The sequence below is a fragment of the Streptomyces sp. NPDC053367 genome (assembly GCF_044545925.1).
Classification (GTDB): Bacteria; Actinomycetota; Actinomycetes; order Streptomycetales; family Streptomycetaceae; genus Streptomyces.
In genome coordinates this window covers 1-41,528 of sequence record NZ_JBITYN010000020.1, presented here as the reverse complement: position 1 = coordinate 41,528, position 41,528 = coordinate 1, and the positions used below count along the sequence as shown (strand labels likewise).

23 protein-coding genes are annotated in these 41,528 nt (G+C 73.6%); 8 read left to right on the top strand and 15 right to left on the bottom strand.

Translation table 11 applies throughout. The features are described 5' to 3' along the window. The 9 genes from ACIGXJ_RS36650 to ACIGXJ_RS36610 all read right to left on the bottom strand — a co-directional run. A partial coding sequence (locus tag ACIGXJ_RS36650; protein ID WP_399655141.1) for a type I polyketide synthase occupies positions 1 to 1,757 on the bottom strand: 1,757 nt, incomplete at its 3' end. Then, positions 1,757 to 14,800, bottom strand: coding sequence for a type I polyketide synthase (locus ACIGXJ_RS36645; RefSeq protein WP_399655138.1), 13,044 nt, complete (start codon positions 14,798 to 14,800; stop codon positions 1,757 to 1,759). The genes ACIGXJ_RS36650 and ACIGXJ_RS36645, both read right to left, overlap by 1 nt. 131 nt (positions 14,801 to 14,931) lie before the next feature. Then, entirely contained in the window at positions 14,932 to 15,918 is a 987-nt protein-coding gene (gene rfbB / locus ACIGXJ_RS36640) for a dTDP-glucose 4,6-dehydratase (RefSeq protein ID WP_399655136.1), read from the bottom strand. 10 nt (positions 15,919 to 15,928) lie between these two features. Further along, positions 15,929 to 16,801, bottom strand: coding sequence for a glucose-1-phosphate thymidylyltransferase RfbA (gene rfbA / locus ACIGXJ_RS36635; protein ID WP_399655134.1), 873 nt, complete (start codon positions 16,799 to 16,801; stop codon positions 15,929 to 15,931). A gap of 76 nt (positions 16,802 to 16,877) precedes the next feature. Then, entirely contained in the window at positions 16,878 to 19,766 is a 2,889-nt protein-coding gene (locus ACIGXJ_RS36630; protein ID WP_399655132.1) for an AAA family ATPase, read from the bottom strand. A gap of 275 nt (positions 19,767 to 20,041) precedes the next feature. Continuing rightward, positions 20,042 to 21,748: a 3-hydroxyacyl-CoA dehydrogenase family protein gene (locus tag ACIGXJ_RS36625; RefSeq protein WP_399655130.1), complete on the bottom strand. Its 1,707-nt coding sequence runs from the start codon at positions 21,746 to 21,748 to the stop codon at positions 20,042 to 20,044. 29 nt (positions 21,749 to 21,777) lie between these two features. Then, positions 21,778 to 22,809, bottom strand: coding sequence for a 3-oxoacyl-ACP synthase III family protein (locus ACIGXJ_RS36620; RefSeq protein WP_399655128.1), 1,032 nt, complete (start codon positions 22,807 to 22,809; stop codon positions 21,778 to 21,780). 216 nt (positions 22,810 to 23,025) lie between these two features. After that, a complete protein-coding gene (gene ligD, locus ACIGXJ_RS36615) occupies positions 23,026 to 24,036 on the bottom strand; it encodes a non-homologous end-joining DNA ligase (RefSeq protein ID WP_399655126.1) in 1,011 nt (336 codons plus the stop codon). 57 nt (positions 24,037 to 24,093) lie between these two features. Further along, a complete protein-coding gene (locus ACIGXJ_RS36610) occupies positions 24,094 to 24,492 on the bottom strand; it encodes a nuclear transport factor 2 family protein (protein WP_399655124.1) in 399 nt (132 codons plus the stop codon). A 52-nt stretch (positions 24,493 to 24,544) separates the two neighbouring features. Here ACIGXJ_RS36610 and ACIGXJ_RS36605 point away from each other — a divergent pair, with 52 nt between their 5' ends. Further along, on the top strand, positions 24,545 to 25,612 hold the full coding sequence (locus tag ACIGXJ_RS36605) for an ATP-dependent DNA ligase (RefSeq protein ID WP_399655122.1): 1,068 nt from the start codon (positions 24,545 to 24,547) through the stop codon (positions 25,610 to 25,612). Positions 25,613 to 25,622: 10 nt separating this feature from the next. On the opposite strand, the gene ACIGXJ_RS36600 is transcribed toward ACIGXJ_RS36605, so the two are convergent. Beyond that, positions 25,623 to 26,813, bottom strand: coding sequence for a zinc-dependent alcohol dehydrogenase (locus ACIGXJ_RS36600; RefSeq protein ID WP_399655120.1), 1,191 nt, complete (start codon positions 26,811 to 26,813; stop codon positions 25,623 to 25,625). A gap of 202 nt (positions 26,814 to 27,015) precedes the next feature. Here ACIGXJ_RS36600 and ACIGXJ_RS36595 point away from each other — a divergent pair, with 202 nt between their 5' ends. After that, positions 27,016 to 27,999, top strand: coding sequence for a DUF3048 domain-containing protein (locus tag ACIGXJ_RS36595; protein ID WP_399655117.1), 984 nt, complete (start codon positions 27,016 to 27,018; stop codon positions 27,997 to 27,999). A gap of 52 nt (positions 28,000 to 28,051) precedes the next feature. On the opposite strand, the gene ACIGXJ_RS36590 is transcribed toward ACIGXJ_RS36595, so the two are convergent. Beyond that, a complete protein-coding gene (locus ACIGXJ_RS36590) occupies positions 28,052 to 30,721 on the bottom strand; it encodes an ATP-binding protein (RefSeq protein ID WP_399655115.1) in 2,670 nt (889 codons plus the stop codon). 294 nt (positions 30,722 to 31,015) lie between these two features. Between ACIGXJ_RS36590 and ACIGXJ_RS36585 the strand changes: the two genes are divergently transcribed. After that, the gene (locus ACIGXJ_RS36585; protein WP_399655113.1) at positions 31,016 to 32,077 is read left to right on the top strand and encodes a DUF2510 domain-containing protein; all 1,062 of its coding nucleotides are present in this window, start codon (positions 31,016 to 31,018) and stop codon (positions 32,075 to 32,077) included. Between the two features lie 187 nt (positions 32,078 to 32,264). Here the strand turns inward: ACIGXJ_RS36585 and ACIGXJ_RS36580 are convergent, their stop codons facing one another. Beyond that, on the bottom strand, positions 32,265 to 32,876 hold the full coding sequence (locus ACIGXJ_RS36580; protein WP_399655110.1) for a TetR/AcrR family transcriptional regulator: 612 nt from the start codon (positions 32,874 to 32,876) through the stop codon (positions 32,265 to 32,267). A 247-nt stretch (positions 32,877 to 33,123) separates the two neighbouring features. On the opposite strand from ACIGXJ_RS36580, the gene ACIGXJ_RS36575 reads away from it, so the two are divergent. Continuing rightward, positions 33,124 to 33,924 carry a phosphatase PAP2 family protein gene (locus ACIGXJ_RS36575; protein ID WP_399655107.1) on the top strand — a complete coding sequence of 267 codons (801 nt, stop codon included), beginning with the start codon at positions 33,124 to 33,126 and terminating at the stop codon, positions 33,922 to 33,924. Further along, positions 33,921 to 34,982: a hypothetical protein gene (locus tag ACIGXJ_RS36570; protein ID WP_399655104.1), complete on the top strand. Its 1,062-nt coding sequence runs from the start codon at positions 33,921 to 33,923 to the stop codon at positions 34,980 to 34,982. The genes ACIGXJ_RS36575 and ACIGXJ_RS36570 overlap by 4 nt, the downstream gene beginning before the upstream one ends. Before the next feature lie 36 nt (positions 34,983 to 35,018). Here the strand turns inward: ACIGXJ_RS36570 and ACIGXJ_RS36565 are convergent, their stop codons facing one another. After that, positions 35,019 to 37,070, bottom strand: a complete 2,052-nt coding sequence (locus ACIGXJ_RS36565; RefSeq protein ID WP_399655102.1) for a phosphocholine-specific phospholipase C — start codon at positions 37,068 to 37,070, stop codon at positions 35,019 to 35,021. A 121-nt stretch (positions 37,071 to 37,191) separates the two neighbouring features. Further along, positions 37,192 to 37,857, bottom strand: coding sequence for a hypothetical protein (locus ACIGXJ_RS36560; RefSeq protein ID WP_399655099.1), 666 nt, complete (start codon positions 37,855 to 37,857; stop codon positions 37,192 to 37,194). A gap of 223 nt (positions 37,858 to 38,080) precedes the next feature. Here ACIGXJ_RS36560 and ACIGXJ_RS36555 point away from each other — a divergent pair, with 223 nt between their 5' ends. Together ACIGXJ_RS36555 and ACIGXJ_RS36550 are read left to right on the top strand one after the other, a co-directional pair. Beyond that, a complete protein-coding gene (locus ACIGXJ_RS36555) occupies positions 38,081 to 38,740 on the top strand; it encodes a helix-turn-helix domain-containing protein (RefSeq protein ID WP_399655097.1) in 660 nt (219 codons plus the stop codon). Between the two features lie 78 nt (positions 38,741 to 38,818). After that, on the top strand, positions 38,819 to 39,058 hold the full coding sequence (locus tag ACIGXJ_RS36550; RefSeq protein WP_399655095.1) for a hypothetical protein: 240 nt from the start codon (positions 38,819 to 38,821) through the stop codon (positions 39,056 to 39,058). A gap of 5 nt (positions 39,059 to 39,063) precedes the next feature. Here ACIGXJ_RS36550 and ACIGXJ_RS36545 read toward each other — a convergent pair whose 3' ends face one another. Continuing rightward, positions 39,064 to 39,945, bottom strand: a complete 882-nt coding sequence (locus ACIGXJ_RS36545; RefSeq protein ID WP_399655092.1) for a metallophosphoesterase family protein — start codon at positions 39,943 to 39,945, stop codon at positions 39,064 to 39,066. A 361-nt stretch (positions 39,946 to 40,306) separates the two neighbouring features. On the opposite strand from ACIGXJ_RS36545, the gene ACIGXJ_RS36540 reads away from it, so the two are divergent. Then, the gene (locus ACIGXJ_RS36540) at positions 40,307 to 41,437 is read left to right on the top strand and encodes an ATP-grasp domain-containing protein (protein WP_399655090.1); all 1,131 of its coding nucleotides are present in this window, start codon (positions 40,307 to 40,309) and stop codon (positions 41,435 to 41,437) included. The last annotated feature ends 91 nt before the right edge of the window (positions 41,438 to 41,528 follow it).

The following is a 41,528-nucleotide window of genomic DNA, read 5'->3' as shown; positions in this document are numbered from 1 at the left end:
TCCAACAACTCCGCGGCCATCCCCTCCCACTGCGACCCCTGACCCGGGAACACGAACACCGGACGGGCATCCGCGACGGCAGCACCCTGGACGACCGTGGCAGCGGGGGCTCCGTCGGCAAGGGACGTGAGGCCGGAGACGAGGGTGGCGCGGTCGGGCCCGACGATCACGGCACGGTGCTCGAAGAGCGCGCGGGTCGTGACCAGGGAGTGGGCGATGTCGGCCGGGTCGGCCTCGGCCGCGCGGGTGAGCAGGTGGCGGGCCTGTCCGCGCAGGGCCGCCTCGCTCCGGCCCGACAGCACCCACGGCAGCACCGCACCGCCGACGACGGAGTCACGCCCGGTCTCCGCGGCCGGCTCGTCGGTCTCCGGGGCCTGCTCCAGCACCACATGGGCGTTGGTTCCGCTCACTCCGAACGCGGAGACGGCCGCCCGGCGCGGACGCTCCGCCTCCGGCCACTCACGCGCCTCGGTGAGCAGCTCGACCGCGCCCGCGGACCAGTCGACCTTGGGCGAGGGCTCGGTGACGTGCAGGGTGCGGGGCAGCAGGCCGTGGCGCAGCGCCATCACCATCTTGATGACACCGCCGGCCCCGGCCGCCGCCTGGGTGTGCCCGATGTTGGACTTGAGCGAGCCCAGCCACAGCGGGTGTCCGGGCGTACGGCCCTTTCCGTAGGCGGCGAGGAGGGCGCCGGCCTCGATGGGGTCGCCGAGGGTGGTGCCGGTGCCGTGGGCCTCGACGACGTCGATGTCGTCCGTGGTCAGTCCGGCGGCGGCGAGGGCCTGGCGGATGACCCGCTGCTGCGCGGGGCCGTTGGGCGCGCTGAGGCCGTTGGAGGCGCCGTCCTGGTTGACCGCGCTGCCCCGCACGACCGCCAGCACCCGGTGTCCGTTGCGGCGCGCGTCGGACAGCCGCTCCAGGACGAGCATGCCGGCGCCCTCGCCCCAGCCGGTGCCGTCGGCGTCGGCCGAGAACGCCTTGCAGCGGCCGTCGGGTGCCAGGCCGCGCTGGTGGCTGAACTCCACGAAGACGCCCGGGGTCGACATGATCGCGACACCGCCGGCCAGGGCGAGCGAGCACTCGCCGCGGCGCAGTGCCTGCGCGGCCAGGTGCAGCGTGACCAGCGACGACGAGCAGGCGGTGTCGAGGGTGAGGGCCGGTCCCTCCAGGCCGAGGGTGTAGGAGATGCGCCCGGAGGCCACGCTGGAGACGTTGCCGATGAGCAGATGCCCCTCGACGCTGCCGGGGGCGTGCTGCGGGTCGCCGCCGTACTGGAAGGAGGCCAGTCCGACGTAGACGCCGGTCTTCGAGCCCTTGAGGGAGTTCGGGGCGATGCCGGCCCGCTCCAGGGCCTCCCAGGACACCTCGAGCAGCAGGCGCTGCTGCGGGTCCATGGCCAGCGCCTCGCGCGGCGAGATGCCGAAGAAGGCGGGGTCGAACCGGTCGGCGTCGTACAGGAATCCGCCCTGGCGGGTGTTGCAGGTGCCGGAGTTGCCCGGGTCGGGGTCGTAGAGGCCGTCGAGGTCCCAGCCGCGGGCGTCCGGGAAGCCGGCGACGGCGTCGCGGCCGTCGGCGACCAGGTCCCACAGGTCCTCGGGCGAGGTCACGCCGCCGGGGAACCGGCAGCCCATGCCGACGATCGCGATGGGCTCGCGCTCGGCGGCCTCGTGGCGGTCGAGCTGCCGGCGCGCCTGGTGCAGGTCGGACGAGACGCGCTTGAGGTAGCCGAGGAGCTTCTCTTCGTTTTCGTTCGCCATCAGGACGCCCCGAGTTCGTTGTCGATGAAGTCGAAGACCTCGTCGGCGGTGGCGGCCAGGAGCTTGCCGTCGACGCCGCCGTTCGCGGAGGTCTGCCCGGGCGCCTCGCCCAGTTGTGCCATGAGGTCGTGCAGCCGCTCGACCAGGCGTGTGCGCACGCCGTCGTCCGCGGTGAGCGCCGGCAGCGCGGCCTGCCAGCGGTCCAGGTCGTCGAAGACCTGGGTGGGGTCCGGTGCTCCGGCCGCGCCGAGTTCGGTCGCCAGGAACTCGGCGAGCGTCTCCGGGGCGGGGTAGTCGAAGACCACCGTGGCGGGCAGGTCAAGCCCCGTGGCCGCGGTGAGCCGGTTGCGCAGCTCCACGGCCGTCAGGGAGTCGAAGCCGAGTTCCTTGAAGTCGCGGCCCGCGCCGACCGCGTTTGCCGAGGAGTGGCCGAGGACGGCCGCGGCCTGCGCACGCACGAGGTCCCGCAGGCGCCGGCCGATCTCCGCGGGCGGCTGTCCGGCCAGGGTCTCCGCGAGCGCGGGCCCCTCGTTCGCGGGCCCGGCCTCGGCGGGCGCCGTCGCCGCGAGGGCGGCGCGCACCTCCGGGAGGCCGCCGATCAGCGGCCGGGGCCGCGCGGCCGTGAAGCCGGGCACGAAGCGGTCCCAGCGCACGTCGGCCAGCACCAGGGTGGTCTCCCCTGCCCGCAGCGCCTCCATGAGCGCGTCGACCGCCCGGTCGGGGGCCATCGCGGGCAGGCCGCGCCTGTTGAGGTGCTCCTCTACCTCGCCCTGTTCGATCATGCCGTGGTCGGCCCACGGGCCCCAGGCCACGGAGGTGGCGGGCAGGCCGCGTGCGGCGCGCCGCTCGGCGAACGCGTCGAGCCAGGCGTTGGCGGCGGCATAGGCGCTCTGGCCGCCGCTGCCCCAGGTAGCGGCGATGGAGGAGAAGAGCACGAACGCCTCCAGGTGCCCCGGGTCGAGGAGTTCTTCGAGGAGGGCGGCACCGGCGGTCTTGCCCTCGGCCATCGCCGCGAAGTCCTCCGGGGTGCTGTCATCGATCTGCGTGAACCGCACCACGCCGGCCGCGTGGAACACGGCCCGCACCGGGCCGCCGTCGGCGGTGACGCGTGCGACGAGCGCCGCCACGTCCGCCCGGTCGCCCATGTCGCAGGCCGCGACCGTCACACGGACCCGGCCCTCGCCGAGGGCGACGAGTTCCTCGCGCAGCCCGGCGGCTCCGGGCGCTGCGGGACCGCGGCGGCTGACCAGGACGAGGTGGTCGGCTCCGGTGCGGGCGAGCCGGCGTGCCACATGGGCGCCGAGTCCGCCGGTGCCGCCGGTGATCAGCACCGTGCCGTGCGGGGTCCATCGGTCCGCGGCGGTGGCGCGGTGCGGTGCCCTGACCAGTCGCCGCGCGAACAACCCGGCCTGCCGCACGGCCAGTTGGTCCTCGGTTCCGTCCTCGCCCTCCACACCCGACAGGGCAGCGCACAGCAGGTCGGCCGTACGTCCGTCCACGGCGGCGGGCAGGTCGACGAGCCCGCCCCAGCGCTGCGGGTGCTCCAGGGCCGCCACCCGGCCCAGACCCCAGACCGCGGCCTGCGCCGGGGCTGCCTCCGGGTCGGACTCGCCCACGGACACCGCGCCGCACGTGGCCAGCCACAGCGGGCAGCCGAGCCCGGCGTCGCCGAGGGCCTGGATCAGCGTCAGGTTCAGGGCGAGGCCGGCCGACAGGGAGGCATACGCGGCGTGCGGGGCGTCGTCGAGGCCCAGCAACGAGAGCACCCCGTACGGTGCCGCGACGTCGGCCGCCGCCTCCCGCAGCAGCGCGGCCGCCGTCTCGCGGCCGGTGTCCGCCAGGCGGACCGGCACGACCCGCGCCCCGCGCTCACGAAGCGCCTCCAGTACGGCGGCGTACCGCAGGTCGTCGCCGGCCGGGTGCTCCGGCAGTACGACCAGCCAGGTGCCGGTCAGCGCCGGACGCGGCCGGACGGCCTGCGGATGCCAGGCGATCCGGTACCGCCACGCGTCGATCACCGCTCGGTCGCTCTGCTGTCGGCGCCATGTGGACAGGGTGGGCAGCAGATCGCCCAGCGGGGTACGCGGGTCGATGTCGAGCGCCGCAGCGACGGTCTGCGGGTCCTCGCTCTCGACGGCCTCCCAGAAACGCTGCTCCAGCGACTCCAGGCCGGCCGGGCGGGCGTTCGGCTCGGGGACGGCGGGCGACTCGAACCAGTAGCGGCGGCGCTGGAAGGCGTACGTCGGCAGCTCGACCCGCCTGCCGCCACGCCCGGCGAACACCTCCGCCCAGTCCACGGCACCGCCGTCGGCGAAGAACCGGCCGATCCCGGCCATCAGGCTCTCCGCCTCGGGACGGTCCTTGCGCAGCAGCGGGACGAACGCCCCCGCGTCCACGCACTCCTGGCCCATCGCGGACAGCACACCGCCCGGACCGACCTCGACGTAACGCCGAACACCCGCCGCCTCCAGCGCCCGCATACCGTCCGCGAAACGCACCGCCTGACGCACATGCCGCACCCAGTACTGCGGCGACACAAGATCCTCCGGCCCGGCCACGGCACCGGTCACGTTCGACACCACCGCCAACCGGGGCGCCTGGAAAGTGACAGAGGCGGCCACCTGCTCGAACTCCGCGAGCATCGGCTCCATCAACGGCGAGTGGAACGCATGCGAGACCACCAGCCGCTTGGCCTTCACACCCGACAGCTCCGCCAGCCGGACGACGGACTCCTCGTCACCGGAGACGACCGTCGACAACGGCCCGTTGACCGCCGCGATGGACACCCGGTCCTCATAGCCCTCCAGCAGCCCACGCACCACGTCCTCACCGGCCTGCAGCGCGACCATCGCGCCGCCCGCCGGGAGCGCCTGCATCAGCCGGCCCCGCGCCGCCACCAGACGGCACGCGTCCTCCAGCGAGAACACCCCCGCCACATGCGCCGCCGCCAGCTCACCGACCGAATGGCCCAGCAGGAAGTCGGGCTCGACACCCCACGAGGACACCAGCCGGAACAGCGCCACCTCCAGCGCGAACAACCCCGCCTGCGTGAACACGGTCTGGTCCAGCAGGCCGCCGTCGGTGCCGAGGACGACGTCCTTCAGCGGCGCGGGCAGCTCCAGGTCGAACAGGGCGCAGATCTCGTCGAAGGCCTCCGCGAACACGGGGAAGGAGTCGTACAAGTCCGTTCCCATGCCGAGCCGTTGGGCGCCCTGGCCGGTGAACAGCACTGCGGTCCGGCCCGCACTCGCGGCACTCGGCTCGACGACCCCGTCGGCGATCTGCCGCAGCCCCTGGAGCAGCTCCTCGCGGTCCGAACCGGTCACCACGGCCCGGTGCGAGAGCGCCGCGCGGGACGTGACCAGGGACAACCCGACATCCGCCGGGCTGAGTCCGGGACGCTCGGTGACGAACGCCCGCAGCCGCTCGGCCTGGGCGCGGACCGCCTCCGGGCCGTGGCCCGAGACGACCCAGGGCACCGCGCCCGGTGCGGCGGAAACGGGAGGTTCGGGCGTCTGCTCGGGGGCCTGCTCGGGAGCCTGCTCAAGGATCACGTGGGCGTTCGTGCCGCTGATCCCGAAGGAGGAGACGCCGGCGCGGCGGGGGCGGCCGGTGTCCGGCCAGTCGCGGGCCTCGGTGAGGAGTTCCACGGCGCCCGCGGTCCAGTCGACGTGCGGGGTGGGCTCGGTGACGTGGAGGGTCTTGGGGAGGGTGGCGTGGTTGAGGGCGAGGACGGTCTTGATGACGCCCGCGACGCCCGAGGCGGCCTGGGTGTGGCCGATGTTGGACTTGAGGGCGCCGAGCCACAGCGGGCGGCCGTCCTCGCGGTCCTGTCCGTAGGTGGCGAGCAGGGCCTGCGCCTCGATGGGGTCGCCGAGGACCGTGCCGGTGCCGTGGGCCTCCACCGCGTCGACCTCGGCGGTGGTCAGGCCGGCGTTGGCGAGGGCCTGGCGGATGACGCGCTGCTGCGAGGGGCCGTTGGGGGCGCTGAGGCCGTTGGAGGCGCCGTCCTGGTTGACGGCGCTGCCCCGGACCACCGCCAGCACCCGGTGTCCGTTGCGGTGCGCGTCGGAGAGGCGTTCCAGGACGAGCATGCCGGCGCCCTCGGCCCAGCTCGTGCCGTTGGTGTCGGCGGAGAAGGCCTTGGAGCGTCCGTCCGGGGACAGGCCGCGCTGCCTGCTGAACTCGATGAACAGGCTGGGCGTGGACATCACGGTGACGCCTCCGGCGAGGGCCATCTCGCACTCGCCCTGGCGCAGGGCCTGGGCGGCCTGGTGAAGGGCGACGAGGGAGGAGGAGCAGGCGGTGTCGACGGTGATGGCCGGCCCCTCCAGGCCGAGGACGTAGGCGATGCGGCCGGAGACGACGCTGGCGGCCTTGCCGGTCAGGAGGTAGCCCTCCAGGTCGCGGGGCATCTCGCGCAGGTGGGCCGCGTAGTCCTGGCCGTTGGTGCCGATGAAGACGCCGGTGCGGGTGCCCTTGAGGGTGGTGGGGTCCATGCCGGCCCGCTCGACGGCCTCCCAGGCGGTCTCCAGCAGCAGCCGCTGCTGCGGGTCCATGGCGAGGGCCTCGCGCGGGGAGATGCCGAAGAACTCCGGGTCGAAGTCGTAGGCGTCGTAGAGGAATCCGCCCTCCTTGGCGTAACTCCGGCCGTGTGCTTCGGGGTTGGGGTCGTAGAGGTTCTCGACGTCCCAGCCGCGGTCGGTGGGGAAGGTGGAGATGACGTCGCGGCCGCCGGCCACGAGGTCCCACAGGTCGTCGGGGGTGGTCACGCCACCGGGGAGGCGGCAGCTCATGGCGACGATGACGATCGGATCGTCGTCGGCGCCGGTCCGGTCGGGGTGCGGGGCCGCCGCGGCGGTCTGTTCCTGTTCGCCGACGGCCTCGCGCCGGATGTGGTCGGCGAGGAGGGCGGGGGTCGGGTAGTCGAAGAGGAGGGTGGTGGGCAGCCGCAGGCCGGTGGCGGCGTTGATGCGGTTGCGCAGTTCGACGGCGGTGAGCGAGTCGAAGCCGACCTCGCGGAAGGCCCGCCCGGGTTCGATGGCCTGCGGTGAGGCGTGGCCGAGGACGGAGGCCGCGTGTTCGCGCACGAGGTCGAGCAGGAAGGTCTTCTGTTCGGCCGTGCCGAGGGCGGCGAGCCTGCGGCCCAGGGAGGTCTCGGCGGTTTCGGTGGAGGCGGCCGTCACCGTGCGGCGTACGGGGGTGCGGATCAGGCCGCGCAGATGGGCGGGCACGGGGTCCTGGGCGGTGGTGTCCTGGGCGGCGCGCCGGCGCAGTGCGGCGAGGTCGAGGCGGACGGGCACCAGGTGGGCGTCGCCGACGGTGAGCGCCGTGTCGAACAGGCCCATGCCCTCGGCGCTGTCGAGCGGTTGGATGCCGGTGCGTGCCATGCGCTGTACGTCGGTGTCGGCGAGGTGGCCGCTCATGCCGCTGCGCTCGGCCCACAGGCCCCAGGCGAGGGACTGGGCGGGCAGCCCGCGGGCCCGGCGGTGCTGGGCGAGGGCGTCGAGGAAGGCGTTGGCGGCGGAGTAGTTGGCCTGTCCGGCGTTGCCGATGGTGGCGACGACGGAGGAGTAGAGGACGAACGCCGACAGGTCGTGTCCTGCGGTCAGTTCGTGCAGGTGGACGGCGGCGTCGGTCTTGGGCCGCATGACGTGGTCGAGGCGTTCGGGGGTGAGGGCGTCGACCACGCCGTCGTCGAGTACGCCCGCGGCGTGCACGACGGCGGTGAGGGGGTGGTCGGCGGGGATGCCGTCGAGGAGGGCGGCGAGGGCGGTCCGGTCGGCGGTGTCGCAGGCGGCGAAGGTGACGGTCTCGGCGCCCGACTCGGCCAGTGCGGCACCGAGTTCTGCGGCGGTGGGGGCATCCGCGCCGCTGCGGCTGACGAGCAGCAGGTGGCGTGCCCCGTGGGTGGTCACGAGGTGCCGGGCGACCAGTCCGCCGAGGGTGCCGGTGGCGCCGGTGACGAGGACGGTGCCGGCGGGGTCGAGTTCGGGCGCGGTGCGGTCGGGGTCGGCGGCCACGCGGGCGAGCCGGGGGGCGTGCGGTGTGCCCGCGCGTATCGCGCACTGCGGTTCGCCGGAGGCGAGGGCGGCGGCGACGGTGCCGGCGAGGGCGGCGGGGGTGTCCGGGTGGTCGTCGAGGTCGATCAGCAGGAAGCGGTCGGGGTTCTCGGTCTGCGCGGAGCGCACCAGCCCCCAGAGGGCGGCGTGGGCGGGGTCCGGGAGGTCGTCGCCGTCGTGGGCGGCGACCGCGCCGCGGGTGAGGAACGCCAGCCGGGCGGTGGCGGACCACTCGTCGTCGAGCCAGCGCCGGACGAGGTCCAGTGCGCGGTGGGCGGCGGTGCGGGCGGCCTCGGCGAGGTCGCCGTCGAGCGGCGCGCAGGGCACCAGCACCACCTGGGGTGCGGGGGTGCCGGCGGACCGGGCGAGGGTCTCGTCGAGGCGTACGGCGTCCAGGGCGCCGAGTGCGTCGAACGGGTCGTCGCCGACGACCGCCCAGGTGAGCGGGGTGGCCGGTGCCGCCGGGGCGGGCAGGGCCGGCCAGTCCACGCGGAACAGGGAGGCGTGGTGGGCGGGGCGGGCGCCGCCGGTCTCGGTGTCGGTGAGGGGGCGCACGGCGAGGGCGTCGACGGTGAGGACGGGCCGGCCGGTGGTGTCGGCGGCCTGGACGCCCACGGCGTCCGTCCCGTTGGGTGTCAGCCGTACGCGCAGCGCTGTCGCGCCGCCGGCGTGGAGGCGGACGCCGGTCCAGGCGTGCGTGAGCCGGGGCTCGTCGGGGCTGCCGTCGGCCGTGGCCCGGGCGGTGAGTGCGGCTTCGAGCAGGGCCGGGTGCAGTCCGTAGCGGGGGGCGTCGGCGGCTTCCGTGTCGGTGAGGCCGGTCTCGGCGTAGATCTCGTCGCCGAGCCGCCAGGCGGCGACCGCGTCGCCGGGCGTGGTGAGGGGTTCGGCTCCGGCGGGCGGCCAGACGGCGAGGTCGAAGCCGGGGGCGGCCCCGGGGCCTTCGGCCAGGGTGCCGGTGGCGTGCCGGGTCCACGGCTCGTCGGGTTCGGCGCCCTCGGGCCGGCCGTGGACGCTCACCTCGCGCCGGCCGTCGTCACCGGGTGCGCCGACGCGTACTTGGAGGACGTGTGCGGCGCGTTCGGGCAGGGCCGCCGATGTGTGCACGGTGAGCCGCTCCAGGCGGCCGCAGCCGGCGCGGTCCCCGGCCCGGGTGGCCAGTTCGGCGAACAGCGCCCCGGGCAGGACGGCGGGGTCGCCGGGGGCGGCGGTCAGCCAGGGGTGGTCGGCGGCGGAGATCCGCCCGGTGAACAGGTGGCCGTCGGCGCCGGCGAGGTCCACGAGCGCGCCGAGCAGCGGGTGTTCGGCCGGTTCCAGGCCCGCCGAGGCGACGTCGCTCGTCGCGGCGGGCCGGTCCAGCCAGTACCGCTGCCGCTGGAAGGGGTAGGTCGGCAGGTCGACGGGGTGCGTCGCGGCCGGGCCGAACACCGCCTCCCAGTCGGGCTCGACGCCCTGCGCGCAGGCCTCGGCGAAGGAGGTGACGAAGCGGTCCTCGCCGCCGAAGTCGCGCCGCAGGGTGCCGGTGACGGCGACGTCCGGGCCGGCGGCCTCGGCGGTCTGCCGGATGGACAGGGCGAGCATCGGGTGCGGGCTGCACTCGATGAACGCGGTGTGCCCGTCGTCGAGGAGGGCGCGGGTGGCGGCCTCGAAGTCGACGGGCTCGCGCATGTTCCGGTACCAGTAGTCGGTGTCCAGTTGCCGTGTGTCGAGCGGACCGCCGGTCACCGTGGAGTAGTAGGCGACGCCGGACGGCCCGGGCCGTACGCCCGCGGCCTCCCGCAGCATGCGCTCGCGCAGGCCGTCGACCTGCGGGGAGTGTCCCGCGGTGTCGACGCCGGGGACCCGGCGCGAGCGGATGCCCTCGGCGTGCAGCGCGGCCTCCAGGGCGTCGAGCGCCTCGGGGTCGCCGGACACCGTGACCGTCTCGGGGCTGTTGACGGCGGCGATGCCCAGCCGCTCGCGCCACGGCTCCAGCCGCTCCTCGACCTCCCGCGCCGTGCCGAGCACCGACAGCATGCCGCCCTTGCCGCTGAGCGTGGCCCAGGCCTGGCTGCGCCGGGCGACGACCTTCGCGGCGTCGGCCAGGGACAGTCCGCCGGCCACGTGTGCGGCGGCGATCTCGCCCTGCGAGTGGCCCACCACGGCGGCCGGTTCGACGCCGTACGAGCGCCATACGGCGGCCAGCGCGACCATGACCGCGAACAGCATGGGCTGGACGACGTCGATCCGGTCCATGGAGGGCGCGTCGGGCCTGCCGTGCAGCACGTCGAGCGGCGACCAGTCGAGGAAGGGTTCCAGGGCGGCGGCGCACTCCTCGAACCGCTGGGCGAACACCGGGGAGGTCTCCCACAGTTCCCTCGCCATGCCCTCCCACTGGGAGCCCTGTCCGGGGAAGACGAACACGGCCTTGCGGGCGGGGCCGCCCGCGGTGCCGACGACGACGTGGGGTGCGGTGTCGCCGTCCGCGAGGGCGCGGAGGCCGGTGAGGAACGCCTCCCGGTCGGACCCGACGACGACCGCCCGCTCCGCGAAGGCGGCCCGGGTGGTGGCCAGTGCCGCTCCCACGTCGGCGAGGCGCAGCTCGGGGTGGGCGGTGAGGTGGTCGTGCAGCTGCCGGGCCCGCTGCGTCAGGGCGTCCTTGGTGCGGGCGGTCAGCATCCACGGCAGCACGGCCCGCGGCGCCGGTCCGGCCTGCTCGTCCGACGGCTCCGGCTGGTCCGGGGCCTGTTCGAGGATGGCGTGGGCATTGGTGCCGCTGATGCCGAAGGAGGAGACTCCCGCCCGCCGGGGGCGGCCGGTGTCCGGCCAGTCGCGGGCCTCGGTGAGCAGTTCGACCGCGCCCGACGTCCAGTCGACGTGCGGCGTGGGCTCGTCGACGTGCAGGGTCCTGGGCAGCATCCCGTGGCGCATGGCCAGCACCATCTTGATCACGCCGGCGACACCGGCGGCCGCCTGCGGATGCGCCATGTTCGACTTGAGCGAGCCGAGCCACAGCGGGTCGCGGTCCTCGGGGCGGTCCTTGCCGTACGTCGCCAGCAGCGCGCCCGCCTCGATCGGGTCGCCGAGCGAGGTGCCGGTGCCGTGCGCCTCGACGGCGTCCACGTCGGCGGCCGTGAGGCCGGCGTCGGCCAGGGCCTGACGGATGACGCGCTGCTGGGAGGGGCCGTTGGGGGCGGTCAGGCCGTTGGAGGCGCCGTCCTGGTTGACCGCGCTGCCGCGCACGACCGCCAGCACCCGGTGCCCGTTGCGGCGTGCGTCGGACAGCCGCTCCAGCAGCACCATGCCGACGCCCTCGCCCCAGCCGGTGCCGTCGGCGTCCGCCGAGAACGCCTTGCAGCGGCCGTCCGGCGACAGCGCCTTCTGACGGCTGAGCTCCACGAAGATGCCGGGGCTGGACATCACGGTGGCCCCGCCCGCCAGTGCCAGGGAGCACTCGCCCTCGCGCAGGGAGCGGCAGGCCAGGTGGATCGCCACCAGCGACGACGAGCAGGCCGTGTCGACGGTGACCGCGGGACCCTCCAGGCCGAGGGTGTAGGCGATCCGCCCGGAGGCGACGCTGGTCGTGCTGCCGGTGAGGAGGTAGCCCTCGAACCCCTCGACCGCGTCCTCCATGCGTGGCCCGTAGTCCTGCGGCATGAGCCCGACGAAGACGCCGGACCTGCTGCCCTTCAGGGACGTCGGGTCGATGCCGGCCCGCTCCAGGACCTCCCAGCCCGTCTCCAGCAGCAGCCGCTGCTGCGGGTCCATCGCCTGGGCCTCGCGCGGCGATATCCCGAAGAACGCCGGGTCGAACCGGTCCGCCTCGTGCAGGAACCCGCCCTCGCGCACGTACGACGTCCCGTGCCGCTCCGGGTCGGGGTCGTAGAGGCCCTCCAGATCCCAGCCGCGCGTGCCGGGGAACCCGCCGACGACGTCCGTGCCGTCGGCGAGCACCCGCCACAGCTCCTCCGGGGAGGACACGCCGCCGGGCAGCCGGCAGCTCATCGCCACGATCGCGATCGGCTCGTCGTCCGCGGACGCCCGCTTCACGGCCGGCTCCGGGGCCGCGTCGGACGACGTCCCCCGCAGCACCTCCTCGACGTGGCGCGCCAGGGCGAGCGGAGTGGGGTGGTCGAAGAGAATCGTTCCGGCGAAACGGACACCGGCGGCGGTGCCGAGCCGGTCGCGCAGATCCACGGACATCAGCGAGTCGAAGCCGGCGTCCTTGAAGACGCGTTCGGGATCGACGGCCTCGGGCCGGGCGTGGCCGAGCACCCGGGCCGTGTGCACCCGCACCAGCTCCAGCGCCGCCCGCTCCCGCTCGGCCGCGCCGCCCAGTGCCGCGAACCGCTCCCGCCAGGACTGCGGCGCGCCGGCCTCGTCGTCGTCCTCCCCGGCGTTCAGGGTGTCCAGCCAGTGACGCCGGCGCTGGAAGGCGTACGTCGGCAGCTCGACCCGCCTGCCGCCACGCCCGGCGAACACCTCCGCCCAGTCGACCGGACCGCCGTCGGCGAAGAGCTGCCCGATCCCGGCCATCAGGCTTTCGGGCTCCGCGTGATCCTTGCGCAGCAGCGGCACGAACGCCCCCGCGTCCACGCACTCCTGGCCCATCGCGGACAGCACACCACCCGGACCGACCTCGACGTAACGCCGAACACCCGCCGCCTCCAGCGCCCGCATACCGTCCGCGAAACGCACCGCCTGACGCACATGCCGCACCCAGTACTGCGGCGACACAAGGTCCTCCGGCCCGGCCACGGCACCGGTCACGTTCGACACCACCGCCAACCGGGGCGCCTGGTAGGTGACAGAGGCGGCCACCTGCTCGAACTCCGCGAGCATCGGCTCCATCAACGGCGAGTGGAACGCGTGCGAGACCACCAGCCGCTTGGCCTTCACACCCGACAGCTCCGCCAGCCGGACGACAGACTCCTCGTCACCGGAGACGACCGTCGACAACGGCCCGTTGACCGCCGCGATGGACACCCGGTCCTCATAGCCCTCCAGCAGCACACGCACCACGTCCTCACCGGCCTGCAGCGCGACCATCGCGCCGCCCGCCGGGAGCGCCTGCATCAGCCGGCCCCGCGCCGCCACCAGACGGCACGCGTCCTCCAGCGAGAACACCCCCGCCACATGCGCCGCCGCCAACTCCCCGACCGAATGGCCCAGGACGAAATCCGCAGCGACCCCCCAAGAGGAGACCAGCCGGAACAGCGCCACCTCCAGCGCGAACAACCCCGCCTGCGTGAACACCGTCCGGTCCAGCAGACCCCCGTCCTCACCGAAGACCACACCCCTCAAAGGCGCGGGCAGCTCCACGTCGAACAGGGCACAGATCTCGTCGAAGACCTCCGCGAACACCGGGAAGGAGTCGTACAGATCCCGCCCCATGCCGAGCCGCTGGGCGCCCTGGCCGGTGAACAGCACCGCGGTCCGACCCGAACCCGCCACACCGGGCTCGACCACACCGTCGGCGATCTGCCGCAGCCCCTGGAGCAGCTCCTCGCGGTCCGAACCGGTCACCACCGCACGGTGCGAGAACGCCGCACGGGACGTGACCAGGGACAACCCGACATCCACCGGGGTCAGTCCGGGACGCTCGGTGACGAACGCCCGCAGCCGCTCGGCCTGAGCCCGTACGGCCTCGGCTCCGCGTCCGGAAACCACCCAGGGCACCGCACCGGGTGCGGCGGCCGAGGGCGGCTCGGGCGTCTGCTCCGGGGCCTGCTCCAGGATCACGTGGACGTTCGTGCCGCCCATGCCGAAGGAGGAGACGCCGGCGAGCAGGGGTGCGTCGGGGTCGGGCCAGGTGTCGAGGCGGGTCTGGACGCGGAGGTTGAGGTCGTCGAGGGGGATGTCGGGGTTGGGGGTCTCGAAGTTGAGGCTGGGGGGAAGCCGGCGGTGGTGCAGGCTGAGGGCGGTCTTGAGGAGTCCTGCGATGCCGGCCGCGCCTTCGAGGTGGCCGATGTTGGTCTTCACCGAGCCGACCGCCAGGGGCGTGCCCGGGTCGCGGCCGGTGCCCAGGACGGCGCCGAGGGCGCCCGCCTCGACCGGGTCCCCGACCCTGGTGCCGGTGCCGTGCAGTTCCACGTACTGGACGTGGGCGGGGTCGGTGCCGGCGCGTCGGTGCGCGGCCCGCAGGACGGCTTCCTGGCCCCGGCGGTCGGGGGTGGTGAGGCTGGTGCCGCCGCCGTCGTTGTTGAGGGCGGAGCCGCGGATCACGCAGAGGACGGGGTCGTGGTCGCGCAGGGCGTGGGCCAGTGGCTTGAGGACGACGAAGCCGCCGCCCTCGCCGCGGACGTATCCGTTGGCGCGGGCGTCGAAGGTGAAGCACCGGCCGTCGGGCGACAGGGCGCCGAAGCGGGCGGCGGCGGTGAAGCCGTCGGCGGTGAGGTTGAGTTGGGCGCCGCCCGCGAGGGCGATGTCGCTGTCGCCGTTGCGCAGGCTCTCGCAGGCGAGGTGGACGGCGGCCAGGGACGAGGACTGGCCCGTGTCGACGGCCATGCTGGGGCCGCCGAGGCCGAGCAGGTGGGAGATGCGGTTGGCGGCGACGCTGCGGCTGAGGCCGGTCAGGGTGTGCGGGGTGATGGCCGAGGTGCCCTGCTGGTGCACGAGGGCGGCGTAGTCGTCGGCGCAGCCGCCGAGGAAGACGCCGGTCCGGGTGCCGTGCAGGGTGCCGGGGACGATGCCGGCGTGTTCCAGGGCCTCCCAGCACAGTTCGAGGGCGAGGCGCTGCTGCGGGTCCATCACGGCTGCTTCGCGCGGGGAGATCCCGAAGAAGTCGGCGTCGAACGCGTCGGCGCGGGTCTCGACGAACCCGCCGAAGCGGGGGTGGTCCTCGGCGGGTCCGGGCCGGAAGCGGCTGTCGGGGATGGCCGTGACGGCGCTCGTCCCGCTGCTCAGCAGTCGCCAGAAGGCGTCCGGGGTCGACGCTCCCGGCACCCGGCACGCCATGCCGATGACAGCGATGGTCTCCTCGGGCAGTGCGGAATTCTCCGTCATCAGGACCTCAGACTTTTCGTCGCAGCCAGGTGCGAATCTTTGATGCGGCAATGATCTACGTCGAAGCTAACCGTCGGGGCCCGCGGCCGACGACCCCTATAGGGGTGGGTTGATATGGGGCTCGGAACGTCTCAGTATGAGCGTTCGGCTTTTTTGAGCGGGGCCCACCAGTCGCGGCGCGACACGTACCACTCGACGGTCTCCGCGAGCCCTTGCTCGAAGGAAATCAGGGGCCGGTAGCCGAGCTGGTCGGATATTTTGCCGATGTCGACGGAGTAGCGGCGGTCGTGGCCCTTCCGGTCGGGCACGCGCTGGACCATCGACCAGTCGGCCCCGAGCATTTCCAGCAGGCGCTCGGTAAGGCCGATGTTGGTGAGTTCGGTGCCGCCTCCGATGTTGTACACCTCGCCCGGAGTGCCGCGTTCCGCGACCAGTGCGATACCGCGGCAGTGGTCGTCGACGTGCAGCCAGTCGCGGACGTTTGCGCCGTCTCCGTAGAGGGGCACCTTCCTGCCGTCGAGCAGGTTCGTGACGAACAGCGGGATGACTTTCTCGGGGTGCTGGTAGGGGCCGTAGTTGTTGGAGCAGCGGGTGACGCACACCGGCAGTCCGTGGGTGCGGTGGAAGGCGCGGGCCAGCAGGTCGGAGGACGCCTTGGACGCGGAGTAGGGCGAGTTGGGCTCGAGGGGTGCGCTCTCCGTCCAGGAGCCGTCGTCGATGGATCCGTAGACCTCGTCGGTGGAGACGTGCACGAACTTGGCGACGTCGCCGTCCGCGGCCGCGTTCAGCAGGGTCTGGGTGCCGAGGACGTTGGTGCGTACGAACTCCTCGGAGCCGGCGATGGACCGGTCGACGTGGGACTCGGCGGCGAAGTGGACGACGAGGTCGGCGCCCTTGAGCACGTCGGTGACCAGGGGCCGGTCGCAGATGTCGCCGTGCACGAACCGCAGCAGGGGGGACTCGCCGACGGGGTCGAGGTTGGCGATGTTCCCGGCGTAGGTGAGCTTGTCGAGGACGACGATCTCGGGGAGTTCGCCGCCGGTGTAGGCGCCGGACGCGGCCCGGCGTACGAAGTGGGATCCGATGAAGCCGGCACCGCCGGTCACGACTATGCGCATGGGGAATCCTTCAGTGGTCGGCGCCGGCGATGGCCATGAGATAGGCGCCGTACTCCGACTTCGCCAGACGGCTGCCAAGTGCGTAGCAGGCGGCGGAGTCGATGAAGCCCATCCGGAAGGCGATCTCCTCCAGGCAGGCGATCCGCACCCCCTGGCGCTGTTCGAGGACCTGCACGAACTGGCCCGCCTGGAGGAGGGAGTCGTGGGTGCCGGTGTCGAGCCAGGCGAAGCCGCGGCCCAGGTCGACCAGGCGGGCCCGGCCCTGGTCGAGGTAGGCCCGGTTGACGTCGGTGATCTCCAGCTCGCCCCGGGCCGAGGGCCGTACGCCCCGGGCGATCTCCACGACGTCGTTGTCGTAGAGGTACAGACCGGTGATCGCGAGGTTGGACCTGGGGCGGGCGGGCTTCTCCTCCAGCGAGACCAGGTGCCCGCGCTGGTCGGTCTCACCGACGCCGTAGCGTTCGGGATCCTTGACGGGATATCCGAACAGCACGCATCCGTCGATGTTCTTGACCTCGTCGTGCAGCATCGTGGAAAAGCCGGGGCCGTGGAAGATGTTGTCCCCGAGGACGAGTGCCACCGGGTCGTCCCCGATGTGTTCGGCCCCGATGAGAAAGGCCTCGGCGATTCCGTTCGCCTGGGGCTGCTCGGCGTAGTCGAGGGAGATTCCGAGGCTGCTTCCGTCACCGAGCAGGGTACGGAAGAGGCCGATCTGGGACGGTGAGGAGATCACCAGGATGTCTCTGATGCCTCCGAGCATCAGAACCGAGAGCGGATAATAGATCATCGGCTTGTTGTAGACCGGCAGCATCTGTTTCGACACGGCATGCGTCAAGGGATGCAACCGTGTTCCGGTGCCACCGGCCAGAACTATTCCCTTCATGCCTGCGAACCTAGCAACGCCGTTCTGCGCGGCTCCAGTTCGCGGGGGCCTTTTAGGGGTGCCGATGAATAGGGGGTCAGGCGATCTCGTCGACCTTGGTGCGCATGGCCAGCGGGAGTTCCTGCCGGCTCCTTATCCTGAGCTTGCGGTAGACGCGGGTGAGATGCTGCTCCACCGTGCTCACGGTGATGTAGAGATTCGCGGCTATCTCCCGGTTGGTGTATCCGTCCACGGCGAGCGCGGCGACCCTGGCCTCCGACTCGCTCAGTTTGGAGTCGCCCGGAGTATCCCCGGCCCGTTTAAGCTCCAGCGGGCCGGGCGCCTGCGCGGTGACGACCCTGGCGGGCGCCGGGGCGCCCCATTTGGGGTCGCCCACCACCATCCGGATGCTCAGGCAGAGTTTCTCCGCGCCGCACTCCTTGGCCATCTGCCAGGCGCGGCTGCTGACCGAGCGGCCGCGCTCGCGGTCGCCGAGGGCGAGATAGGTGCGGCCGAGGTAGCCGAGGGTGCGGGCCAGCTCCAGGCGGTCGCCGGAGCACTGGAGCTCCTCCACCGCCTCGGCCAGCAGCCGCGGGCGCTTGTCGGGTTCGCCGGCGGCCGCTTTCAGCCGCAGGGCCGTGCCCCGGACCCGGGAGTCGCCTGGGCCGCTGCGGGCGAGTTCGTCGAGGATCAGCTCCTGCGCCCGCTCGCGCTCCCCCAGCCGGAGCCAGGCCTCCGCGGCCTCGGTGCGCCAGGGCAGCAGCGAGGGCTGGTCCAGTTCCCACTGCTCGGCCAGGCGGCCCACGGTGAGGAACTCGCCGAGCGCGGCGTTGAGCCGGTTCGTCGCCAGGTAGAAGCGTCCCCTGGCGCGGCTGTAGCCGAGGCCGTACACGCTCTGGAACAGCTTCTCCGAGACGGGCCTGCTCAGTTCACGGGCGGCCTGCCGGTGCCGGCCCATGGCGGTGTAGGCGAGGATCCTGCTGGCGAGCGGGCCGCCGAGGAAGATGCTGCCTTCGTCGCCGGGTACGCAGTCCAGGGCGAGGCCGGCGTATTTCTCGGTGTCGCGGAGGTTGCCCTGGCGCAGGGCGATGTCGGCCCTGAGCGAGGCGAACACGGCCTGCCAGCCCGGGTATTCGCGGCGTCTGGCCTCCTCCATGAAGGAGTCGCACCAGGGCGCGGCCTTGTCGGGGCGGTTGGCCTGGGCGAGCGCGTTCAGGGAGTTGACGATGGTCTCGAAGGTGGCGTCGGTCAACGGCGAGACGGCGAGGGCGCGTTCGGCAGCGGCGACGGGCGGGTCCTCGGCCTGGTGGTCGGCGTCGAAGAAGCCGGACAGGGCCGCGGACGCCGTCGCCAGCGGGGAGGCGGCGGGCGCGGAGGAGGTGCGCTGCCGCGGGACCCGGTCCGTCCGCGTGCCGGGTCCCGGCCGGGGCGGGTCGCCGTGCGCGAGTTCGCCGGCCGTGCGCAGCTGGGCCAGCGCGCTCGGCTGGGCCGCGCCCGGGGTGGCGGCGCCGATGCCGCCGAGCAGGCTCTTGGCCTCCTCCACCCGGCCGTGGGCGAGGAGGAGTTTCAGCAGCTGTTCGATGTGGGCGGCGGGCAGCCGGTTCGCGCGGTACGCGGCGAGGGGTTCCTCCAGCAGCCGTTCGGAGGCGGAGGGGTTGAGCCGCCACATGATGGAGGCGAGGCCGAGTCCGATGCCGGCCCGCAGGTCGGGGTCGGCGCAGGCCGCGTAGGCGGCCTCCAGGCAGGTCATGGCCAGCTTGGCGTCGTCGTCGGCGAGTGCCTGCTCGGCGGCGGCCCGCAGCACGGGCACCGCCCAGGGCTCGTCGCACGCGTGGGCGGCCAGCAGGTGGCGGGCCGCGCTGAGGGGGTGTTCGCCGCTCTGGTGGAGCAGTGCGGCGGCCCGCCGGTGCATCCGGGAGCGCCGGTCGGGGTTGATGTCCTCCAGGACCGTCGACTCCAGGTGCGGGTGCCGGAAGGCGTGTCCCTCGGCGAGTCCGGCCTGGCGCAGTGCGGACACCGCGCGGGCGATCCCGGCGGGGGCCAGCCCGAGGAGCCGGCCCAGCAGGTCGGCGGTGGCCGAGGCGCCGAGCACGGCCATGCCCTCGGCGACCTGGGCGGCCGCGCGTCCGCTGCGGTAGACGCAGGCGAGGACGGCCTGGGCGAACATGTCGCCGACGACGGGTTCGATGCCGCCGGGCTGCGCGTCGGGGGCGCAGGTGGTGCGGTGGTCGTCGGTGAGCGCCCGCAGCAGCAGCGGGTTCCCGCCGCTGATGTCGTACCAGGCGGGGGCGACCGGGGTGCCGGGTGGCGGCTTGAGCGCGGTGCGCACCAGCCGGTCGGTGTCCTCGCGGGTCATTCTGCGCAGCCGGATCCGCCGGAAATGCGGCTGGCGCAGCAACTCGGTGGTGAACACCGCCTCCTTGTGCTCGCTGCCCGGGGTGCGGGCCAGGACCAGCAGCAGGCGTACCGAGTCGGAGCGGCCGGCGAGGTGCAGCAGATACTGCAGCGAGGCCGCGTCGACGAACTCCAGCTCGTCGACGCAGATCACGACGGGTACCCGCGCGGCGAGTTCGAAGAGGGCGACGCGGAATTCGCGGGCGCCTTGAATGTGCCAGCCGGTGGGCATTTCGGCGGGCTCCGCGGGGCGGGGCCGTGCCGTCGGCGGTGTCGCGTGGTCGGCGCCCCGGTCGAGGGCGCGTCGTACGCGGTCGGCGGTGGCCCGGGGCAGTTCCGGGCATTCCAGGAGCTGCCGCAGGGTCGCTAGGGGGATCCCGGCCTCCGCCGAGGCCCCGCGCAGCTTGAGGACCGAGGCGCCGGACCTCATGCCCAGGTCGGTGAGTGTGTCCAGGGCGTGTGTCTTGCCGCAGCCGGCCGCCCCTTCCACCAGGACGATTCCGCCCTCACCGGAAAGACAGCGGGCGAGCATCCCGCGGAGAACCGGTAACTGATCTCCAAATCGGCCGTTTTCTCTTACGGCTAACGCCATTTCCCGCAACCCCCGATAGCGACAAAAAGCATGTTTCATGGCCGGTGCTTCCCACATTGGGTGTGGGCTGCGACAGCCTAACCAGGCACCCCGCTGCCCGACCAGAACCGCATGTTAACAGTCAACTAAGTTCCGCCAGCTGAGATTTCGAGTCTGAATCGACCGAAAACGAGCGGACGCACCGGTCCCGCAGAAGAGGGTCGTCGACTACAATTCGCGGTCACGAAAGATATTCGTCAACCTGTTTTTCCGGAAGCGGCCGGGCACCGCCCCGCTCACGCCTCGCTGGTCCTCAGCCCCCGTCCCGACTTGCGTCCCAGGTGGCCCGCGCCGACCAGCCGCCGCAGCGGACGCGCCGGTTCCAGGTGGTCCTCCCCGAAGGTGCGGTGGAGGGTGTGCTGGATGGCCAGCGACACGTCCAGGCCGATCACGTCGAGCAGGCGCAGCGGGCCCATGGGGTAGCCGTGGCCGAGTTCCATCACCGTGTCGATCTGCTCGGCGGTCGCCCGGCCCTCGTCGAGCATCGCGACCGCGCTGTTGAGGTAGGGGAACAGCAGGGCGTTGACGATGAAGCCGGCCCGGTCCCGGCAGGCCACGGGGCGTTTGCCCAGCGAGGTGGTGAAGGCGTGCGCGGTGGCCAGGGTGCCCGGCGAGGTGAGTACGGTGTGCGCCACCTCCACCAGCCGCATCATTGGGGCCGGGTTGAAGAAGTGCAGACCGAGCACCGCCTCGGGCCGGCCGGTGGCGCGGGCGCACGCGACGACCGGCAGGCTGGACGTCGACGTCGCCAGGACGGCGTCGGGCGGACACACGGAGTCCAGCATCGCGAACACCGTCCGCTTCGCGTCGAGGTCCTCCGCGACCGCCTCCACGACCAGGTCGCAGTCGGCGAGCGCGTCGACGCCGGCCGCGCCGGTCAGCCGTCCGAGCGCCGCGCTGACGTCCCGCTCGGTCAGCCGGCCCCGCGTGGCGGCCCGGTGCAGCGACCTCTCCACGGCGGCGACGGCCTCCTTGGCCTTCGGCTCGCTGCGGGCGGCCAGCGTGACGGGGTGTCCGGCGCGTGCGCAGACCTCGGCGATGCCGGCCGCCATGGTCCCCGAGCCGACGACTCCGACGCGGCGCACGGGCCGGGCGGGCGGCAGTCCGGCGCCGTCGTCGCCCACGTCCGCGCCGGTGTCGCCGTCGTAGCGGTAGAAGCCGCGGCCGGACTTCCGGCCGAGCAGACCGGCGGCGACCATGTGCGTCAGGACGGGCGCGGGCAGATAGCGCCGGTCGCCGGTGCGCTCGTACAGCGCCTCCAGCGTGTCGTGGACCGTGTCCAGGCCCAGCGCGTCCAGCTGGGCCAGCGGCCCGAGGGGGAGCCCGCAGCCGAGGGTCATGGCGGTGTCGATGCTGTCGCGGGAGGCGAAGCGCTGGTCGTACATGACCGCGGCGCTGTTGAGGTAGGCCATCGTCAGCGCGCCGCCGACGAAGCCGGCCCGGTCGGTGACCGGGACCGGGGTGTGGCCCAGGTCGGCGACCAGGTCGCGGACGGCGGCCGCGACGGACGGCCGGCTCATGGGGGTGGTGACGACCTCCACGGCGGTGGGCGCGCCGGCCCGGTCGCGGGCGAAGAGGTGCAGTCCCACGGTGTGCTCCGCCCCTCCGGCGGCGAAGGCGACGTCGATCACGGGCAGTCCGCTGGTGGTGGTCGCCAGCACCGTGCCGGGAGCGCAGACGCCGCTCGCCCGGGCGAGCACCTCGCCCTTGGTGGCGAGCCGTTCGGGCACGGCCTCGATCACCAGTTCGGCGGGGGCGAGGTCCGTGTACCGCGTGGTGCAGGAGACTCCGGCGCCGGAGGGCCGGTCCTGGGCGCGGGACAGCGCGGCGGGATCGGTGTCGAGGCCGATGACGCGTCGCCCGCTGCGGGCCAGGAGGTCCACGAGGAGGCTTCCGGTGGTGCCGAGACCGATCACGGCGACGGTGGGGAAGAGCGGAGCCATGCCGTTGAGTCCTTTCACGGGCCTGGGTGTCAGTGACCGTCCGCGTCGCCCTGCCAGCGCAGCAGCGCGGTGCCGAGCGACATGCCCCCGCCGAAGCCGGCCAGCAGCACCAGCTCGCCGTCGGCGAACGCCCCTCGGCGCCGCACGGTGTCGAGCGTCAGCGGGATGGAGGCGGAGCCGGTGTTGGCGTGCTCGTCGACGGTGAGGTGGACCCGCGCCCGGGGCAGTCCCAGGTCGGGCAGCACCGAGCGCAGCAGGACTCCGTTGGCCTGATGCGGGACGAAGTGGTCGACCGCGTCCGCGGGTACGTCGTACAGGTCGAGCAGCTCCCGCACGGTCCGGGGCAGTTCGGTGCGTACGTAGGCGCTGACGCCCCGGCCGTCCATCCGGAACCAGTGCCCGCCCTCGGCGACGGTCCGCGCGGAGGCCGGTTCGCGGCTGCCGCCCGCCCGGACGTGGATCAGGTCGTGGCGGGCGCCGTCGCTGGCCAGCCGGGCGGCGATCAGCCCGTGCCCGGGGCGCACCGGGCCGAGGACGACGGCACCGGCGCCGTCGCCGAACAGCACGGCGGTGCGCCGGTCGGCGGGGTCGACGATGCGCGAGTAGACGTCGGTTCCGATCACGAGGGCGTGCCGGCGCGCGCCGGGTGCCGCCGGGTCGAGCAGCCGGGCGGCGGTGACCAGCGCGAAGACGAAGCCGCTGCACACCGAGTTGAGGTCGAAGGCGGCGGCGTGCCGGGCTCCCAGCCGGGACTGGACGAGACAGGCGGTGGCGGGCTGCGGGTGGTCCGGGGTGGAGGTGGCGACCACGATCAGGCCGATCCGGTCGGCGGTGAGGCCCGCCGCGTCCAGGGCGGCGCGCGCGGCCTCGACGGCGAGGTCGGACGCGGCCTCCCCCGCGGCGGCGTAGCGGCGGCTGCGGATGCCCGTGCGGTCCTGGATCCATGCGGCGGTCACGCCCGCGCGCTCGGCCACCAGGTCGTTGGAGACGATCCCGGAGGGCAGATAGGAGCCCGTCCCGAGAATGCCCACGCCGGCCCGTTCGCTCCGACCGACCGCCATGACGCCGCCCCCCGCTCTGCCAGGTGAGCCGCTCCATCCAGGCGAGCGATGGCCGGCACCTCCGGTTCTGTCACGGGCCCCGACGCTACGGACCGCCCGGCCGGGGGATAACCCCTACTCGCGCGCCCCCCTAATGTGGCTAGGGGTCCCGGGCGGTCACCGTCGCCGTCCCGGCGGGCACTCCCCTGCCCGGCGTCCGGCGCCCTCGCCTGCGGGTCAGGCCTTCTTGGCCCGGCTGGGCTGCACCCGCCTGGGCTCGCCCGGCATCTTCGGGTACTCCGGCGGATAGGGCAGGTCACCGAGGCCGTGGTCGCGTTCGTCCTGGTTGGCCAGCTCCAGCAGGGCGTCCAGGGAGAAGGCGTGCTCGTCCATGTCGGCGTGGACGTCGCCGAGTTCGGCGAAGCGGGCGGGCATGGTCGTGATGTCGAAGTCGCCGGGCTGGGCCTCCCCCACCTCCTCCCAGCGCAGCGGCGCGGAGACGGGGGCGTGCGGGCGGGGCCGTACGGAGTAGGCGGAGGCGATGGTGCGGTCGCGGGCGGTCTGGTTGTAGTCGAGGAAGATGCGGGCGCCGCGCTCCTCCTTCCACCACTTGATGGTCACCTGTTCCGGCATGCGGCGTTCCATCTCGCGGCCGACCGCGATGGCGGCGCGGCGCACCTGGGTGAAGGTCCAGCGCGGCTCGATGGGGACGAAGACGTGCAGTCCGCGTCCGCCGGAGGTTTTGGGCCAGCCGCGCAGTCCGCCGAACTCGTCGAGCACGGCGCGCAGTTCATGGGCGGCGCGGACGGCGTCGGCGTAGTCGGTGCCGGGCTGCGGGTCGAGGTCGATGCGCAGTTCGTCGGGGCGGTCGACGTCCGCGCGGCGCACCGGCCAGGGGTGGAAGGTGAGGGTGCCGTACTGGGCGGCCCACAGCACGGCGGCCTCCTCGGTGGGGCACATCTCGTCGGCGCTGCGTCCGCTGGGGAAGGTGATGTGGGCGGTGGGGATCCAGTCGGGCATGTTCTTCGGCGCCCTCTTCTGGTAGAACCACTCGCCGGTCACCCCGTCCGGGTAGCGCTCCAGCGTCGTGGGGCGGTCGCGCAGGGCGCGCAGGATGCCGGGTGCGACCGCCTGGTAGTAGCGCGCGAGGTCCAGCTTGGTGTAGCCGCGCTCCGGGAAGAAGACCTTGTCCGGGTTGGACAGCCGTACGGTCCGGCCGCCCGCCTCCAGTTCCACCGCGTCACCCATGCGGCCACGGTAGGCGCCCCGGGCATACATCGCATACCGGACAGGGCGGGCGGAGTGTCACCCGGCCACCGTGTCGGCGTGGCGGTGTGCGACCCGCCAGGCGCCGTCCTCGCGCCGGTAGATCTGGGTCGCGCGCAGCGTGTAGCTGCGCGGCCTGCCGTCGACGGAGGCGGAGGTGTGCTCCAGGCCGACCGTGTAGGCCATGTCGCCCACGACGTCGTACGCCTGCAGATCGAACGCGTACGACGTGCAGTCCGAGAAGGTCCGGGCGAGCGCGGCGAAGAGGCGGTCGAGGCCGGCTTGGCCGTGGGCGTCCTGCCAGGCGCCCAGGACGCTGACGGGTTCGGCGCGTGACCACAGGGCCCGGCGGGGGGCCGCGTCGCCGTCGTGGAGCGCGACCTCCGCGTCATGGAGCGCGGTCTCGACCCACCTGAGGAAGTCGTCGCGGTCGCTCATGCGGTCCAGCATGCACCAGGCGGACATCCGGGACGAATCGTACAGTCGGTTCATGGACCTGCCCGTCATGCCGCCCGTGAAGCCGATGCTCGCCAAGCCGGTGGCGAAGATCCCGCCGGGGATGCACTACGAGGCGAAGTGGGACGGCTTCCGGGCGATCGTGTTCCGCGACGGCGCCGAGGTCGAGCTGGGCAGCCGTACCGGCAAGCCGCTGACCAGGTACTTCCCAGAGCTGGTGGTGGCGCTCAGGGAGCGCGTGCCCAAGCGGTGCGTGCTGGACGGGGAGATCGTCATCGCCCGCGAGGGCCGGCTGGACTTCGACGCGCTGACCGAGCGCATCCACCCGGCCGACTCCCGGGTGCGCACCCTGGCCGAGCGGACGCCGGCGTCGTTCGTGGCGTTCGACCTGCTCGCCCTGGAGGACGAGTCGGTGCTCGACGTCCCGCTGACGGACCGCCGGGCCCTGCTGGAGCGAGCGCTCGCCGAAGCCACCCCGCCGGTGCACCTGGCGCCCGCGACGACCGACCTGGACACCGCGCAGAGCTGGTTCGAGCAGTACGAGGGGGCCGGGCTCGACGGTGTGATCGCCAAGCCGCTGACCGTGCGCTACCTCCAGGACGAGCGGGCCATGTTCAAGGTCAAGCACGAGCGCACCGCGGACGTGGTCGTGGCCGGCTACCGCCTGCACAAGAGCGGCCCGGTGGTCGGCTCGCTGCTGCTCGGCCTCTACGACGACAAGGGCGCGCTCCAGCACGTCGGGGTCTCGGCGGCCTTCCCGATGAAGAGGCGCGCCGAGCTGATCGAGGAGCTGGAGCCGCTCCGGATGGACGACGTGGCGGGGCACCCCTGGGCCGCCTGGTCGGACGAGGCCGCCCATGAGACGGCCCGGCTGCCAGGGGCGCCGAGCCGCTGGTCGGGCAAGAAGGACCTGTCCTGGGTGCCGCTGCGCCCGGAGCGGGTGGCGGAGGTCGCCTACGACCACATGGAGAACGGCGCGCGTTTCCGGCACACGGCCCGCTTCCGCCGCTGGCGCCCGGACCGTACGGCGGACAGCTGCACCTACGCGCAGCTGGAGGAGCCGGTGCGCTACGACCTCGCGGAGATCCTCGGCGAGCGGTAGCAGCCCCGCCTCACGGCTCCATCAGCACCTTCACCGCGCCCTCCTGCTTGCGCTGGAACATCTCGTACGCGTGCGGCGCGTCGCTCAGCGGCACCCGGTGGGTGGCGAAGTCGTCGACGCCGAGGGGGTCCTCGTCGGTGAGGTAGGGCAGGATCTCGTCGGTCCAGCGGCGAACGTTGGCCTGGCCCATGCGGATCTGGAGCTGCTTGTCGAACAGGGTGAGCATGGGCAGCGGGTCGGCCATGCCGCCGTAGACGCCGACCAGGGAGAGCGTGCCGCCGCGGCGGACCAGTTCGATCGCGGTGTGCAGGGCGGCGAGCCGGTCCACGCTGAAGCGCTCGGCGAGCGGCCCGCCGATCTTGCGGGGCAGCACGCTGGCGGCCTGCTGGACCAGGCGGGCGGCGGCGCTGCCGTGCGCCTCGGTGCCCACCGCGTCGATCACGGCGTCCGGGCCGCGTCCGTCGGTCTGGTCGCGGATCGCCTGGACCAGGTCCTTCTCGTCGTCGAAGTCCCGCAGGTCGTACGTCTCCACGCCCCGCGCGCGGGCCCGCTCCAGCCGCTCGGGCACCAGGTCCACGCCGAACACCCGGCCGGCGCCGCGGACCTGCGCGACACGGCAGGCCATGTCCCCGATGGGGCCGAGGCCCAGCACGGCGACGCTGCCGCCCTCGGGGACGTCCGCGTAGGCGACGGCCTGCCAGGCGGTGGGCAGCACGTCCGAGAGGTAGACGAACCGGTCGTCGGGCGGCCCCTCGGGGATCTTGATCGGCCCGAACTGGGCCTGCGGCACCCGCAGGTACTGGGCCTGGGCGCCGGGCACGGAGCCGTAGAGCCGGGTGTAGCCGAAGAGGGCGGCGCCCATGCCCTCGCCGGTGACCTGGGTGGTCTCGCACTGGGTGGGCAGGCTGTTCAGGCACATCCAGCAGTTGCCGCAGGCGATCTGGAACGGCACCACGACCCGGTCCCCCACCGCGAGGTCCGGCACCCCGGCGCCGACCTCCTCGACGATGCCGATGGGCTCGTGGCCGAGGATGTCACCGGGCGTCATGAACGCGGTGAGCACCTCGTACAGATGCAGGTCCGAGCCGCACAAACCGGTCGACGTGACCCGGATGACGGCGTCGGTCGGCTCCTCGATCCGGGGGTCGGGTACGTCCTCCACGCGCACGTCCCGCTTGCCCTGCCAGGTCACAGCCTTCATCGTGCGATCCCCTCTGCTCGTCCCTCTGCTCGTCCCGGGCCGGCCTACGCCCGGGTACCCGGGCCGGCCGCCGTGAACCGGGCGTGGGCCGATCGGGCCGTTTCCGGCCCGCCAATGGGGGACTCCCGGCCCGCCGCCCCGGGCGAAGGGGTATGGCCTGCAATGACCTGACAAGCGCACAATCGTGACAAAGGACGGGCGGGTGGCGACGGTGGGCACGGCGGACAAGGCACGAGCACGGCGCGGCAGGACGACGGCGGCGCTGCTGGCCGCCGCGGTGGCGGCCTCCCTGGCCGCGGGCTGCACCTCGGGCGACGGCCCGAAGGGCGACGGACGGGGCGCGGACCGGGAGCCGGGGCACAGCCGGGCGGCCGAGGGGCCGGTCCTCGCGGTGAAGATCGACAACTCCCGGCGGGCCCGCCCGCACACCGGCCTGAACAGCGCGGACCTCGTCTACGTCGAGCAGGTCGAGGGTGGTATGAGCCGGCTGATGGCGGTCTACGCGAGCAAGCTGCCGAAGGACGTCGGACCGGTGCGCAGCGCCCGGGAGACCGACCTGGAACTGCTGCGCCAGTTCCGGCAGCCGGTGCTCGCCTTCTCGGGGGCGCAGAGCAAGCTGATGCCGCTGATCGGGGCCGCGCCGCTGCGCGCGGAGCCGCCGGGCAGGACATCGGACGCGTACCACCGGGACACGACCCGGCCGGCCCCGCACAACCTGTATCTGCGGCCCTCCGCGCTGCTGCCCGAGGCGCCCGGCGCCGCCGCGCTGACCACCGGCTTCTCCTACGGCCCGGCGCCCGAGGGCGGGACGGCCGACACCTCCGAGACGGTGCGCTACCCGGCGGCCCGCTTCACCTTCACCTGGTCCGCGAGCCGCGCCGGCTGGCTGGTGTCGATGGACGGCGAGGACACGACGACGACCGACGCGGGCCGGGTCGCCCCGGCGACGGTGGTGGTGCAGTACGTGACGCTGCGCAAGTCGGACTACTACGACTCGCTGGGCAACAACACGCCGTTCACCGAGACGGTCGGCAAGGGCCGGGCGAAGGTGCTGCGCGACGGCAAGGCCTTCGACGTGACCTGGTCACGGCCGACCGCCACCGACGGCACCCGGTTCACGACCGAGGACGGCGAGCGGGTCGACTTCGCCGAGGGCCAGGTGTGGGTGGTGTTCGCGAAGGCCTGACCAGGGCCTGTCGTTCGGCCCCGCGACGCCGGCATGGTGCGAACGAGAGGCCCTAGGCCCGCTGCTGTCGCCTCTCCAGGGCCGCCTGTGCCTGTGCGACCAGGCCGTCCGCGCCGCAGGAACGGGCCAGCGACAGACCGCGGTTGAGCTCGGCGGCCGAGCCCGCCGCGAGACCGTGCTCGATCCGGGCGGCCGCGTGCTCGTACTGGCAGGGCGAGGCCTCCAGATAGGCGACGGCCTTGGCGGCCAGGCGCACCTTCTCCTGCCCCGTCTCCAGCGCGGCCGCGCAGCGCAGGGCCTCGCCGATGGCGGTGTCGGTGCCGAACCGCTCGGCCTGACGGCGGGCGTCGGCGGCCAGCTGGGCTGCCCGGGCCGGGTCCTCGGCGGCGAGGACCCGGGCGAGGTCGACGGTCCAGGGCGCGAGGACGGGGTTGTGCCCGCCGCGGGCGGCGGCCGCCTTCTCCGCCTCGCCCAGTTCGTTGACGCCCTCCTTGGTGCGGCCGACGGCCAGCAGCAGGCGGCCGCGCACGGAGCGGGTGTCCGGCAGCACGATGGTGGACGGGTAGGGCGGCGCGAAGCCGTACTGCTCGGCGAGCGCCCAGGCCTCGGCGACATGGCCGCGGGCGAGCAGGGTGTCCACCAGGCCGCAGGTCGCCGACCAGTACAGGGGCAGGCCACGGCCGACGCGCTCGGCGATGCGCAGGGACTCGCGCAGGACGTTCTCGGCGTCCTTGAGGCGGCCCTGCCTCCGGTAGGCCAGGCCCAAGAAGGCGTTGGCCAGGGAGAGGTGCCCGCCGCTCCAGCCGGCCGTGGTGTAGGTGCGCAGGGCCTCGGAGAACAGGCTCTCGGCGCGGTCGAGCCGGTCGGCGTAGGCGTAGCAGCTGCCGAGCATCATCAGCAGCTCGATACCCCACTCGGTGTCGGTCCAGCCGAGACCGGGTGCCAGGCGGCCGTTGACGAGGGCACGGTCGCACAGCTCGACGACCTCCTCGGCGTTCTCGCCGTGGGTCATGGCGTCGAAGCCGCGCAGGATGAGCAGGGCGCGCTCGGAGTTGTCGCGGCCCGTGCAGGTCGCAGCGAGCCGGGCGAGCCGCTCGGAGCGGCCGGGGGACGAGGCCTCGCCGGCGTAGATGCCCTCCCACATGTACTGCACGGCCTGGAGCCGCAGCCTCGCCGGCCCGTCCTCGTGCCGGGCGGCCTCCGCCTCCACCGTGCGTACGGCCTGTTCGAGCTGGTCGTTGTGGAGGAGCGCCTGGGAGAGGCGGAAGACGGCGTCCACCCGCTCGGCGCCGTCCAGGCCGGGCATGGACAGGGCGGTGCGCAGATGGCCGATGGTGGTGGCGGGCGCGGTGAGCAGGGTGGCGCAGCCCAGTTCGTAGAGCACCTGGGCGTGCACCTCGGGCCGGGGCGGTTCCTCCAGGGCGCGTTCCAGGCAGCGGCGGGCCGCGTCCGGGGCGCCGACGGCGAGGTGTTCCGCGGCGGCCGCGCGCAGTTGCGCGACGAGTGCGGCGTCGTCGTCCGGGTGGACCTGCAGGAGATGGCGGGAGGCGGCCGCGGGGCCGAGCCCGGAGTCGGTGACGACCTCGGCGGCGATGCCGTGCATCGCGGTGCGCAGGGCGTCGGGGATGGAGTTGTAGACGGCGCTGGCGATCAGCGGGTGCACGAACTCCAGGTCGCCGCCGGTGGTTTCGTCGGGGGTGGTGAGGATGCGGGCGCCCTGCAGCAGTTCGGCGCAGCGCACGGCCTCGGCGCGGGGCATGGTGGCGAGGCGGGCGACGAGGTCGACCGAGATGCCGGTGCCGAGGATCGCGGCGGCCCACGCGAACCGGGTGGCGTCGATGCCGAGCCCCTCCAGGCGGGCGACGAGTCCGCCGCCGCGTGCCGAGCGGTTCAGGGCGCGCAGTTCACCGGCCGACGCCTCGGTCGGCTCCAGTTCGCTGTCCTGGACCTTGGCGAGGAGTTCGACGGTCTCGTAGGGGTTGCCGCCGGTGACGGCCCAGACCTCGCGGCAGAACGGGGCGTCGGCGTGCGTGCCGAGCGTGGCCCGGGTCAGTCCGGCGGTGGCGTCGGGGGTGAGGGCGCTGAGGTTGGTGACGGGCCGCCCGGCGGCGGCGACCTCCTCGAGGTAGCGGGCGCTCTCCCCGCCGACCTCGCCGGGCCTGCGGGCGACCAGCACGAGCACGGGCAGGTCGTCGATGCGCTCGGCGAACGCGGCGAGCCAGCGCAGGGTCTCCTGGTCGGCCCAGTGGGCGTCGTCGATCAGCAGCACCAGCGGGTACTCGCGCCGGGCGAGGCGGCGTACGGCGGCGACGAGGCCGTCGCACACGCCCTGCGGGTCGGCCTGACGCTCGGTCGGCTCGGCTATGCCGAGGGCGGGTCCGGCGATGTCGTACCAGTCGCCGAGGTACTCGCGCGCCTCCTCCGGCAGCATCGACACGAGGGCGGGCTGGAGCAGTTGGCGGACGACGTGGAAGGGGACGGACCGCAGGGCCTCACCGCCCCGCGCGAACCACACCGTGCAGCCGCGTTCCTCGGCGATACGGCGTGCCTCGTGCAGCAGGGCGGTCTTGCCGAGGCCGGCCTCACCGCGGTACAGCAGCAGGCTGCCCGCGGACGCGCGGTCGGCGCACAGGGTGTCGACCGCCTGTGCGATGGCGGCGACTTCCTCGTCGCGCTCCCACAGGGAAGCCGAGGCGGCCGCCGTGGGCCGTACCTCCGTCATCCCGCTACCTCCCCAAGTCGCCCGGACGACGTACCGAGGTCGAGCGTAGCCGTCCGGCGGGCCCGGTGGTGGCGGGTCGGGTGACCTCTTGCCGCGAGGGGTGACGGACGGTGCACCGGGGCGACGCACGGGGCGGGTGAGCTGCCCGGAAGCGAGACCATCGGGGCCGCTCCCAGGGGCAGTTGACACCGCTTCAGTCGCGTATACCCCTGTCCGCCCGGGTTTCCGGCCTTTCCCCGGGGGCGGGCGTCTCCCTCTCATCGCGCTTTCACGGTCGCCTCATACGGTGGGGGTATGACGCAGGTGACTCCCCCCGGGTGGTACCCCGACCCCGGGCAGAAAAGTGACGGTCCCGCCACCGAGCGCTGGTGGGACGGCGGGGCATGGACGGAGCAGACCCGTCCGGCGGGCTCGGCCGCGCCCTGGGGGCCGCCGCCGGCACAGCCGGGGTACCCCGGGCCTGTGCCCCAGCCCGGGCAGCCCGGTTTCGCGGCGATGCCGACGCAGGCCGCGTTTCCCGCCCACCCCGGGTATCCGGGGCAGCCGGGCGCGGCTCCGGCCGGGCGGCGGCGCGGGCTGCGGACGGGCATCGCGGTCGCGGTGGCGGCGGCGGTGCTCGCGAGCATCGGGGTCGGCGTGTACGCGCTGACCAAGGCCGACGACGGCGGCTCGGACCGGGCCGGGACGCAGGCGGACCGCGGCGCCCCGGACGGCCGGGACGGGGGCCCGTCCGGCGACGGCGGCGGGCCGGACGGGCCGTCGCCGGATCCGGGGGAGAGCCCCGGGGAGAGTCCCGGGGACGGCCCCCGCGGTGAGGCCCCCGAGGTGGAGGGCGGCGGCACGCTGCGGGACCCCGCCAACGCCATCAGCCTGCCGGTGCCCGAGGGCTGGTCCGGGCAGGCGATGCCGGTGGGCGCGCAGATGACGTCCGAGACCACCTACAAGTGCCCGAGCGACCCCTCCCAGCAGTGCACCAAGGGCGGCGCGTACTCGGCGCCGGCCGAGCTGCTGGGCGCCGAGGGCTCCACGCCGGAGGCGGTGGCGAAGGCGGACATCGCGGCGAACGCGAAGGAGTCCTACGGCCAGGGCTACGGGAAGATCACCTCGCACCGGGTGCTGGCCTCGAAGGCGGTGACCGTCGCCGGGCAGAAGGGCTATCTGGTGCGCTGGAAGGCGATCACCAGCAAGGGCTCGGACGGCTACGTCCAGTCGCTGGCGTTCCCCTCCCCCGCGGACAAGGGCCGGCTGGTGCTGGTCCGCTTCGGTGTGGACGTCGACCAGCCCCTGTCGATCCTCGACGACATCACCGAGGGCATCGAGGCGTCGTCCGGCGGCGGCGACGGGCAGGACGTCTGATCCTCGTACGGCGCCCGGCGACGGGGAGCCGGGACGTCCGGCCCCGCACGGCGCACGACGGCCGGGTGGGATGCCTCTCCGCTCCAGAGGCGTCCCACCCGGCCGGGGGGTGCGCGCCGCCCCCGTCCCCACGGTGCGGCGCGGTCAGGCCGCCGTCCGGTCATCCCGTGGACGGCGGCCTGCGTCTTCAGGTCAGGCCGAGCACGGGCAGCACCGCGGCCTCCACGAACCGGACCAGGTAGTCCGAGTCCGCGTACTCGCCCTCGATGACGGGGCGTGCGCGCAGCACACCGTAGATCTGGGCGGGGATGTACTCCAGCGCGGGATGGTCGGCCGGGACCTCGCCGCGCTCCACTCCGCGCCGCAGGATCTCGCGCAGCGCGTTGATCTCGGGGTCGACGAGGGCCTCGCGCAGGGCCTGCTGGAGTTCGGGGTCCTGCATGACGGCGTGGCCGAGGGCCTGGAGCAGACCCTGGTCCTTGTCGGATGCGGCGCCGACGGTCCGCGCGGCCTGGCGCAGGTCCTCGGCGAGCGAGCCGGTGTCGATGCCGGCGAAGCGGGGGCAGCGGTTGGAGCGCAGCGCCGCCGCCACGAACTGGGGCTTGGTCTTCCACTGCCGGTAGAGCGTGGACTTGCTGCAGCGTGTGCTGGCGGCGACGCCGTCCATGGTGACGGCGTCGTAACCGCACTCGCGGATCTGGTCGAGTACGGCGTCGAAGAACTCCTGCTCCCGTTCCCGGGTGAGCTTGGAGCGGCGCGAGGCGACCTGTTCGGGTCGGTCCGCGGCCTGCGACGTCATCGGCACTTCCTCTCGCTCCGGCGGTGGTCGAGCACTTCCTCGTCAAGGTGGCCGTTCCACCGTGACGGCTCCTGGTCCGGCTTCCAGGCTCCAGTGTGACGCACCTTTCCGATACGCCAGTGTACCGGTACTGAACCGTATCGGTACACTGGCGTATCGGTACAGCCTGGTATCGGTACTCACTCGTATCGATGTCCGGGCGTACGACCGCACGCACCACGTCAGTCGCAAGGAAGAGGGGCCGGGGATGAAGGCACGGACCGAGCCCGACCGAGCGGAGCCGCCCGAAGAGAGGGCCCGGCCACCGCTGCTGCGCGAGCTGCTGCTCGTCGCGGGGCTCTTCCTCGTCTACAAGCTCGGCCGGCAGCTCGCCACCGGTCACACCGAGGCGGCCTTCCGCAACGCCCACCGCGTCTGGGACCTGGAGCGCGCCGCGTGGCTGCCCGGTGAGGGCTCGGTGCAGTCCTTGCTGCTGCACGGCGACTCACTCGTGCACGCCGCCAACGTCTACTACGCCACCGTGCACTTCCCGGCCACCGCGGCCTTCCTGGTCTGGCTCTACCTGCGGCGCCCCGCGCACTACGTGTGGGCGCGGCGGGTGCTCGCCGCGCTCACCGCCGCCGCGCTGGCGCTGCATCTGGCGTTCCCGCTGGCCCCGCCGCGGATGCTCGCCGCGACCGGCCTGGTGGACACGGGCCGGGTCTACGGGCCCTCGGTGTACGGGCCGCCCCGGACCGACCACCTCTCCAACCAGTTCGCGGCGATGCCGTCGCTGCACTTCGGCTGGGCGCTGATGCTGGCGATCGGCCTGATCGTCGCCACGCGCTCGCGCCGGCGGTGGCTGTGGCTGGCGCATCCGCTGCTGACGTTGCTGGTCATCGTGGGGACGGCGAACCACTACTGGCTGGACGCGGTCGTCGCGGCCGCGCTGCTCGCACTCGCCCTGGCCGTGGTCCACGCGCCGAGGCGCACGGTCACCACCGCGGGCCGTGGCACCGCGCGGCTCGCCCCGGCCGAGGACGGCGTCCTGGTGGGAGCGGGCCGATGAACGCCGCCTTCGCCCTCGCCGTCGTCCTCTCCCTGTTCTCCGCCGTCGCCTACGCCGCCGCGGCGGTGGCCCAGGAGCGGCTCGCCGCCCGCTCCAGGGGCGCCGGCCTGCTGCGCACGCTGGGCAGCGGCGCCTGGTGGTGGGCGGTGCTGCTGAACGCCTCCGCCGCGCTGCTGCACGTGGTGGCCCTGAAGTACGGGCCGCTCACCGTGGTGCAGCCGCTGGGGGCGCTCACCCTGGTCGCCGCGGTGCCGCTGGGCGCGCGGGTGGCCGGCCGGCGGGTGAGCGCCGGCGAGTGGCGGGGCACGGCGTTCACGCTGGCGGGCCTGGCCGCGCTGCTGGCCACGGCGTCGGGGCCGGCCCCGGACGACGTGCTGAGCCCTGCGGAGGCGCTCACGGTCGCGGGCACCGCAGCGCTGTTCATCGGCCTGCTGTCGCGGCCCGGCGCCCGGCCGGGGCTCAGGCACGCCACCGCCTCGGGCCTCGCCTCCGGGGTCGCCTCCGCGCTCACCCAGACCGTGACGGTCGCCGCCACCGACCGCGGCGGACCCCTGCTGAGCGTCCAGGTGATCGGCGTCGCCGTGCTCGTCGCCGCCTTCGCGACGGGCGGCCTGCTGCTGTCGCAGACCGCGTACAGGGGCGGCCTGGGCGGACCGCTCGCCATGGTGACCCTCGCGAACCCGGTCGCGGCCGCGCTGATCGGCCTGTCCCTGCTCGGAGAGCACCTCCAGGGCGGCCCGGCCGGCGTCCTGGCGGCCCTGACGGGCGCGGGACTGGCCGCCTGGGGCGTGGTCCTGCTGTCGCGGGGCGCACCGCAGCGGCCCGCCGGCGAGACACAGGCACAGGAGGAGGAACAGGCACAGGAACAGGCGCAGCCGGCGACTCTGCGCCGGCGCACAGCGGTGTCCCCGCCCCAGCCGGAGCCGGTGGACGCCCGGCTCGTGGCCCAGAGCCCGTCGTTCGGACCTGTCCGCGTGCACACGGCAGGCCCGGGCCGCCCCGGCCGCGCGCGGCGGGCCGGGGTGGCCGTGGGTACGGGCCGGTGGGTCAGTCGGTGACGATCGCCGGGGCGGCCGTGGGTGAGGGCCGGTGGGTCAGTCGGTGACGATCGCCGGGTCGCTGACGCCGGGCAGGCCGTTCTCGACGTGGCCGACGAAACGGCGCAGGAACGTCGGCGCGGTGTCGGAGGTGACCGTCAGGTCGTACCAGCGGCGGCTCGCCGCCAGGTCGACGGTCAGCCGCACGGTGGCGCCGGCGCGCACCCTGACCGTGCGCGGCGCGCCGCCGTAGCCGTCGGTGACCTTCAGCTGGGCGGTGCCCGAACCCTTGTGGGTGAAGGTCAGCTGGATGTCGTCGCCGGTGTGGCGCGCGGTGACCTCGGGACCTGCCGCTCTGCCGGGGCCGCGGAACACGCGCAGGAAGCCGTTGGGGCCGTGCACGGTCAGGTCGTACGCGCCGCTGGAGTACACCGTGTTCCAGGTGTCCGAGAGTGTCTTGCCGGCCTCGGTGGTGTACGTCCAGGGCCCGTCGGTGCGGTTGCCGCCGGTGACCCAGAACGCGGCTCCGGCCCGCGCGCCGGAGGCGAAGGCGAGCGTGAATGTCCCGGCCGCCGCGTCCAGGGCGCCGTCCACCGCCGGGGCGTACCGCAGCGGGCGGGCGGGGCGCAGGCCGCGCTCCTGCCGGGGCAGGCTCGGGTCGGCGGGCGGGGTCGGGACGTAGTCGGGGTGGCGCTCGCGGTCCTGCGGGGCGTAGTCGCCGGTGTCCGGCAGGGACGCCGGGCGGCTGTCCGGGCGGGAGAAGTCGAACGCCGAGGTCAGATCGCCGCAGATGGCACGGCGCCAGGGCGAGATGTGCGGCTCGCGCACACCGAAGCGGTTCTCCATGAACCGGATGACCGAGGTGTGGTCGAAGGTCTCCGAGCAGACGAACCCGCCCTTGCTCCACGGCGACACGACCAGCATCGGCACCCGCGGGCCGAGGCCGTAGGGGCCGGCCGGGCGCCTGCTGTCGCCCGGGTAGAGGTCCAGCGACACATCGACGGTCGACCTGCCCTGCGCGGCCGACCTCGGGGGCAGCGGCGGCAGGACGTGGTCGAAGAAACCGTCGTTCTCGTCGTAGGTGATGAACAGGGCCGTCTTCGCCCACACCGCCGGATTCGAGGTGAGCGCGTCCAGGACCTGGGCGATGTACCAGGCGCCGTAGTTGGAGGGCCAGTTGGAGTGCTCGGAGAACGCCTCGGGCGCGGCGATCCAGGAGATCTGCGGCAGCCGGCCCGCCTGGACGTCGGCCCTCAGCCGGTCGAAGTAGCCCTCCCCCGCCTTGGCGTTCGTGCCGGTGCGGGCCTTGTCGTACAGGGGGTCGCCGGGCTGGGCGCCGCGGTACGAGTTGAAGTACAGCAGCGAGTTGTCGCCGTAGTTGCCGCGGTAGGCGTCGGAGATCCAGCCCCAGGAGCCGGCCGCGTCCAGGCCGTCGCCGATGTCCTGGTAGATCTTCCAGGAGACCCCCGCCCGCTCCAGGCGCTCGGGGTACGTCGTCCAGTCGTAGCCCAGCTCGTCGTTGCCGAGGACGGGGCCGCCGCCCTGGCCGTCGTTGCCGGTGTGGCCCGTCCACAGGTAGTAGCGGTTCGGGTCGGTGGAGCCGATGAACGAGCAGTGGTAGGCGTCGCAGACGGTGAACGCGTCGGCGAGGGCGTAGTGGAACGGGATGTCCTCGCGGGTCAGGTACGCCATGGTCGTGGTGCCCTTGGCGGGCAGCCACTTGTCGTAGTCGCCGCCGTTGTACGCCTGCTGGCCGTCGGTCCAGCCGTGCGGCAGGCCCTCCAGGAACTGCATGCCGAGGTCGTCGGCCTCCGGGTGGAAGGGGAGCACCTCCCGGGTGCCGTCGCTCTGGTGCCAGACCGACTTGCCGTTGCCGAGCCGCACCGGGTTCGGGTCGCCGAAGCCGCGGACGCCGCGGAGCTTGCCGAAATAGTGGTCGAACGAACGGTTCTCCTGCATCAGGACGACGATGTGCTCGACGTCCTCGATCGTGCCCGCGCGGTGGTTGGCCGGGAGCGCGGCGGCCCGCTCGATGCTGCTCGCCAGCGCGGCGAACGCCGTTGTGGCGCCTGCCAGTTGGAGGAATGAGCGCCGGTTGACTTCGGGCATGGGTGGGGAACCTGACCTCTCGTGCTGACGGAAGGTGCGCGAAAGGAGTGTTCCAAGAGCAGCAAACGTCAGGGAAGGGTGTGGTGACCTCTGCGTGAAAGTCGCCGGTACGGCGGGAGGGTCAGACCTCGGGGGCCGGCACCACCGTCAGGTGGCCTGCCGTGCGGCGCCCGGGGCGGGGCCCCTTGCCGGGGGCGGCGGCACGCCCGCGCGGGACCATCGTCAGCCGGGTGTAGCCGAGGACGTGCAGGGACTTGGGGGTCTCGTCGACGATGCGGCAGTCGGCGGCCCCCCACGAGGGGTCGGGGTGGAGGAGCGGGCGGACGGCACCGTCGTGCTCCACGGCCGCGTCTCCCATGGCGCGCATCCAGTGGGGCAGGCCCTGGCGGTAGGCGGCGTCCATCAGGGGGTCCTGGGCGATCTCGCGGCGGACCGCCTGCAGGGCGGGGTCGTGGCCGTGCCGCTCCAGGGCGGAGGCGAGGTGGGCGAGCATCGGCAGGCACCAGCGGGCCTCGTGCTCGCCGAGGACGGACGCGGCGTCGGGGTGGAAGAGGACGAACCGCAGGAAGTTGTCCCCCGGCATGGCCGACGGGTGCGGGCCGACGCCCCGGAAAAGTGTCTCGAACGCGCTGTTGGCCAGGACCACGTCCCAGCGGTGGTCGACGACGAGCGAGGGAAAGGGGACGGCCTCCACGAGCGCGGCGTAGTCCCGCAGATACTCCTGGGCCTGGGGACTGACGGGGGCGGGCCACGGCGCCGGCCGCTGCCCACCTGCCTGATATGCCATCGGGAGGTCACCCCTCTTGCCTCTGCGGCCTTCTCGCGGCGCCCCGATCCTGCTGCTCAGACCGTAGGCATGTCAACTATCGTGGCATTCCGTGACTGTTGACGGCTGAAATTGGCCACAGTTGTGGCGAGACCTGGATGTGAGTTCGAAGCACCCGCTACGCTCCGGGAAGTTCACGGAGACCACATGCAAGATGGCTGTGCGAGACGTAGGAGACACGTCGGTGACGGATGGCTACGAGGTTCCGGGCGGCATGGCGTCGGCTGTCCTGACGGCCGTCGTCGCTCGTGTCACCGCGCTCGCCGACCGGCTCGGCGTGCCGCACGCGGAAGTGTTCGACACGGCGCGGCTGTCCGTGGCCTCCGGTGTCCCCGAGCCCGTCGTCAAGGACCTGCTCCAGGGCCGCCCGGCGGGTGAGCCCGATGTGCAGGCCCGTTTCGTGCAGCGGCTGGACCTGCTGCGTCGCACCCGGCTCAAGCCCAACGGGCGCCGCTACACCCAGCAGGAGATCGCCGACGGGGCGGGCATGTCCCGGCAGCAGGCCGGGGCGCTCATCAACGGCGACCGGCGTCCGACGATGGAGCACTGCGACGCCATCCAGCGCTTCTTCCGCGTCCACGCCGGCTTTCTGACCGCGGAGGACGGCGAGGCGCTCGCCGGCGCGCTGCAGCGCACCGAGCAGGACCTGCTGCAGAAGCTCGCCGACCGGGAGCGGCAGGCCGCGGTCTCGGCTCCCGGTGACCCGCTGGAGCGGCTGCTCCAGGACCACGGGGTGCGCGGGATCGCGTGGCGGGCCGCCCAACTGCCCACCGACCAGCACCGCGACAAGGTCGCCGAGTGGCTGGACATGCTCCTGGAGAGCGTCAAGCGGCCCGAGGCGTGAGCCGTTCGGCCCGATTGTCAGTGGTGGCGGGCAAGCTGGGGGGTGCGCGAGCGTATCCGACACGGGGAGAGCCGAGCCATGACCACCACATCCGTACTGACCGACCGTGAACGAGCCGCGGTCCAGGCGTATCTGCGGCTGCTGCACACCGTCCGGGCCGCCTTCGACACCGACGGGAGCCCCTCGGGCTCCGGCCGGCCACCCGCCGTGCCGCCGTCCGTGCTCGCCGAGGCGGAGCAGGCACTGGCGGAGGCGGGCCTGAGGGGCAACGAGGAGGAGTTCTTCCGGCTGCTGCACAGCTGGGGGCCCAGAGGCTGACCCCCTCAGGCCCGCTCGACCGGGATGCCCCGCTCGGGCGTCTCGCGCGGCAGGATCCGGCGCGGGATGCCCGGCGGGCTGTCCCGGCGGCGCCACTCACGGGGGTAGCCGACGGAGACCTCCTCGAAGGGGACGCCGTCCAGCACGGTGCTGCGGGGGATGTGGAGGTGGCCGTAGACCATGGCGGCCACCCGGAAGCGGCGGTGCCAGTCCGCGGTCAGCGTGGTGCCGCACCACATGGCGAACTCGGGGTACCACAGCACGTCGGTCGGGTGCCGGTCCGTCGGATAGTGGTTGACCAGCACGAGCGGCAGGTCCCCCGCCTCCTCGGCGAGCCTGCGCCCGGTCAGCTCGACCCGCGCGCGGCACCATGCCTCGCGGGTGGGGTAGGGGTCGGGGTGCAGCAGGTGCTCGTCGCTGCAGACGATGCCCGTGCCGTGCGCGTAGGCCAGCCCCTCCGCCTTGGTCGTGCAGCCTTTCGGCAGGAAGGAGTAGTCGTACAGCAGGAACAGCGGCGCCACCAGGGCCGGGCCGCCGTCGCCCTCCCACACCGGGTAGGGGTCCTCGGGGGTGACCACGCCCAGTTCCCGGCACATCGCGACGAGGTGCTCGTAGCGGGCGACCCCGCGCAGGGTGACGGCGTCGCTCGGGTGGGTCCACAGCTCGTGGTTGCCGGGCGCCCAGACGACCTTGCGGAAGCGGTCGGCGAGCAGTTCCAGGGTCCAGCGGATGTCCTCGACCGTCTCCGCGACGTCCCCGGCCACCAGCAGCCAGTCGTCCTCCGACTCCGGCCGCAGCTTCTCGACCAGCTCCCTGTTCTCCGGATACCCGATGTGCAGGTCGCTGATGGCCAGCAGCCGTCCGTCCCCGCCGGCCTTCGCCGCCACGCGTGCTCCCCTTCGTCGTCCCTCACCGGGGTCCGCCGGCCCTCGCGGGCTGCGCCCGTCCCGGTCTGCCCGTGCCGGCCCGGCCGGCCCCTCGACGTCCCTCTTCGTGCACCGTTCGTCACTACAACAGCACATGGCGCGGGCGGCCGACAAGGCGTTCGAGTCCCGCGCGCCGCCGTGCGCCGCGCACCGCCGAATCCGTAACACGGGCGTTGCACGCGGCACCCCGCGAAAGCCGTATGATCCCCCCGACACCACCGCCCCGAAACCCCCTTCGTCAGGGCGGTTCGGTGACCCTCCCTCCATCCTGCCCGGGCACGGGCCGCTCCGCCCTGCCCGCGAACCGTGAAAGGCGGCCTGCATGGTCTCTCGCGTACGCGTCTGGCTCAACCGCACGTACGCGGAGAACGTGTTCTTCATGGATCAGCTGCGGAGAAATCCCAGCGACCGGGCCGTCGAGATCCACGCCACGCACGGCGACCCCGACTCGCCGGTGCTCGCCGCCGCCGACACCGCCGAGCTGGAGCCGGAGGGCCTGTCCCCGGCGGCGTACGTGGAGTACGCCCTGGACCAGTGCACGCGGCGCGGCATCGACGTGTTCGTGCCCCGGCTGCACCAGGCGGCGATCGCGGCGCACCGCGCGGAGTTCGAGGCCGCCGGCACGGCCCTGCTGGCGCCGCCGCCGGAGGCGATCGCCGTCTTCGAGGACAAGATCGTCGCCTATGAGGCCGTCCAGGCGATCGGCGTGCCCGTGCCGCCGTGGTGGCGGGTCCGCGGCGCGGACGAACTCCTCGCCGCCGTCGAGGAGTTGGAGGCCGGCGGGCACAAGGCGTGCTTCAAGCCCGCGTCCGGCGCGGGCGGGGTCGGCTTCCGGGTGATCACGCGCGCGCCCTTCTCGCTGGTGCACCTCAGCGGCTTCCCCAGCCCGTACGTCCATCTCGACCTGGTCGTCGAGGCGCTGCGGCAGGCCGAGGAGCCGGTGGACTGGCTGGTGATGCCGCGGCTGGAGCAGCCGGAGGTGTCGGTGGACGTGCTCACCGGGCCCGACAACCGGGTCCGGCTGGCCGTGGGCCGGACGAAGAACGGGCGGCGGCGCGGTTTCACGCTGCACGAACAGTGGCTGGAGCCGGCGCGGAGGATCGCCGAGGGGTTCGGGCTGCGGCATCTGTCCAACATCCAGTTCCGGATGTTCGGGGACACGCCGGTGCTGATGGACGTGAACACACGGCCCGCGGGTGGCCTGCACCAGCTGTCCCTGTGCGGGCTCAACGTGCCCTGGCTGGCTGTGCAGTCGGCGCTGGGCGAGGACCCCGGGGAGGTGTCGCCGCCGTTCCTGGGGCAGGACTACACGGTGGTGTCCGGGCCGCGGCCACTGCGTGCGGTCTCCCTGCCGCAGCAGCGGGTCGAGGGGGCGGCGTTGCTGCCGGCCGTGCCTGCGCCGATGGAGTCGGTGGAGTCGGTGGAGAGTGCGGCTACCGTCCTGCCGCTCTAGGTGTATTGACCCGCAGCGTTGTTGACGCGGCTGATGGGCGGGTGTCCGGCCAGTGCGGTGTGGCAGCGGTGGTGGTTGTAGGTGTGGAGGA

Coding starts and splice junctions, on each gene's coding strand:
- ACIGXJ_RS36645 (WP_399655138.1), bottom strand. CDS start 14,800: ATGACGGAGAATTCCGCACTGCCCGAGGAGACCATCGCTGTCATCGGC.
- rfbB (WP_399655136.1), bottom strand. CDS start 15,918: ATGCGCATAGTCGTGACCGGCGGTGCCGGCTTCATCGGATCCCACTTC.
- rfbA (WP_399655134.1), bottom strand. CDS start 16,801: ATGAAGGGAATAGTTCTGGCCGGTGGCACCGGAACACGGTTGCATCCC.
- ACIGXJ_RS36630 (WP_399655132.1), bottom strand. CDS start 19,766: ATGGCGTTAGCCGTAAGAGAAAACGGCCGATTTGGAGATCAGTTACCG.
- ACIGXJ_RS36625 (WP_399655130.1), bottom strand. CDS start 21,748: ATGGCTCCGCTCTTCCCCACCGTCGCCGTGATCGGTCTCGGCACCACC.
- ACIGXJ_RS36620 (WP_399655128.1), bottom strand. CDS start 22,809: ATGGCGGTCGGTCGGAGCGAACGGGCCGGCGTGGGCATTCTCGGGACG.
- ligD (WP_399655126.1), bottom strand. CDS start 24,036: ATGGGTGACGCGGTGGAACTGGAGGCGGGCGGCCGGACCGTACGGCTG.
- ACIGXJ_RS36610 (WP_399655124.1), bottom strand. CDS start 24,492: ATGAGCGACCGCGACGACTTCCTCAGGTGGGTCGAGACCGCGCTCCAT.
- ACIGXJ_RS36605 (WP_399655122.1), top strand. CDS start 24,545: ATGGACCTGCCCGTCATGCCGCCCGTGAAGCCGATGCTCGCCAAGCCG.
- ACIGXJ_RS36600 (WP_399655120.1), bottom strand. CDS start 26,813: ATGAAGGCTGTGACCTGGCAGGGCAAGCGGGACGTGCGCGTGGAGGAC.
- ACIGXJ_RS36590 (WP_399655115.1), bottom strand. CDS start 30,721: ATGACGGAGGTACGGCCCACGGCGGCCGCCTCGGCTTCCCTGTGGGAG.
- ACIGXJ_RS36585 (WP_399655113.1), top strand. CDS start 31,016: ATGACGCAGGTGACTCCCCCCGGGTGGTACCCCGACCCCGGGCAGAAA.
- ACIGXJ_RS36580 (WP_399655110.1), bottom strand. CDS start 32,876: ATGACGTCGCAGGCCGCGGACCGACCCGAACAGGTCGCCTCGCGCCGC.
- ACIGXJ_RS36575 (WP_399655107.1), top strand. CDS start 33,124: ATGAAGGCACGGACCGAGCCCGACCGAGCGGAGCCGCCCGAAGAGAGG.
- ACIGXJ_RS36570 (WP_399655104.1), top strand. CDS start 33,921: ATGAACGCCGCCTTCGCCCTCGCCGTCGTCCTCTCCCTGTTCTCCGCC.
- ACIGXJ_RS36565 (WP_399655102.1), bottom strand. CDS start 37,070: ATGCCCGAAGTCAACCGGCGCTCATTCCTCCAACTGGCAGGCGCCACA.
- ACIGXJ_RS36560 (WP_399655099.1), bottom strand. CDS start 37,857: ATGGCATATCAGGCAGGTGGGCAGCGGCCGGCGCCGTGGCCCGCCCCC.
- ACIGXJ_RS36550 (WP_399655095.1), top strand. CDS start 38,819: ATGACCACCACATCCGTACTGACCGACCGTGAACGAGCCGCGGTCCAG.
- ACIGXJ_RS36540 (WP_399655090.1), top strand. CDS start 40,307: ATGGTCTCTCGCGTACGCGTCTGGCTCAACCGCACGTACGCGGAGAAC.